54 protein-coding genes and 1 pseudogene (2 of these 55 running past the window's edge) are annotated in these 56,343 nt (G+C 66.6%); 30 read left to right on the top strand and 25 right to left on the bottom strand.

Annotation, left to right across the window (positions count from 1 at the left end):
- The 3 genes from ABIA30_RS02215 to ABIA30_RS02225 all read left to right on the top strand — a co-directional run.
- Nucleotides 1–290, top strand: the 3' portion of a protein-coding gene (locus tag ABIA30_RS02215) for a hypothetical protein (RefSeq protein WP_370061680.1). Its footprint begins 181 nt before the window's first position; only the last 290 of its 471 coding nucleotides appear in the window; the start codon falls outside the window, past its left edge; its stop codon occupies nt 288–290.
- Nucleotides 291–334: 44 nt separating this feature from the next.
- The gene (locus tag ABIA30_RS02220; protein WP_370063230.1) at nt 335–736 is read left to right on the top strand and encodes a flavodoxin family protein; all 402 of its coding nucleotides are present in this window, start codon (nt 335–337) and stop codon (nt 734–736) included.
- A 173-nt stretch (nt 737–909) separates the two neighbouring features.
- Nucleotides 910–1,380, top strand: a complete 471-nt coding sequence (locus tag ABIA30_RS02225; protein WP_370063232.1) for a hypothetical protein — start codon at nt 910–912, stop codon at nt 1,378–1,380.
- Here the strand turns inward: ABIA30_RS02225 and ABIA30_RS02230 are convergent.
- On the bottom strand, nt 1,374–2,291 hold the full coding sequence (locus ABIA30_RS02230; protein ID WP_370063234.1) for a CoA ester lyase: 918 nt from the start codon (nt 2,289–2,291) through the stop codon (nt 1,374–1,376). The two genes, ABIA30_RS02225 and ABIA30_RS02230, sit on opposite strands and share 7 nt — an antisense overlap.
- A gap of 44 nt (nt 2,292–2,335) precedes the next feature.
- A complete protein-coding gene (locus ABIA30_RS02235) occupies nt 2,336–3,076 on the bottom strand; it encodes a dienelactone hydrolase family protein (protein WP_370061682.1) in 741 nt (246 codons plus the stop codon).
- 72 nt (nt 3,077–3,148) lie between these two features.
- Here ABIA30_RS02235 and ABIA30_RS02240 point away from each other — a divergent pair, with 72 nt between their 5' ends.
- On the top strand, nt 3,149–3,949 hold the full coding sequence (locus tag ABIA30_RS02240) for a thymidylate synthase (protein ID WP_370061684.1): 801 nt from the start codon (nt 3,149–3,151) through the stop codon (nt 3,947–3,949).
- 3 nt (nt 3,950–3,952) lie between these two features.
- Complete coding sequence (locus ABIA30_RS02245; protein ID WP_370061686.1) at nt 3,953–4,417, top strand: dihydrofolate reductase; 465 nt, start codon at nt 3,953–3,955, stop codon at nt 4,415–4,417.
- Between the two features lie 9 nt (nt 4,418–4,426).
- Here ABIA30_RS02245 and ABIA30_RS02250 read toward each other — a convergent pair whose 3' ends face one another.
- Entirely contained in the window at nt 4,427–6,559 is a 2,133-nt protein-coding gene (locus ABIA30_RS02250; RefSeq protein ID WP_370061688.1) for a DNA gyrase subunit A, read from the bottom strand.
- Between the two features lie 9 nt (nt 6,560–6,568).
- Nucleotides 6,569–8,602: a toprim domain-containing protein gene (locus ABIA30_RS02255; protein ID WP_370061690.1), complete on the bottom strand. Its 2,034-nt coding sequence runs from the start codon at nt 8,600–8,602 to the stop codon at nt 6,569–6,571.
- A gap of 201 nt (nt 8,603–8,803) precedes the next feature.
- Here ABIA30_RS02255 and ABIA30_RS02260 point away from each other — a divergent pair, with 201 nt between their 5' ends.
- From ABIA30_RS02260 to ABIA30_RS02270, 3 genes are all read left to right on the top strand, one after another.
- Entirely contained in the window at nt 8,804–10,003 is a 1,200-nt protein-coding gene (locus ABIA30_RS02260; RefSeq protein WP_370061692.1) for a winged helix-turn-helix domain-containing protein, read from the top strand.
- 76 nt (nt 10,004–10,079) lie between these two features.
- Nucleotides 10,080–10,982, top strand: a complete 903-nt coding sequence (gene dapA, locus ABIA30_RS02265) for a 4-hydroxy-tetrahydrodipicolinate synthase (protein WP_370061694.1) — start codon at nt 10,080–10,082, stop codon at nt 10,980–10,982.
- 59 nt (nt 10,983–11,041) lie between these two features.
- Nucleotides 11,042–12,658 carry a ribonuclease J gene (locus tag ABIA30_RS02270; protein WP_370063236.1) on the top strand — a complete coding sequence of 539 codons (1,617 nt, stop codon included), beginning with the start codon at nt 11,042–11,044 and terminating at the stop codon, nt 12,656–12,658.
- Here the strand turns inward: ABIA30_RS02270 and ABIA30_RS02275 are convergent.
- Genes ABIA30_RS02275 through ABIA30_RS02285 form a run of 3 tightly spaced genes read right to left on the bottom strand, consistent with a single transcriptional unit; the run spans nt 12,655 to nt 14,689 of the window.
- On the bottom strand, nt 12,655–13,527 hold the full coding sequence (locus ABIA30_RS02275) for an SAM-dependent methyltransferase (RefSeq protein ID WP_370061696.1): 873 nt from the start codon (nt 13,525–13,527) through the stop codon (nt 12,655–12,657). The two genes, ABIA30_RS02270 and ABIA30_RS02275, sit on opposite strands and share 4 nt — an antisense overlap.
- 9 nt (nt 13,528–13,536) lie before the next feature.
- Nucleotides 13,537–14,364: a mycofactocin-coupled SDR family oxidoreductase gene (locus ABIA30_RS02280; RefSeq protein WP_370061698.1), complete on the bottom strand. Its 828-nt coding sequence runs from the start codon at nt 14,362–14,364 to the stop codon at nt 13,537–13,539.
- A 10-nt stretch (nt 14,365–14,374) separates the two neighbouring features.
- Complete coding sequence (locus tag ABIA30_RS02285; protein WP_370061700.1) at nt 14,375–14,689, bottom strand: putative quinol monooxygenase; 315 nt, start codon at nt 14,687–14,689, stop codon at nt 14,375–14,377.
- A 203-nt stretch (nt 14,690–14,892) separates the two neighbouring features.
- On the opposite strand from ABIA30_RS02285, the gene ABIA30_RS02290 reads away from it, so the two are divergent.
- Nucleotides 14,893–17,508: a DNA translocase FtsK 4TM domain-containing protein gene (locus ABIA30_RS02290; protein WP_370061702.1), complete on the top strand. Its 2,616-nt coding sequence runs from the start codon at nt 14,893–14,895 to the stop codon at nt 17,506–17,508.
- A gap of 73 nt (nt 17,509–17,581) precedes the next feature.
- Here the strand turns inward: ABIA30_RS02290 and ABIA30_RS02295 are convergent, their stop codons facing one another.
- Nucleotides 17,582–18,106, bottom strand: a complete 525-nt coding sequence (locus tag ABIA30_RS02295) for an amino-acid N-acetyltransferase (protein WP_370061704.1) — start codon at nt 18,104–18,106, stop codon at nt 17,582–17,584.
- Nucleotides 18,107–18,108: 2 nt separating this feature from the next.
- Between ABIA30_RS02295 and pgsA the strand changes: the two genes are divergently transcribed.
- The 4 genes from pgsA to ABIA30_RS02315 all read left to right on the top strand — a co-directional run bounded on the left by pgsA (nt 18,109) and on the right by ABIA30_RS02315 (nt 20,936).
- On the top strand, nt 18,109–18,738 hold the full coding sequence (pgsA, locus tag ABIA30_RS02300; RefSeq protein ID WP_370061706.1) for a CDP-diacylglycerol--glycerol-3-phosphate 3-phosphatidyltransferase: 630 nt from the start codon (nt 18,109–18,111) through the stop codon (nt 18,736–18,738).
- Nucleotides 18,739–18,837: 99 nt separating this feature from the next.
- Nucleotides 18,838–19,152, top strand: coding sequence for a transcriptional regulator ClgR (clgR, locus tag ABIA30_RS02305; protein WP_370061708.1), 315 nt, complete (start codon nt 18,838–18,840; stop codon nt 19,150–19,152).
- A 135-nt stretch (nt 19,153–19,287) separates the two neighbouring features.
- Nucleotides 19,288–20,106: a phage shock protein PspA gene (pspA, locus tag ABIA30_RS02310; RefSeq protein ID WP_370061710.1), complete on the top strand. Its 819-nt coding sequence runs from the start codon at nt 19,288–19,290 to the stop codon at nt 20,104–20,106.
- Nucleotides 20,107–20,111: 5 nt separating this feature from the next.
- Nucleotides 20,112–20,936, top strand: a complete 825-nt coding sequence (locus tag ABIA30_RS02315) for a hypothetical protein (RefSeq protein ID WP_370061712.1) — start codon at nt 20,112–20,114, stop codon at nt 20,934–20,936.
- Between the two features lie 4 nt (nt 20,937–20,940).
- Here ABIA30_RS02315 and ABIA30_RS02320 read toward each other — a convergent pair whose 3' ends face one another.
- Both ABIA30_RS02320 and ABIA30_RS02325 read right to left on the bottom strand, forming a co-directional pair.
- Nucleotides 20,941–21,384, bottom strand: coding sequence for a DUF5313 domain-containing protein (locus ABIA30_RS02320; protein ID WP_370061714.1), 444 nt, complete (start codon nt 21,382–21,384; stop codon nt 20,941–20,943).
- A 21-nt stretch (nt 21,385–21,405) separates the two neighbouring features.
- Nucleotides 21,406–21,849, bottom strand: a complete 444-nt coding sequence (locus ABIA30_RS02325; RefSeq protein ID WP_370061716.1) for a limonene-1,2-epoxide hydrolase family protein — start codon at nt 21,847–21,849, stop codon at nt 21,406–21,408.
- A 60-nt stretch (nt 21,850–21,909) separates the two neighbouring features.
- Between ABIA30_RS02325 and ABIA30_RS02330 the strand changes: the two genes are divergently transcribed.
- The 4 genes from ABIA30_RS02330 to recX all read left to right on the top strand — a co-directional run bounded on the left by ABIA30_RS02330 (nt 21,910) and on the right by recX (nt 25,029).
- Nucleotides 21,910–23,085, top strand: coding sequence for a glycosyltransferase (locus ABIA30_RS02330; RefSeq protein WP_370063238.1), 1,176 nt, complete (start codon nt 21,910–21,912; stop codon nt 23,083–23,085).
- Between the two features lie 9 nt (nt 23,086–23,094).
- Nucleotides 23,095–23,289, top strand: a complete 195-nt coding sequence (locus ABIA30_RS02335) for a DUF3046 domain-containing protein (RefSeq protein WP_370061718.1) — start codon at nt 23,095–23,097, stop codon at nt 23,287–23,289.
- A 152-nt stretch (nt 23,290–23,441) separates the two neighbouring features.
- Nucleotides 23,442–24,491, top strand: a complete 1,050-nt coding sequence (recA, locus tag ABIA30_RS02340; RefSeq protein WP_370061720.1) for a recombinase RecA — start codon at nt 23,442–23,444, stop codon at nt 24,489–24,491.
- Nucleotides 24,460–25,029, top strand: a complete 570-nt coding sequence (gene recX / locus ABIA30_RS02345; protein WP_370061722.1) for a recombination regulator RecX — start codon at nt 24,460–24,462, stop codon at nt 25,027–25,029. The genes recA and recX overlap by 32 nt, the downstream gene beginning before the upstream one ends.
- 13 nt (nt 25,030–25,042) lie before the next feature.
- Here the strand turns inward: recX and ABIA30_RS02350 are convergent, their stop codons facing one another.
- From ABIA30_RS02350 to ABIA30_RS02385, 8 genes and pseudogenes are all read right to left on the bottom strand, one after another.
- Entirely contained in the window at nt 25,043–26,656 is a 1,614-nt protein-coding gene (locus ABIA30_RS02350; RefSeq protein ID WP_370061724.1) for a PucR family transcriptional regulator, read from the bottom strand.
- Between the two features lie 51 nt (nt 26,657–26,707).
- Entirely contained in the window at nt 26,708–28,090 is a 1,383-nt protein-coding gene (locus ABIA30_RS02355) for an aspartate aminotransferase family protein (protein WP_370061726.1), read from the bottom strand.
- A gap of 96 nt (nt 28,091–28,186) precedes the next feature.
- Entirely contained in the window at nt 28,187–29,680 is a 1,494-nt protein-coding gene (locus tag ABIA30_RS02360) for a CoA-acylating methylmalonate-semialdehyde dehydrogenase (protein ID WP_370061728.1), read from the bottom strand.
- 137 nt (nt 29,681–29,817) lie between these two features.
- The gene (locus ABIA30_RS02365; RefSeq protein WP_370061730.1) at nt 29,818–30,396 is read right to left on the bottom strand and encodes a hypothetical protein; all 579 of its coding nucleotides are present in this window, start codon (nt 30,394–30,396) and stop codon (nt 29,818–29,820) included.
- A gap of 87 nt (nt 30,397–30,483) precedes the next feature.
- Nucleotides 30,484–31,323, bottom strand: coding sequence for an amino acid ABC transporter permease (locus ABIA30_RS02370; protein WP_370063240.1), 840 nt, complete (start codon nt 31,321–31,323; stop codon nt 30,484–30,486).
- A 63-nt stretch (nt 31,324–31,386) separates the two neighbouring features.
- Nucleotides 31,387–32,058 (bottom strand): amino acid ABC transporter permease, encoded by a 672-nt coding sequence (locus ABIA30_RS02375; RefSeq protein ID WP_370063242.1) that lies wholly within the window; start codon nt 32,056–32,058, stop codon nt 31,387–31,389.
- Nucleotides 32,059–32,094: 36 nt separating this feature from the next.
- Nucleotides 32,095–32,898 (bottom strand): annotated as a pseudogene (locus tag ABIA30_RS02380) (glutamate ABC transporter substrate-binding protein); the annotation flags it as partial.
- 23 nt (nt 32,899–32,921) lie between these two features.
- Nucleotides 32,922–33,650: an amino acid ABC transporter ATP-binding protein gene (locus ABIA30_RS02385; protein WP_370063244.1), complete on the bottom strand. Its 729-nt coding sequence runs from the start codon at nt 33,648–33,650 to the stop codon at nt 32,922–32,924.
- 148 nt (nt 33,651–33,798) lie between these two features.
- Here ABIA30_RS02385 and miaB point away from each other — a divergent pair, with 148 nt between their 5' ends.
- Together miaB and ABIA30_RS02395 are read left to right on the top strand one after the other, a co-directional pair.
- Nucleotides 33,799–35,289 carry a tRNA (N6-isopentenyl adenosine(37)-C2)-methylthiotransferase MiaB gene (gene miaB, locus ABIA30_RS02390; protein WP_370063246.1) on the top strand — a complete coding sequence of 497 codons (1,491 nt, stop codon included), beginning with the start codon at nt 33,799–33,801 and terminating at the stop codon, nt 35,287–35,289.
- On the top strand, nt 35,277–35,849 hold the full coding sequence (locus ABIA30_RS02395) for a hypothetical protein (protein ID WP_370061732.1): 573 nt from the start codon (nt 35,277–35,279) through the stop codon (nt 35,847–35,849). Before miaB ends, ABIA30_RS02395 begins: the two co-directional genes overlap by 13 nt.
- A gap of 165 nt (nt 35,850–36,014) precedes the next feature.
- Here ABIA30_RS02395 and ABIA30_RS02400 read toward each other — a convergent pair whose 3' ends face one another.
- The gene (locus ABIA30_RS02400; RefSeq protein ID WP_370061734.1) at nt 36,015–36,926 is read right to left on the bottom strand and encodes a hypothetical protein; all 912 of its coding nucleotides are present in this window, start codon (nt 36,924–36,926) and stop codon (nt 36,015–36,017) included.
- 308 nt (nt 36,927–37,234) lie between these two features.
- Nucleotides 37,235–38,557 carry a DUF349 domain-containing protein gene (locus ABIA30_RS02405; protein ID WP_370061736.1) on the bottom strand — a complete coding sequence of 441 codons (1,323 nt, stop codon included), beginning with the start codon at nt 38,555–38,557 and terminating at the stop codon, nt 37,235–37,237.
- Between the two features lie 194 nt (nt 38,558–38,751).
- Between ABIA30_RS02405 and ABIA30_RS02410 the strand changes: the two genes are divergently transcribed.
- The 7 genes from ABIA30_RS02410 to ABIA30_RS02440 all read left to right on the top strand — a co-directional run bounded on the left by ABIA30_RS02410 (nt 38,752) and on the right by ABIA30_RS02440 (nt 48,041).
- Nucleotides 38,752–39,384 (top strand): hypothetical protein, encoded by a 633-nt coding sequence (locus tag ABIA30_RS02410; RefSeq protein WP_370063248.1) that lies wholly within the window; start codon nt 38,752–38,754, stop codon nt 39,382–39,384.
- Nucleotides 39,381–40,295: a tRNA (adenosine(37)-N6)-dimethylallyltransferase MiaA gene (gene miaA, locus ABIA30_RS02415; protein WP_370061738.1), complete on the top strand. Its 915-nt coding sequence runs from the start codon at nt 39,381–39,383 to the stop codon at nt 40,293–40,295. The genes ABIA30_RS02410 and miaA overlap by 4 nt, the downstream gene beginning before the upstream one ends.
- 4 nt (nt 40,296–40,299) lie before the next feature.
- Entirely contained in the window at nt 40,300–41,175 is an 876-nt protein-coding gene (gene dapF, locus ABIA30_RS02420; RefSeq protein WP_370061740.1) for a diaminopimelate epimerase, read from the top strand.
- Between the two features lie 33 nt (nt 41,176–41,208).
- Nucleotides 41,209–42,624, top strand: coding sequence for a GTPase HflX (hflX, locus tag ABIA30_RS02425; protein WP_370061742.1), 1,416 nt, complete (start codon nt 41,209–41,211; stop codon nt 42,622–42,624).
- Between the two features lie 276 nt (nt 42,625–42,900).
- Complete coding sequence (locus ABIA30_RS02430) at nt 42,901–44,253, top strand: DEAD/DEAH box helicase (protein WP_370063250.1); 1,353 nt, start codon at nt 42,901–42,903, stop codon at nt 44,251–44,253.
- A gap of 85 nt (nt 44,254–44,338) precedes the next feature.
- Complete coding sequence (locus ABIA30_RS02435; protein WP_370061744.1) at nt 44,339–45,496, top strand: acyl-CoA dehydrogenase family protein; 1,158 nt, start codon at nt 44,339–44,341, stop codon at nt 45,494–45,496.
- Nucleotides 45,497–45,647: 151 nt separating this feature from the next.
- Nucleotides 45,648–48,041 carry an LGFP repeat-containing protein gene (locus ABIA30_RS02440; RefSeq protein WP_370061746.1) on the top strand — a complete coding sequence of 798 codons (2,394 nt, stop codon included), beginning with the start codon at nt 45,648–45,650 and terminating at the stop codon, nt 48,039–48,041.
- A 27-nt stretch (nt 48,042–48,068) separates the two neighbouring features.
- Here ABIA30_RS02440 and lexA read toward each other — a convergent pair whose 3' ends face one another.
- The gene (gene lexA / locus ABIA30_RS02445; protein WP_370061748.1) at nt 48,069–48,776 is read right to left on the bottom strand and encodes a transcriptional repressor LexA; all 708 of its coding nucleotides are present in this window, start codon (nt 48,774–48,776) and stop codon (nt 48,069–48,071) included.
- A gap of 203 nt (nt 48,777–48,979) precedes the next feature.
- Between lexA and ABIA30_RS02450 the strand changes: the two genes are divergently transcribed.
- Nucleotides 48,980–49,444 carry a peptigoglycan-binding protein LysM gene (locus tag ABIA30_RS02450; RefSeq protein WP_370061750.1) on the top strand — a complete coding sequence of 155 codons (465 nt, stop codon included), beginning with the start codon at nt 48,980–48,982 and terminating at the stop codon, nt 49,442–49,444.
- 125 nt (nt 49,445–49,569) lie between these two features.
- Nucleotides 49,570–50,034, top strand: coding sequence for a transcriptional regulator NrdR (nrdR, locus tag ABIA30_RS02455; RefSeq protein ID WP_370061752.1), 465 nt, complete (start codon nt 49,570–49,572; stop codon nt 50,032–50,034).
- A 6-nt stretch (nt 50,035–50,040) separates the two neighbouring features.
- Here nrdR and ABIA30_RS02460 read toward each other — a convergent pair whose 3' ends face one another.
- Nucleotides 50,041–51,063 (bottom strand): alpha/beta fold hydrolase, encoded by a 1,023-nt coding sequence (locus ABIA30_RS02460; protein WP_370061754.1) that lies wholly within the window; start codon nt 51,061–51,063, stop codon nt 50,041–50,043.
- A gap of 30 nt (nt 51,064–51,093) precedes the next feature.
- Nucleotides 51,094–52,035 carry a proteasome assembly chaperone family protein gene (locus tag ABIA30_RS02465; RefSeq protein ID WP_370063252.1) on the bottom strand — a complete coding sequence of 314 codons (942 nt, stop codon included), beginning with the start codon at nt 52,033–52,035 and terminating at the stop codon, nt 51,094–51,096.
- A 232-nt stretch (nt 52,036–52,267) separates the two neighbouring features.
- On the opposite strand from ABIA30_RS02465, the gene ABIA30_RS02470 reads away from it, so the two are divergent.
- Complete coding sequence (locus ABIA30_RS02470; RefSeq protein ID WP_370061756.1) at nt 52,268–53,083, top strand: serine protease; 816 nt, start codon at nt 52,268–52,270, stop codon at nt 53,081–53,083.
- Here ABIA30_RS02470 and sthA read toward each other — a convergent pair.
- Entirely contained in the window at nt 53,073–54,488 is a 1,416-nt protein-coding gene (gene sthA, locus ABIA30_RS02475) for a Si-specific NAD(P)(+) transhydrogenase (RefSeq protein WP_370063254.1), read from the bottom strand. The genes ABIA30_RS02470 and sthA overlap by 11 nt on opposite strands.
- Before the next feature lie 171 nt (nt 54,489–54,659).
- On the opposite strand from sthA, the gene ABIA30_RS02480 reads away from it, so the two are divergent.
- Nucleotides 54,660–55,712: a DUF4192 domain-containing protein gene (locus ABIA30_RS02480; RefSeq protein WP_370061758.1), complete on the top strand. Its 1,053-nt coding sequence runs from the start codon at nt 54,660–54,662 to the stop codon at nt 55,710–55,712.
- Nucleotides 55,713–55,747: 35 nt separating this feature from the next.
- On the opposite strand, the gene ABIA30_RS02485 is transcribed toward ABIA30_RS02480, so the two are convergent.
- A protein-coding gene (locus tag ABIA30_RS02485; protein ID WP_370061760.1) for an iron dependent repressor, metal binding and dimerization domain protein crosses the window boundary here: on the bottom strand, nt 55,748–56,343 show its 3' portion. 94 nt of this gene lie beyond the right edge of the window; 596 of the gene's 690 nt are visible here — the last part of the coding sequence; the start codon falls outside the window, past its right edge; its stop codon occupies nt 55,748–55,750.

Raw genomic sequence — 56,343 nt, forward strand, 5'->3', positions numbered from 1 at the left:
CCATGGTCGCCACGCTGCGCGCCGGGTTCGCCCATCAGCGCCTCGCCCGGTTGGCATACCAGGAGGGCGTCGAACTCGACGTAAGCGAGCTGCCCAGGCGCCCATCCGGCCGGATCGAGCGGGACGCCGCCGACGCGTTGTTCGAGTCGGTGCGCGACGAGGTAGAGGCCGCCCCCGACGACTGGCGGGGCTGGTATCGGCTGGCCCGGGCCTACGACTATGCGGGGGACCGGAGCCGAGCCCGCGAGACCATCCGTAAGGCCGTGCAATTGGAGCAGGCGTCACGGTGAAACTGCTTGTCGTGCACCACACTCCGTCGCCGAATTGTCAGGAGATGTTCGAGGCGGTGTTGGCGGGCGCGACCGATCCGGAGATCGAGGGCGTCGAGGTGCTGCGGCGCCCGGCGCTGACGGTGTCGGCCGCAGATGTGCTGGAGGCCGACGGTTATCTGCTGGGTTCGCCGGTGAACCTGGGCTATATGTCCGGCGCGCTCAAGCACGCGTTCGACCAGATCTATTACCCGTGCCTGGATGCGACGCGGGGCCGGCCCTTCGGGTTGTGGCTTCATGGAAACGAGGGCACCGAAGGCGCAGAACGGGCCGTCACCTCCATCACCACCGGATTGGGTTGGGTGAAAGCCGCTGACTACGTTGTGGTTTCGGGCAAGCCGGGCAAAGCCGAGCTTGAGGCGTGCTGGAACCTCGGGGCCACCGTGGCAGCGACCTTGATGGGCTGAGGCCCGAGGCGGGGACTGTCCCTTCGTGTCTCGCGCCGCGGCTTGTCAGCATGTGTTGACATTGTCAGCAATTGTTGAGGGCCTCAGGTCGCAGTGGTGCCGGGAGACTCGGTAGTGCGCGGCAAGGGTGATTGTCGCTTGCGTCGATGAGTAAGGAGCCGACCGTGGGAATCATGGATTTGGCGCTGGGTGCGGCCCCGCTGGCCGGTGGCGCCTTACTCGGCGTCGCGGCCGGCAATCTCAAGCCACCCGATGTGCGAGCCGCGATCAAGGCCGACATGGATCTGCTGGACCGGATTCCGGCTGACCAGGTGGAACGTCGCGCCGAACTGCAGCGGGTGATCGACCTACGGATCGATGAGGTGATCGCAGCCGTCGACCACAGCCGCCAACTCAAGGCAATGGCGGCCGGCTACGCGTTCAACCGCGAGGGCCGGCTGCGGGACGTGCTGGTTTTTGTCATGTCCGTCCTGTTCACCGTCATCTGGTGGCAGATCAAACATTCCCGCCCCGGCTGGATGCCCATGTTCATCGCGCTGCTGGTGCTGGTGGTGCTGTCGGGCTGGTTTGCGATACGTGGCATCGTGCGGGCGTTCACCCCGCCCCGGTGGCGCAAGGATCGCCCCGAGGGTGCGGCTCAGTAGTGGTAGGTGTCCGACGGCGCCGACACGTGATCGGGGTCGTCGCCGAACTCCGAGGCGTGGATGCCGTAGGCCTTGGCCAGATCGAGGATCTTGTTGGCCCGCGCGATGCGCGGCAGATCCGATCCGTTGCGGATCTCGCCGCCGTCCCGCTGGAATTCAGCGAAAAACTCACGTGCCCAAGCAATTTCGTCCTGTGACGGAGACAGACCCTCGTTGACCGTGGAGCACTGGTCCGGGGTCAGGCAGATCTTGCCGGTCATGCCGAACTCGACGGACACCGCGGTGGCCTCACTGAGCTTGCGGGAGCTGGAGCCGATGGTCGGCCCGTCGATGGCGCTCGGGAGGTGCGCGGCCTTGGCCGCGATGGTGAACCGTGACCGCGCGTAGGCCAACGTCGCCGGGTTGTCGCCGAACCCGGTGTCGCGGCGGAAGTCGCCGATACCGAAGGCCAACCGGAAGGTGCCCTTGGCCGAGGCGATCTCGGTGATGCGCTCGAGCCCGCGGGCGGTCTCAACCAGGGCGACGATCGGCACACCAGGCAGCCGCTTGGCGGTCTCGGTGACGTGGTCGACGGACTCGACCATGGCCAGCATGATCCCGCCGACCGAGGTCTTGGACAGCATGTCGAGGTCGTCGGCCCACCACGGGGTGCCGAAGCCGTTGACCCGGACCCAGTCGGTGTTGCCGTCGCCGAGCCAGCGGATCACATTGCCGCGGGCGGCTTCCTTGTCCTTGGGCGCCACGGCGTCCTCGATGTCGAGGATAACCACGTCGGCCCGGGATCGCGTCGCCGGTTCGAAGCGGTCGTACTGACCCCCGTTGACCAGCAGCCAGCTGCGCGCCAGTACCGGATCGAGCCGGGATCCGATGTCGGAGGGATCGGGTTCGAAGGTGCTCGGCTGGTCGTACACGGCATCAATCGTCCCGTACTGCGCGAGGGCGTTGCGCAACGGGGTCAGCGCAGGGCGGCGCCGAACACCTGCTCCATCGCCTTCCAGTGCCGTTGATCGGCGGCCTCGTCGTACGCCCCGGCGTTGTCGATCACCGCGAAACCGTGTGCGGCCGGATAGAACTCCACGGTGTGCTCGACACCCGCGCCGGTCAGGGTCTTGTCCAGGATCTCGCCCTGCTCGGCGGTGAACGATCGGTCGTTCTCGGCGGCACCGACGTAGACCACCGCGGTGATCTGGTCGGCTCTGAGGTGCGGACTGTTCTCGTCGTCGGTGACCAGGCCGCCGCCGTGGAACGACATCGCCGCTGCGATGCGGTCGGGGATCCGGCCGGCGAGAACGAACGAGGTGCGCCCGCCCATGCAGTAGCCGGTGGTGCCGAAGCGCTCACCTTTGACATCCGGGTGTCGGGTCAAGAAGTCGAAGAAGGCGTTGGCATCGGCGACCATTACGTCGGGGGTGACCTTCTGCATCATCCCGAACAGCCGGGTTCGCTCGGTGTCGTCGGTGAAGGCCGTCGCCATGTCGAAGGGCGCCCAGCCGGCATCGCGGTAGTAGATGTCGGGAACCAGCACCAGGTAGCCCAGCTCGGCGAGCCGGCCTGCCATGTCGTCGAAGGCCTGCCGGGGTCCGCCCGCGTCGGGATACATGATGACCGCGGGCCACGGGCCCTGGCCTTCTGGTGTGGCGACGGTGACGGCGCATCGGCCATCGGTAGTGGTGATGGTGTCTTTGGTTATCGGCATGCTGGATTGTTCTCCCGTCGCTTCGCTCGCCTCTTACGTTGTACTCCACCGCCCCACACGTAAGCTGGCAGCGTGGCTGTGCCGACTCCTTATGAAGATCTGCTGCGCCTGGTACTGGAGCGCGGCACGCCCAAATCCGATCGCACGGGCACCGGCACCCGCAGCCTGTTCGGCCATCAGCTGCGTTACGACCTCAATGCCGGCTTTCCGTTGCTGACCACCAAGAAGGTGCACACCAAGTCGGTCATCTACGAACTGCTGTGGTTCCTGCGCGGCGACTCGAACGTGCGCTGGCTACAGGAGCGCGGCGTCACCATTTGGGACGAATGGGCCTCGGAGACAGGTGATCTGGGGCCGGTGTACGGCGTGCAGTGGCGGTCCTGGCCCACCCCGTCGGGCGAACACATCGACCAGATCACTGCCGCCCTGCAGATGCTGCGGACCAACCCGGACTCGCGCCGCAACATCGTCTCGGCGTGGAACGTCGGTGAGATTCCTCAGATGGCGCTGCCCCCGTGCCATGCGCTGTTCCAGTTCTACGTGGCCGACGGCAAGCTGAGCTGCCAGCTCTATCAGCGCAGCGCTGACCTGTTTCTCGGCGTGCCGTTCAACATCGCGTCCTACGCCTTGCTCACCCACATGATGGCCGCCCAGGCCGGGCTGCAGGTGGGGGAGTTCGTGTGGACCGGCGGGGACTGCCACATCTACGACAACCACGTCGAGCAGGTCCAGCTGCAGTTGTCCCGGGAGGCCCGCACGTACCCGGAACTTGTCCTGGCACCGCGGAATTCGCTGTTCGACTACGAGTACGACGACATCGCGATCGTGAACTATGACCCGCATCCGGCGATCAAGGCGCCGGTGGCGGTCTAGAGCGTGAAGCTGATCTGGGCCCAGGCGCGTGTCGGTGTCATCGGCCGGGGCAACGGCATCCCGTGGCAGCTGCCCGAGGACATGGCCCATTTCAAGGAACTGACGCTCGGGCACACCGTGGTGATGGGCCGGCTGACCTGGGAGTCATTGCCGGAGCGGTTCCGCCCGCTGCCGGGACGCCGCAACATCGTGATCAGTCGCGACGCCGGATACGTCGCCGATGGCGCCGAGGTCGTCACCGCCGTGCCCGACGAGGTGGACGGTTGGGTGATCGGCGGAGCGCAGCTGTATGCGTCGGCGCTGCCGCGGGCCTCGGTGTGTGAGGTGACCGAGATCGACCTGGATGTGCCCGACGGCGACGCGTTTGCGCCTGTCCTCGACGACACCTGGATGGGCACGCCAGGTCAGTGGCAGACCAGCAGAACCGGATTGCGGTACCGGTTCTGCAGCTACCGCCGTCAGCAGTAGTAGGCCGGCTCACCCACCGGCGGGCGATACATCCGTACCTGCCCCCTTCACCGAGGCCTTGGTGCGCTTCTCGGCCCGTACCGCCCGCTGGCCCCGTACGAACCCGGTGGGGGAGATCGAGGCCGACAACAGTGCGTCTTCGCCGCCCACGAACGGGTGGAAGCCCACACCGGCGCCACCGCGGCCCTTGACCGGGACGTCGGCGACCTCGGTTACCTTCCAACCCTTTTCGGAGATCGACAGGATGGCCTCACCGTTCTCGCAGGTCACCGGCAACGCGGCGATCACTTCGTCGCCGTCGGCCGCCAGCTTCACCCCGGCCACGCCATTGCCCGCCGCACCTTGCGGGTTCACCGCTGCGGGGTCGATACGCAGAATCTTTCCGCGTCGCGTCACCAGCGCCAGGTGGTAGCCGGGGGTCAACACACCGGAACGCAGGAGCCCGGTGATGTCCGGTGCCACCGGGATGTCGCGCGTCTTGAACGGCAGGCCGTTTCCGGTGGTGAACTTGACCCGCCCGTCGGTCCACACCGCCCACCCCAGACCTGAGGTGAGCAGGTCGCCGTGGCTGTCGGAGAACACGCCTCGGTCATCAAGACGCCAGGAGGCGTTGACCTTTCGTTCGCGGGCGCCGTCCTCGTCGGAGCTCGATGCCGTCGGGGTCGCGTCCAAATCCAGCACCGTCCGACGGTCGAACTCAGGGCCTTTGAAGAGCTTCGCGGTCTCCACCAGTTCCTTGTCGATCACCGCCCGCCGCGCATCGGGATTCGATACCAGCTCGGTCAGTTCGGCGAACTCGGCGTCCAGCTTGTCCGCTTCGGCCTGCAGCTCGATGACGTCGAGCTTGGTCAGCCGCCGAAGCTGCAGTGCCAAAACGTAATTGGCCTGCTCCTCATCGATCTTGAACCGTTCCTGCAAGCCTTGCCGGGCCTCATCGACGGTGTCGGATGCTCGAATGATCGCGACGGCAGTATCAATGTCGAGGTGGATCTTCATCAGGCCCGTCACCAGGTGGCGGCGCGCGGTGACCTTCTCGAGCCGATACTGGCTCCGGTGCAGCACCACGGAATCGCGCAGATGCAGGAACGCGCCGATCAGCTCACGCACCGTCCACCAGCGCGGCACCCGATCCTCGTCGAGTGCGACCAGGCTGGCGGCGAACGTCGACTCCAGCGGGGTCAACGCGAGCAGTTGGTCGCGGATGGTCTCGGCACTGTGCCCGCGTTTGGCGCTGACGACGATTCGCAGCCCGTTACGACGGTCGGTCAGATCGGACATGTCGGCCACGCCGGACAGCTCGCCGGACTCGACCAACGCCCGGATCCGGTCCTGCACAGTGTTACTCGCGACACCCGGCGGCAGTTCGGTGATGACGACGTTCTTTCCGTCGACTGACACGGTGCCGCGCACGGTGAGCGCACCCCTGCCGGTGGTGAGGTACTCGCGCAGTCCGCCTGTGCCCACCACGGTGGCCCCACAGCCCCAGTCGGGTCCTGGGATGAGTTTGGCCAACCTGTCGTCGGTCATGTTCGGCGTTTTCAGCAGCGCCCGGCAGGCGGCCATGACCTCACGCGGATTGTGGGCGGGCACCTTGGTGGCCCAGCCTTCGGCGATGCCGACGGCGCCGTTACAGAGCAGCACCGGCCACTGGGCCGGCAGCATAGTCGGCTCGGTCCACTCGCCGTCGAACGTGGGCACCATCGGTACCGCGTGGTCGTCGAGTTCGGCGGTCAGCGCCGCACCGGGTGCCGACAGCCGCATCTCGGTGTAGCGGTCGGCGGCGGGAATGTCGCCTTGGATACGCGGGAAAGCACCTTGTCCGTCAATGACTTTCACACGCTGGAACTCCGCGGCCATCAGTGCCGCGGCCCCGTACATCGACGCGCCACCATGCGGGTGCAGGTTGCCGGTGACGGCCGAGCAGACCTTGGAGGACTTCTGCGGCTTGTTGCCGGGCAGCAGTTTCGAGTCGTGCATCTGGTAGAGCAGCCGGCGCTGGCCTGGCTTGAGTCCGTCGAACGCCGACGGGATGGCGCGGTCGCTGACGCTGTAGAGCGCGAAGGTGAGCTGGTAGTGGTTCCAGTAGTCGTCGGCGCTCTGGTCGAGAACCAGATCTGGGTTCTGTTCGATGATGGCGGTCACGTCGTGCTCCTAATCGAGATCCAGGGCGGAGGTGTCGACGAGGGCGGCGACATCGGCCATCCACGTGCGCCGGCCCTCGGGTGGCCCGCCGAACAGGGTGTGGTGCAAGTTCTTCTCACCGTCGTCGAGGTGCACCCGAATCACGGTGCGCCGCTGCGGATCCAGCACGGTGTTCCAGAAGTCGTCGGCGTCCATCTCGCCGAGACCCTTGTTGCGCTGCACCTCAACCCTGCGCTTGGAGGTGGCTTTCAACTCGGCGACGGCGGTGTCGCGCTCGGACTCGTCCTGGCAGTAGATGCGCTGCGTGCCGTCTTTGACCACGAACAGTGGTGGCAGCGTCACGTAGACCATGCCGGCCGCGACGAGCGGGCGGTAGAAATCCAGGAACATCGAGATCAGGCTCGAGTTGATGTTGCCACCGTCAGGGTCGGCGTCGGAGGCGAACAGGATCCGGTCGTAGCGGCACTGCTCCGGGTCGCAGTTGTCGCGGATTCCGCAGCCCAGGATGCGTTCGATCGAATCGAATTCGTCTTTGACCCGCGCCTTGCTCACCGTGAACCCGTACACGTTGGGCGGCTTACCTTTCAGCGGGAATGCCGCCTGGAAGGTGGCATCGCGCGCGGCTTTGATTGTCCCCAGCGCCGAATCGCCCTCGCAGAGGAACAGTTCCGCACCCGAGCCGCGGCCGGTCTCCCGGCTGGGCAGCAGCTTCGGTGGCAGCGACAGGTTCGTGCCCAGCCCTTTGGCTTTCGACGCGGCGCGGGATCGCGCCTTGGCGCCCTCCGCGCTGCGTCGCGCCCGGGCGGATTCCAGAGCCAGCTTGGTCCACTGTGAGACGGTGTCGCCGTTGGCGGGGTTGGCCGCCCAGATGGTGACGCTGCGCGCCACATCCGGGGCCATCGCGACGTTCAGAGACCGTGACGACACCGCGGTCTTGGCTTGGGAGTCCCAGCCCACGTCCGGTGCCCGGGTATCGACGGCCAGCGCGGTGACCGCGGCGAAATCCTGCGGTTCGGGTCCTTCTTCCCCCTTGGCCAGGCCCAGGTCGCGGATCCGGGACGCGCGGTCGGCCAGCGCTTCGGACAGCCCCTTCACCGCGGCTGTCAGGTGTGATCCGCCTCCGGGGGTGCGCACGGTGTTGCAGAACGCGGCGACGGTGATCGGTTCGGCCGGTCCGGCTGTCAGCGACCAGCGGAATGGGGTGGGGCCGCGCCCGGTCGTGTATTCACCGGAGCCCTCGACCACCGCGCGTACCGGGGGCAGGGGAGTGCCCGCGGAGGTGCACATGAGGTCCAGCAGCGCGTCGGTGCCCCACGGGCCGTCGAACGGCTGCAACAACGCAGGTGGCACCTCCTCGGCGGGCCAGCCCTCGTCGATCACGGTCAGGTGCACACCCGGGGACATCCGGGCCGCGGCGTGTGCGCGCAGCAGCACTTCGCCGACGTCGACGTTCGAATCCGGTACCACGGCCGGGTCGAACAGGATGCGCACAGTCGTGCCGTGTGCGTCGGGCTTGCGATTGCCCGAGCCACGCAGTTTCAGTGTGTCGGCGCGGGTGAACTCAGCGTTCGGGTCGAAGTCCTTGCCTTCGAAGGTGCCGGGGTAGCCGGCGCCGAAACTCTGCAGGTAGGTCTTCCCGGCCCGGCGCACCGTCACATCGGTGCGCGCGGAGATGAAAACCGCTGCCGCGGCGCCGATTCCGTTCAGGCCGGCGCCGGTGCTGGCAGCGTCGGCGTGCGCGGAGAACTTGCCGCCGGCCCGGGCGGTGCCGAGGGTCTTGACGATGCCGTTCTTCCCGGTGACCGGGTCCGAGTCGACGGGCAGGCCGCGGCCGTCGTCGGCGACGCTCACCGATCCGTCCGCATGCAAGGTGATCGTCACGGTGGACCCGCCGTGGCTGCGGTCGGCGACTTCCTCGACCGCGTTGTCCACGAGCTCGCGCAGTGCGGTGTTGAGCACGTCCAGGCCCAGGTTCACCGCCGGCCGCAGGCGGGTGTGCTGGACATCGTCGAGTTCGGTGATGTCTGCAGCGTTGTAGCTCACTGCTGGTCCTTTCCATCAGGGTCGGGGCAGGAAAGCGCGAACTCTCTTCCCAATGCTCCGCTCGCCCCAGGTCTATTTCCCGTCGCTCCGCTCGCCCCGGATCCCGCTATCAGGGTGTGCCGCAGGAATCGTAGGCGGCTGACCCGACAACTTCGCCGATGCGTGCGCGAGTCTGTCGGTGGTGTGCGCCACGATGTGAGAGTGGCAGCACTCACCACGGCCCAAGCCCGGCGCATCGCCGTCGCCGCCCAAGGCTTTCACGAGCCTAAGTCCTCAGGCCCGGTAAACCGGGCGCATCTGAAACGATTGATGTCCAGAATCCAGGTACTGCAACTGGATTCGGTTTCGGTCTCGGTGCGGGCGCACTACGCGCCGGTATTCAGCCGGCTCGGATCCTACGATCGCGACGTGCTCGATGGTCTGGCGTGGGGGCACAGCGCCCGGTCGCCGCGACAGTTCATCGAATACTGGGCGCACGAGGCCGCGCTGTTGCCGATCGACGACTGGCCACTGCTGCGCTGGCGGATGCGGGAGTACACCCACGGCCGGTGGGGCACCGCCATCGTCAAGCGCAACGGGGAACTGGCCGAGAAGATCGTCGCAGCGGTGGCCGAACTCGGTCCATCGACGGCCGGGAGGATCGAGACCCACCTGGATGCCGAGCCGCGTGGCGCCAAGGGCCCGTGGTGGGGTCGTAGCGACACCAAGTGGGTGGCCGAGGCGCTCTGGTCGTCCGGGGTGCTGGCGACCTCGACCCGTGTCGGGTTCGCCCGGCACTACGACCTGGCGGAGAACGTGTTGCCGGCCGAGGTGCTGGCGCGCGAGGTTTCCGACGACGAGGCGGTACGCGAGTTGGTGCTCAAGGCGGCCGGCGCGCTGGGGGTGGGCACTGAGGCTGACATCAGGGACTACTTCCGGCTCGGCGCGCGGCAGGCCAAGCCCGCGCTGGCCGAGCTGGTGGCGGACGGGCTGCTGGAACCGGTCACGATCGACGGGGTTCCGGCGTATCTGCGGGCCGGACAGAAGGTGTCGCGGATCGATCGTGGGACCGCGTTGCTGTGTCCGTTCGACCCGCTGATCTTCTTCCGTCCGAGGGTCGAGCGGCTATTCAATTTCAGGTACCGCATCGAGATCTACACTCCCGCACCGAAACGACAATTCGGTTACTACGTATGGCCTTTCCTGCTGGACGGGCAGCTGGTGGGCCGCGTGGACCTCAAGCGCACCCCGGACGCGTTGCATGTGGTCGGCGCGTTCGGCGAAGACGACCAGGACCAGGCCCGGGTGGCAGCGGCGCTGGTGCCGGAGTTGCGCTCGATGGCGTCCTGGCTGGGCGTTGGTGAGGTAACGGTCGGCGACCGGGGTGACCTGGTGAACGAGCTGCGGCGCGCAGTCCGGTGATCGGCGGATTCACCGGGTTCGCGCGACACGACCGGCGGTTCAGATCACATAGAACCAGCGGGTAACCTATTCGCCCATGAGCACCAGCGGAATTGACGTCAGCGCACGGATGGGCACCGTGCTGACTGCCATGGTGACGCCGTTCGGCCCGGACGGCTCCGTTGACCTGGCCGCCGCCAAGAAGCTCGCCGCCCATCTGGTCGACGCCGGCTGCGATGGCCTGGTGCTTTCGGGCACCACCGGTGAGTCGCCGACCACCACCGATGACGAGAAGCTCGCCCTGCTGGCCGCGGTCCTGGAGGCGGTGGGAGACCGGGCCCGGATCATCGCCGGCGCCGGCAGCTACGACACTGCGCACAGCGTGCACCTCGCCAAGGCGTGCGCCGACGAGGGCGCCCACGGCCTGCTGGTCGTGACCCCGTACTACTCGAAGCCGCCGCAGGCCGGTCTGATCAGGCACTTCACCGCGGTCGCCGATGCCACCGAATTGCCGGTCATCCTCTACGACATCCCGCCGCGTTCATCGATCCCGATCGAGTGGGACACCATCCGCGCGCTGGCGTCGCATCCGAACATCGTGGCGGTCAAAGACGCCAAGGGCGACCTGCACGGCGGCGCGATGATCATGGCCGAGACCGGCCTGGCCTACTACTCGGGTGATGACGCACTGAACCTGCCGTGGCTGGCGATGGGCGCCGTCGGCTTCATCAGCGTCTGGGGCCACCTGGCCGCCGGTGAGCTGCGAGAGATGCTGTCGGCCTTCAACTCCGGTGACGTCGCGACCGCACGCAAGATCCACTTGGGCATCGGAGTCCTGGCCGAGGCGCAGAACCGTCTCGGTGGCGTCACCTTGAGTAAGGAAGGCCTGCGACTGCAGGGGTTCGAGGTCGGTGATCCGCGCCTACCGCAGGTGCCGGCCACCACTGAGCAGCGGGCCCAGTTGGCCGCCGACCTGCGCGCCGCTTCGGTGCTTGCGTGAGCCATCCCGACTTCGCGCCACCCGGCCCGCTGGAGCCGGGCGGTCTGCGTGTCACCGCCATGGGCGGTATCGGCGAAATCGGCCGCAACATGACCGTTTTCGAACATCTGGGCCGGTTGCTCATCATCGACTGCGGCGTGCTGTTCCCGACTCATGACGAGCCCGCCGTCGACCTGATCCTGCCGGATATCCGGCACGTCGAGGACCGGCTGGCCGATGTTGAGGCGCTGGTCCTGACCCACGCCCATGAGGACCACATCGGCGCCATTCCGTATCTGTTGAAGCTGCGCCCGGACATTCCGGTTGTCGGTTCGCGCTTCACCTTGGCGCTGGTGGCGGCCAAGTGCCGTGAGCACCGGATCAAGCCGGTCATGCAGATCGTCGCCGAGGGTCAGCGCAGCACGCACGGCGTGTTCGAATGCCAGTACTTCGCGGTCAACCACTCGATTCCCGACGCACTGGCCATCGCGGTGCACACCGGCGCGGGCACCGTGTTACACACCGGCGATATCAAGCTCGACCAGCTGCCGCCCGACGGCCGACCCACCGATCTGCCCGGAATGTCCCGCCTGGGAGACGCCGGCGTGGACCTGTTCCTGTGTGACTCAACCAATTCCGAGATTCCCGGCGTGAGCCCCTCGGAGAGTGAGGTCGGACCTACCCTGCACCGGCTGATCCGTGGCGCCGAGGGCCGCGTCATCGTCGCGTGCTTCGCCTCGAACGTCGACCGGGTGCAGCAGATCATCGATGCCGCTGTCGCGTTGGGACGCAAGGTTTCCTTCGTCGGCCGGTCCATGGTGCGCAACATGGCCATCGCCCGCGAACTCGGCTTCCTGAACGTCGAGGACGACGACCTAGTGGACATCGGCGCGGCCGAGCTGCTGCCGTCGGAGCGGATGGTGTTGATCACCACCGGAACTCAGGGCGAGCCGATGGCTGCCCTGAGCCGGATGTCGCGCGGCGAGCACCGCAGCATCACCCTGACTCCCGGTGACCTGGTCATCCTGTCGAGCTCGCTGATCCCCGGCAACGAGGAAGCGGTCTATGGGGTGATCGACGCGCTGGCCAAGATCGGCGCCCGCGTGGTCACCAATGCTCAAGCGCGCGTGCATGTTTCCGGTCACGCCTACGCCGGTGAGCTGCTGTTCCTGTACCGCGGGGTGCGGCCCCGCAACGTGATGCCGGTGCACGGCACCTGGCGGCACCTGCGGGCCAATGCCAAACTGGCGATCCGCAGCGGGGTTCCCGAGGAGAACGTGGTGCTGGCCGAGAACGGGGTCAGTGTCGACCTGGTGGGCGGCCGGGCCCGGATCGCCGGCGCGGTTCCGGTGGGCAAGGTGTTCGTCGACGGCCTGGTGCTCGGAGACGTCGGTGATGCCACTTTGGGCGAGCGGCTCACGCTGACATCGGGTTTCATTGCGATCACCGTCGTGCTGGCCCGAGGGACCGGCAAGCCCGTCGCGCCGGTACACCTGCACGCCCGTGGCTTCTCCGAGGACCCCAAGGCACTCGAACCGGCCGCCGAGAAGGCGCAGGCCGCGTTGGAAACCCTCGTCTCCGAACAGGTCACCGACCCGGCACGCATCGCCCAGGCGGTGCGCCGGGCGGTCGGCAAGTGGGTCGGTGAGACCTACCGTCGTCAGCCGATGATCGTGCCTACGGTGCTTGAGGTTTAGACCTTTTCGGCCAGGGCGGACCATTCCAGATCCGATGTGCCCAGCGCACGACCGGTCGGGCGTACGTAGCGATCGAGCACCTGCTCGGGACCCATCTGGTCGAGCAGGCGCCAGCCGTAGCCCTCGAGGTAGCCCGCGACCTCGTCGGGACCGAAGCCGGACTTCCACACCTGGCTGTTCACCCGGAACATGCGGTACAGCCCCTCTCCGCCGTACATGTTGCGGCCCTCGATGAAATCGCGCTGCACATAGGTGAAGTCGAGACGGCTGCCCGCCGGCGTCGAGCGCAACTGCTCGAAAGTCGCCGAGACCGCCTCGGCGGTCAGGTACTGCGTGACGCCCTCCCAGATGAAGAAGGTTCGTGCATTGCGGTCATATCCCTGAGCGGCCAGCGTCGCCATCAGGTCGTCGTGTTCGAAATCGACTGCCACCAAATGAATCGAGGGTGGGGGAGTGCCGAAAACCCGGTTCAGGACGGCGCGTTTGCGTTCGATGTTGACCGGCTGGTCCACCTCGAACACTGGCAGGGCGCTGCGGCGAGCCAGTCGGGCTCCGCGGGTGTCGAACCCGGCGCCCAGCACCACCACCGCGTCGACATCGCCCAATGCCGCCATCAGGTTGTCGTCGGCATAGCGTTTGCGGCAGGCCATGTTGGCCCACATCCCCGGGGTGTTGTGGTCGGATACGGCGGCCATCACGCGCCGCAACGGTGCCCACCGGGTGGCCGCGACCAGGGCACGCAGGCCGACGGGCAAAAACGAAGCCGCCAGGTCGTCGTCGACTAGACGGCGACCTGGCGGCTCCTGATGTTCGACCGCGGCCAGCACCATCGGTCCAAAAGCCGTCTGTGCCGCAGGGTTCCGAGCCATGTACGTGCGCTACCGCTTGTTCACGTATCCCGCGTCCACCGGCAGCGTCACCCCGGTGATGTAGCGGGCGGCATCGGATACCAGCCACGCCACGGCGTTCGCGATGTCCTCGGGTTCCAGGGTCTGCACCGGAAGCGCGTTGGTCATGTTCGGCGCTGATTTCGCCGCTTCCGGGTTGTTGGTCAACTCGTTCAGCCATTTTCGGGTGAACTCGTTGTCGATCATCGGGGTGTCAACCCCGGCGGGGTGCACCGAGTTGACCCGGATGCTCTGCGCAGCAAGCAGATTCGCGTAGACCCGCATCAGGCCGACCATGCCGTGCTTGGCGGCCGCGTAGCCGAGGGAGCCGGCCATCGGCGAGGCCAGGCCCACCAAGCCGGCCACCGAACTGATCAGCACGATCGACCCGCCGTTGCCCGCCTTGATCATTGGGCGCATGGCGACGTCGATGGTGTGGTGGACGCCCGTCAGGTTCACGTCGATGACGTCTTGCCAGGCGTCTTCACCGGCCATCGGAGCGATGCCGGCATTGGCGATCGTGATGTCCAGCCGGCCGCCGAGCTCCTCGACGCCGGCCGCCAGTGCAGTCTTGAGGGAGTCGCGGTCGCGGACATCGGCCCGGTGCGCGACGATCCGCTGTCCGTTGTCCTCGACCAGCTTGACGGTGGCCGCCAGATCCTCGGCCGTAGCCAGGGGATAAGGCACCGAGGCGATGTCGGCGCACAGATCCACCGCGATGATGTCGGCGCCCATCGATGACAACTTCACCGCGTGGGCGCGGCCCTGACCGCGGGCCGCACCGGTGATGAAGGCAACCTTGCCGCTGAGTTCACCCATTTGTGGTTCCCTAGCCCCGCAGCTGTCCCTTGGCCGGGTCACCGGCGACGATCGGCGCCAGCATCTTGATGTCAGGTGCGCCATCGAGGTGTTCGCCGATAGCGCCGAACAGCTTGCCGATGGCCGGTGCCGTGCTGTGCGTCTTGAGGGCGTCGGCGTCTGCCCACTGCTCGACGAACACGAAGGTGCCGTCGGTCTCGTGCAGTGAGTAGAGCTGGCAACCGGGTTCACCGTGCACTGTCTCGATGGCCTCGGTACAGGCATCGCGGACCAGGTCCACCGACTCGGGCTTGGCCTTCATGGTGGCGACGACAACGACGGGCATGGGACTCCTCGGTGAGTATTCGATGTGATGCAAGCAACAGCATCCCAACCCTAGCGCGCCCTGATCGGTGGCCGCTCGGGCGCAGGATTGGGCCGCTTGGGACGTAACAATTCGGCCACGCGCAACCATATGACCTGGTCAGACGAGTTTGTGGCTGGTGTGGCAGATGGTGCATATGGGTCCAGTGCGACTAGGCTTCAATCATGCCGAGTAAGACCGCAGCCGGGTCACGCACGCGTTCAACCAGCTCAAACACTGGTGCGCGCAGCTCAGGCCGTCCGGCGCGTCCCGCGGCGCCGAAGAGCCCGGCCCGCAAGCCCGCTGCCCGCAAACCGGCGGCGCGTAAGCCCGCACCGGGACCGTCGCCGGTGGCCACCGCCGGAGCAGCGGTTGGCCGGGGTGCGCGAGCCGGTTGGCTGATGCTCGCCAGGGGCGCCGGAAGCACTGCACGTAGCGTCGGCCGCGCGCGTGACCTGGAGCCCGGTCACCGTCGCGACGGTATCGCCCTGGCCCTGCTGGGCTGCGCGGTCCTGATCGCCGCCAGCTCGTGGTTCGAGGCCGCGCGTCCGGTCGGCGCCTGGGTCGACGTCGCGATCCGCACCCTCATCGGCTCTGCCGTCATGCTGCTGCCGGTGCTGCTCACCGCCGCGGCGGTGACGCTGATGCGCACCCAACCCGATCCCGACGCTCGACCACGAATGATCCTGGGCGCGGCCATGATCGTCCTGCCGGTGCTCGGTCTGTGGCACCTGTGGACCGGCGCTCCGGTCGAGCCCGACGCCCGACGGGGCGCGGCCGGCTTCGTCGGCTACACCATCGGCGGCCCGCTGGCTGACGGCGTCACCGTCTGGCTTGCCGCGCCGCTGCTGGTGATGGGCGTGCTGTTCGGTCTTCTGCTGATCACCGGCACCACCATCCGGGAAGTGCCGACCACGCTGCGGCACATCTTCTCTGCGCACCTGCCCGAGTACGACGAGTACGAGGACGACGACGAGTACGGTCAGGCCGAGGCCGGGTACGACGACTTCGGTGATGATTTCTCCGACGGCTACTACGACGACCCGGCACTCGGCGTGTCGGCCGAGGCCTGGCCCGGCTCCGACCAGAAGACCACGGCCATCACCCGGCCGCTTAGCCGCACGCCGATGGACAACTACCCGGTCGAGCCGCCGGCCGATGAGGCACCGACCGCGCCCGAGCCCGCCGTCCGGGCCCCGCGTCGCAAGAAGACCGCCGCCGCCAACGTGGCACCGGCACCGAAAGCCAAGGACACGGCCAAGGACGAAGGCCTGACGCTGGACCGCGTCACCGACGGCGACTACAACCTGCCGCCGCTGGACCTGCTCGCCGAAGGCGACCCACCACAGCGGGTCGGGCGCGACAACGACCGCATCGTGGCGTCCATCACCGAGGTGCTGGAGCAATTCAAGATCGACGCCACCGTCACCGGCTTCCAGCGCGGCCCGACCGTCACCCGCTACGAGATCGAGCTCGGACCGGGTGTGCGCGTCGAACGCTTCACCCAGTTGCAGCGCAACCTGGCCTATGCCGTGGCCAATGAGAACATCCGCCTGCTGGCCCCGATCCCGGGTAAATCCGCGGTCGGCATCGAGGTGCCCAACAGCGATCGCGAGATGGTCCGGCTCAAGGACGTGCTCGGTGCGCCGTCCACCCGCAAGGACCACCACCCGATGGTGTTCGGCATCGGCAAGGACGTCGAAGGCCACTTCGTCAGCTACAACCTGGCCAAGATGCCGCACCTGTTGGTCGCCGGTCAGACCGGCTCGGGTAAGTCGAGCTTCATCAACTCGATGCTGGTGTCGATCCTGCAGCGTGCCACGCCCGATGAGGTCCGGATGATCCTCGTCGACCCGAAGAAGGTGGAATTCCCACCGTACCAAGGGATTCCGCACCTGATCACGCCGGTCATCACCGATGTGAAGAAGGCCGCGGCGGCGCTGGCCTGGCTGGTCGAGGAGATGGACCAGCGCTACCAGGACATGAGCGCCAGCGGCGTGCGCAAGATCGACGACTTCAACTCCAAGGTGCGCTCGGGTGAGATCACCACCCCGCCGGGCAGCGAGCGGGTGTACAAGCCGTATCCGTACATCTTGTGCGTCATCGACGAGCTCGCCGACTTGATGATGACCGCGCCGCGGGACGTTGAGGACGCCATCGTGCGCATCACCCAGCTGGCCCGCGCTGCCGGTATCCACCTGGTGATCGCCACCCAGCAGCCGGTGGTGTCGGTCGTCACCGGTCTGATCAAGGCCAACGTGCCGGCCCGGATGGCGTTCGGTGTGACCAACGCGACCAACTCGCGCGTCATCCTCGACCAGATCGGTGCGGAGAAGCTGACAGGTAAGGGCGACGGGCTGTTCCAGCCGTCGGAGGCACCCAAGCCGATCCGTGTGCAGGGCGCCTTCGTCAGCGATGAAGAAATCCAGGCGATCGTCGCGTTCACCAAGGCGCAGGCCCAGCCCGAGTTCATCGAGGGCGTCACGGTCAAGACCGTGGAGAAGCGCGAGATCGACAGCGACATCGGCGACGACATGGACGTCTTGCTGCAGGCGGTCGAGCTGGTGGTGTCTTCGCAGTTCGGCTCGACCTCGATGCTGCAGCGCAAGCTGCGGGTCGGATTCGCCAAGGCCGGTCGGCTGATGGACCTGATGGAAACCCGCGGCATCGTCGGGCCGTCCGAGGGGTCCAAGGCTCGCGAGGTGTTGGTCAAGCCCGACGAGTTGGCCGGCACGCTGATGCTGATCCAGGGCGGCTCGGACGCGGGCGGTTCGACAGGAGACGACGGTCCCGGGTTCTAGGACCCGCCCTGCCGGGCATGCTCTGGGGAGGGAGCGTGCCCGGTATGGGGTGCATCGCGTAAGTGCTTGAGTCTCAACGCAAAGTGGCCAGCATCCGGGTGTTGCCCAGGGTGTTGGGCTTGACGTAGGACAGGTCCAGGAACTCCGCTACACCGGTGTCGTACGAACGGCACATCTCCTCGTACACGTCGGCGTCCACCGGTGTGCCCTCGATTTCCTCGAATCCGTGGCGGCTGAAGAACTCGATCTCGAAGGTCAACACGAAGACCCGCTGCAACTGCAGTTCGCGGGCGACCTCGAGCAGCCGGGTCACCACCGCGTGTCCGACACCCATGCCGCGCACCTTCGGATGCGCCGCGACCGTGCGGACCTCTCCCAGATCGGCCCACAACACGTGCAGGGCCCCGCAGCCCACGATCTCGTCGTCCAGCTCAGCGATCCAGAACTCCTGCACCGCCTCGTACAGCGTCACGAGGTTCTTCTCCAGCAGGATCTTTCCCGCGTAGATGTCGATCAGTCCCTTGATTGCCGGCACATCGGAGGTGCGGGCGCGGCGAACCACTAGCCCTGCGGTTTCGGGTTTTGGCGTGGCGCTCACAGATGCGAGGGTATCGGCTGCGTATCGCCCAGCCGGTGACCGGATATCCTGATGCGGTGCCCGGCCAGTCAGATACCGACCCGCGCGCCTCGCGTGCCGGGGTGGCGAACGTCGCCAACCTCCTGACAGGCCTGCGAATCGCCTTGGTGCCGGTGTTCCTGGTCGCCTTGTTCGCCGGAGACGGTCACGAAACACGTTGGCGGATCATTGCTTTCGCTGTCTTCGCGACCGCCGTCATCACCGACCGGTTCGACGGTGAGATCGCCCGCAGCTACGACATGGTCACCGAGTTCGGGAAACTCGCCGACCCGATCGCCGACAAGGCGCTGATCGGCGCGGCGTTGATCGGGTTGTCGATACTGCACGATCTGCCGTGGTGGGTCACCGGGCTGGTACTGACCCGCGAGGTGGCGGTGACGTTGTTGCGGTTCGCCGTGATCAAACGCGGCGTCATTCCGGCCAGTCGGGGCGGCAAGCTCAAGACTTTCGTTCAGGCCGTCGCGATCGGCCTGTTCATTCTTCCGTTGTCCGGGCTGTGGCATACCTCTGCGCAAGTGGTGATGGGGGTCGCCGTGGTGCTTACCGTGGCCACCGGCATCGATTACGCGGTCTCGGCCCTGCGCCGCCGCTGACCGCCTCGGAGATTGACCGCGATATCCGGGAACCGCAGGGAACGGCTGTGCGTTGTGCGGGTGAAGCTTGTGCATGCGGACAGTGAAGGGGAGAGCGCCATGGCAACACTGCTGCGCGAAGTCATCGGTGACGTGCTGCGTCGGGCCCGTACCGGACAGGGCCGCACGCTCCGCGAGGTCTCCGATGGTGCCCGGGTGAGCTTGGGCTATCTGTCCGAGGTGGAGCGTGGGCGCAAGGAGCCGTCCAGTGAACTGCTGGGCGCCATCTGCGGTGCGCTGGACATCCCGCTGTCGACCGTCCTGGCCGACGCTGCCGTCGAGCTGCAGCGCGCCGAATTGGCTGCGTCGACGGCGAACATCGACGCCAGCACCAAGGTCGTCATTCCGCAGGTGCTGGCGATGGCCGTGGCCTGAAATCGGCTCTGACCTCTGAAATCTCCCGTGTGCGGTGGCGAGCTGTGTCTTTACCGATAAGTTGGTCGCAGACACACTGACGTCCCTGCTCGGCTTGGGCCGGCATCGATCGACATGAAGGCGGAGAACAAACTCATGGCCAATCCGTTCGTCAAGGCGTGGAAGTACGTCATGGCGCTGTTCAGCTCCAAAGTGGACGAGTACGCCGACCCCAAGGTGCAGATTCAGCAGGCCATCGAAGAGGCGCAGCGTCAGCACCAGGCGCTGACCCAGCAGGCCGCTTCCGTTATCGGCAATCAACGCCAGCTGGAGATGCGGCTGAACCGGCAGCTGGCCGACATCGAGAAGCTGCAGGCCAATGTCCGCCAGGCGCTGACGCTGTCCGACCAGGCCACCGCCGCCGGCGATGCGGCCAAGGCCACCGAATACAACAACGCAGCAGAAGCGTTCGCGGCTCAGCTCGTCACCGCCGAGCAGAGCGTCGAGGACCTCAAGACGCTGCACGACCAGTCGTTGCAGGCTGCCGGCCAGGCCAAGAAAGCGGTCGAGCAGAACTCGATGGTGCTGCAGCAGAAGATCGCCGAACGCACCAAGCTGCTGTCTCAGCTGGAGCAGGCCAAGATGCAGGAACAGGTCAGCAAGTCGCTGCAGTCGATGAGCGAGATCGCCGCGCCCGGCACCACCCCGAGCCTCGACGAGGTCCGCGACAAGATCGAGCGTCGCTACGCCAACGCCATGGGTGCGGCCGAGCTGGCCCAGAACTCCGTGCAGGGCCGCATGATGGAGGTGCAGCAGGCCAGCGTCGAGATGGCCGGGCACTCTCGCCTCGAGCAGATCAGGGCATCCATGCGCGGTGACGCACTGCCCACCGGCGGCGGCGCGGCGACCCCAGCGGTCAACCCGGCCGCACCGGCAGCCAATCCGGCCGCGCCGGAGAACCCGCTGTCGCAGTAGTCACGATGAACACCCCGACGGCTGCCTACCCCCGGAAGGACCGGGGATGGCAGCGCTTGCTGCAGCGCGGCGTCGACACCGCCGCCGAATTGTCCGATGTGCTGGCGCGGAAGCTGGGAGCGGTGTCCGACCCGCGCGCCAAACTGCTGCGCAAGCGGCGGTGGGCGCTGCGGTTCGGATTGCTGTTCGCGGGTGGCACGCTGTTGTGGATCGGGGTGACCGCGCTGCTGGCGGTGTGGAGCACCCCGTGGTGGGCGCTGTTGATCACCGGAATCATCGCCGGCGTGTCGGCATTCCCGGCCACGCTGTTCTTCTTGCGCTACCGCTGGCTGCGCGGTGAGCCGCTACCGCCGGAACGTTCGGTGCGGTGGCTGCCGCCCCGTGGATCGGCGGCGTACGGACCGATGACGACGCTGTCGTCGGCCGAACGTGGATTGTTCGCACTGCTCGGGGTGATCGGGCGCGGGCAGATGCTGCCCGCCGACGAGCTGGCCGAGGTGACCGCCGCGGCCAATCACACCGCCCGCGCATTGGCCGCCACCGCGAACGAAGTGGTGGCGATGGAACGGGCGGCCAGTTCGGCACCGCAGTCGCGGGCTCATCTGACGCCGACCATCGGGGCCTACCGGACCCAACTGGACGTCGGCGTCCGGCAATACAACGACATCGTCACCGCGGCAGCCCAATTGGTGTCGGCGGCAAACAGCGGCTCACTGTCGCAGGCGCCGATGGCCGCCCAGCGTTACCGGCACGAACTGGTTTCGGCCACCGATCGGCTGGCCGGTTGGGCCCAGGCCTTCGACGAGCTGGGCCGGTTGCGCCAGATCTGACCGTTCAGATGGTGGTGGAACTGCCGCTATCGTCCGAATCCCGCCTGCCGAACCGTTCCTCATAGGCCGCATGGATGTGGGCGTTCTTCTGCCGCTCCGCCTCGGTGAGGACTTTCGGGTCGATGCCATGTTTGACCAGCACGTGACGGCGCCAGATCTTGTTCAGCGCGTGGGAGAAGTAGACCACCGGAATCAAGATGGGAACGGTAGCGCTGAGCCGGATGACCAGATCCGAACCGCCGTGGATGTCAAGCAGCTCGGGCAGATACCAGATCGGTATCAAGATCATGAATGCCGGAATGAACATCCGGATGACGACTCGCATCGTCGCGCCCTTGCCGGTGAGATCCTCGGTCACCCAGTCGCGCATGGTGTCGGGTAACCGGCCGCCGTAGCTGTACTTGAGGTACTGCCAGGCGTTGGGCTTCGGGCGGGCGGTGTTGGCCATGGTCGCCGATTTTACTGCTGGTTACATGGTGGGCCGCAGGGTCGGGATGATGACCCCGATCACCCCGCGCGCGGTCGCCTTCAGCATGTCGAACATGTCGAAGTAATCCCGCCACAGGGTGATCCGGCCGTCGTGCACCTCGAACACGCCGCACACCCAGAACTGCAGGCGCAGCTTGCCGATCACGATGGCGTCGGTGCGCTCGGTGAGAACCGCCGAACCATCGGCGGCGATTCGGTGGAACTTCACCTCGAAGCCCCCGCGTCCCTCCATGGATCGGAACAGCTTGATGGCGCGGGTCCGGCCGTGGATGGTCGGAAACCCGACGTTCTGATACACCAGGTTGTCGTCGAGCAGCGAATCAGCGGTGTCCAGGTCAACGGCCTGCAGCGCGTAGAGGAATGATTCGACGATCTCGGCATTGGTCTGCGTCGGCGCGTTCTGCGCGGGTGTGCTCTGCGTCATAGTGCCACCCTAGTGCGGCTGCCCGACGGCCGCGCCGCGGCGGTGTGGCAGGGTGGCCCGATGCGCGTCGCAGTGGTAGCCGGTCCTGATCCCGGCCACGCCTTCCCGGCGATTGCACTGTGCCTCAAGTTTTCCGCCGCCGGTGACGAGCCGGTGCTGCTGACCGGACGGCAGTGGCTGGATACCGCGCGGGCGGCCGGTGTCGACGCGCGAGAGCTACTCGGCCTGGATCCCGAAGCCGGGGACGACGACAGCGACTCGGGCGCCAAGATCCATCGACGCGCCGCGCGTATGGCGGTGCTGAACGTGCCGGTGCTGCGCGACCTCGCCCCGGATCTGGTGGTTTCGGACGTCATCACGGTGTGCGGCGGAATGGCCGCCGAACTGCTGGGCCTGCCGTGGGTCGAGTTGGTGCCGCATCCGCTGTATCTGCCGTCCAAGGGACTGCCGCCACTGGGCAGTGGCCTGGCCCCGGGCGTTGGATTGCGGGGCCGGTTGCGTGACTCGCTGATGCGGTCTCTGACCGCGCGTTCGGTACGTCAGGGTGATCGGCAGCGGTCGACGGCGCGCAGCGAAATCGGTCTTCGGCCAACCGATCCCGGTCCGTTGCGGCGGCTGATCGCCACGTTGCCGGCGCTGGAGGTGCCACGTCCGGACTGGCCCGCCGAAGCCGTGGTGGTCGGCCCGTTGCATTTCGAGCCGACCGCGGCGGTGCTGGACGTCCCGCCCGGCTCCGGCCCGCTGGTGGTGGTGGCGCCGTCGACTGCGACGACCGGCATGCAGGGACTCGACGATCTGGCGCTGCAGGCGTTGACCCCGGGGCGGACGCTGCCCGAGGGGGCCCGGGTGGTGGTGTCGCGGCTGCGGGGCGCGGATGGCGAGGTGCCGGCGTGGGCCGCGGTGGGGCTCGGCCGACAGGACGAACTGCTGCGGCGGGCCGATCTGATGATCTGTGGCAGCGGGCACGGCATCGTGTCCAAGACGCTGCTCGCCGGGGTGCCGATGGTGTTGGTGCCCGGCGGGGGCGATCAGTGGGAGATCGCCAATCGTGTTGTGCGGCAAGGCAGTGCCGAATTGGTTCGGCCGCTGACGCCGGAGTCGCTGGCTGCGACTGTGGACCGGGTACTGGGTGCAGCGGGGTACCGCGAGGCTGCCGGGCGGGCGGGTTCGAGCGTGGCCGACGTGGCTGATCCGGTACGGGTGTGCCATTCGGCACTGGCCGCCCGGGGCGGGTAGGTTGGCGCCGTGCGATTGACCGAATTCTCGCTGCTGGTCGAGGGCCAGTTCGGTGCGGCGCGAGGTGCCTCGCTGGTGGTCGACCACGTATTGGCTGCTCTGGGTGGGCGGACCCCGGCCCAGGCCATCGAGGCCGGTGTCGAACCCCGTGACGTATGGCGGGCGTTGTGCGCGGACTTCGATGTCCCGCGCGATCGGTGGTGACACGCAGACCGGCGTGTCTGCTTGCACTCGAACACACGTTCGTTAGTCTGATCCTCAGTTCAACCGCCGAACTTGTCGGTGGCCTCATCTAGCGTCACGGCCAACCGATCGGAAACCCGGTCAACGAACACCCACGAGGACGGAGATCACCCATGGCACCACAGGCCCCGGATCGCGAGAAGGCGCTCGAGCTGGCCCTCGCGCAGATTGACAAGAATTTCGGTAAGGGCTCGGTCATGCGGCTCGGAGAAGAGACCCGCCAACCGATTTCGGTCATCCCTACCGGTTCCATCGCGCTCGACGTGGCGCTCGGCATCGGCGGTTTGCCTCGTGGCCGGGTCGTCGAGATCTACGGCCCGGAATCCTCGGGTAAGACCACCGTGGCCCTGCACGCGGTGGCCAACGCCCAAGCCGCCGGTGGCATCGCGGCGTTCATCGACGCCGAGCACGCGTTGGATCCCGAGTACGCCAAGAAGCTCGGTGTCGATACCGACGCCCTGCTGGTGTCTCAGCCCGACACCGGTGAGCAGGCGCTGGAGATCGCCGACATGCTGGTGCGTTCCGGTGCCATCGACATCCTGGTCATCGACTCGGTGGCCGCGCTGGTACCCCGCGCCGAGATCGAGGGCGAGATGGGTGACAGTCACGTCGGTCTGCAGGCCCGCCTGATGAGCCAGGCGCTGCGCAAGATGACCGGTGCGCTGAACAACTCCGGCACCACCGCTATCTTCATCAACCAGCTCCGCGAGAAGATCGGCGTGATGTTCGGCTCGCCCGAAACCACCACCGGCGGAAAGGCGTTGAAGTTCTACGCGTCCATCCGCCTGGACGTTCGGCGCATCGAGACGCTCAAGGACGGCACCGACGCGGTCGGTAACCGTACCCGCTGCAAAGTCGTCAAGAATAAGATGGCGCCGCCGTTCAAGCAGGCCGAGTTCGACATTCTGTACGGCAAGGGCATCTCCAAGGAGGGCTCCCTCATCGACATGGGTGTCGAGCATGGCTTCATCCGCAAGTCCGGGTCGTGGTTCACCTACGAGGGTGAGCAACTGGGCCAGGGCAAGGAGAACGCCCGTAACTACCTGCTGCAGAACATGGACGTCGCCAACGAGATCGAGAAGAAGATCAAGGAGAAGCTCGGGATCGGCGCCGTAGTCACTGACCAGAGCGATGACGTCCTCCCCGCGCCCGTCGACTTCTGAGGCTGGGCCGGCCCTAGGGCCGGCAACTGGGTCTGACTCAGAGGGTCGGCAACGGGATGAGCAGGCGAAGGCCGTGTGCCTTCGCCTGCTCACCTCGCGGGCGCGCAGCCGGGCCGAGTTGGCGGCGGCGCTGGACAAGCGCGGCTATCCCGAGGATGTTGCCGGCCGGGTACTTGACCGGCTGGCAGAGGTCGGGTTGATCGACGATGAGGATTTCGCCGAACAGTGGATCCGATCTCGACACGTCAACGCAGGTAAGGGAAAACGGGCGCTGGCGGCCGAGTTGCGACGCAAGGGCGTTGACAACGAGGTCATCAACCAAGCGCTGGCCGACATCGACTCAGGGGCCGAACGGCAGCGGGCCGAGCAGTTGGTCCGGGACAAGCTGCGTCGTGAGCGGCTCGACGACGACGCCGATGACACCAAGGTGACCCGCCGATTGGTCGGCATGCTGGCTCGTCGCGGCTACAACTCGTCGATGGCATTCGACGTGGTGAGTGTTGAGCTGGCCAACGAGAAGCAGCGCCGGAAGGTATAGACACTGGCGGCGCTCAGGACCGCGGCGACTCCAGAATCAGTATGGCGGTGTGCAATGACGTGCGGGACTCTGCATCGTCCAGATCGACATCGAGAATGCGTTGCAGCGTAGCCAGTTTCGCGTAAATCGCGGGTCGGGACAGGTGGAGCCGTTTGGCCAGTTCGGATTTGTTTCCGCCTGTGTCCAGGAAGGTCCGCAGGAAATCGAACATGTCGTCCTTGTGGCGGGCTCGATGCGCGAGTAGTGCTCGCAGCTCGGTTTCGGCGAAGGCCTGTACCCGCGGGTCGGATCGGATCAGCGCGAGCAGCCCCCGCAGCCGTACATCGGTGGCCCGGTAGAACGGCTTGTCGGCAGCGGGCAATGCCGCAGCGACGTCCGCGATGTGCGAGGAATCCTGCAATCCGATTGCCGCGTCGATCAATTGGCGTTCCGGTGAACCGGCTCCGACGACGCAGCGGCCGGAGCCGTCGGTGCGGGCCAGGGCCGCCCTGATGGACGAACACAGCTCGCGCAACGCGCGTTCGGGGTCGGTGCCGGAGGGTTCGGACAGCAGGATGTCAATGCGACCCGATTGCCGGTTGGCGGTCAGGGCGGCCTGACCGGCCGCGCGGATGGTGTGGCGGACCGCGTCCAGCCGCCGCCACTGGCGACGCTGCGCGGATACGTCGTCGGCCAAGGTGGGTGCGTCCACCGATCTGATGGTCAGCGGCAGGTAGTGCCGCGCCGGTCGCAGACCGAGCGCGAATGCGCGGGCTGTCGCCACTGACTCGTCGGAAATCCGTTCCTGGACAAGCTCATCGACAAGCCCGCTCTGTGCCTGCTGTTCTAAGTTGGTGCCCTCGACATCGATCATTCGGCGCAGTGCCAGCGCCTGGGCCGCGCGTTCGGCGACCAGCTGGGCCTGGCTGACCGACTGTGGCGCCACCGGCATCACCAGTCGGCCCCAGTCGCGCCGGTGCGGGCCCACTTGGGCGGTGATCCAGGACTCGGGGCCGTGGATGCCGGTCGCGGTCGAGATCGGCGTCAGGCGTGACCGGCGTTCCCAGTCGTGCAGCAGCCGAGCGGTGGGAATCCCGCGCGCCGCGAACGCCAGGACCTGCCGGTTGAGATCCTCCAAAACCACTGGCGCATCGATGATCTGGGCGGCGGCATCGACGATCTCGGTCAAGGGGGCGCGGCGCATGCTGAGGTCGGTGAAGACCTCGTGAACGTGGTGCGCGAACGTCAGCTCGTCGTAGTGCTCGGCGACGATGATCCGGTGGACCGACTCGGTGACCTCCACGAACTTGATCTCGCGGTGAAAGGCGATCAGGCACAGCCCGAGTTCTTCGGCCAGTTGGGCCGCGTCATCGGGGACCGCGGCCAGCTGGGCGCCGAGTTCGACGGCGACCCCGACCACTCCGGCTTCGTTCAAGTCGCGTAGGTACTGCGCGCGGCGGGCACGGTCGGCCAGCGGGCCGCCGGTGGTCAGGATCAGCTCGCCGCCGAGCAGCAGGTGCGAGATCTCGCTGACGTCGGAGACGTGGACCCACCGCACCTGGTGGTCCAGCACGGCAGCGCCGAGGACTTCGGGTTGTGCGGCCTGCACGACGGGTAGATCAAGGACGTCGCGGATGGTCGGCGGCATTTACACAATGTAAATCCGATGCCGCATGGCAGCTACGGAATGCTGGATTCGTCAGCTGGCATACGAGTCGGCCACATCGAGCGCACCGTCCAGGATCGCCAGGCCTTCCCGTGCCTCGTCGGCGCTGACATTGCACGGCGGCACCACGTGAATCCGGTTGAAGTTGGCGAACGGCAGCAGGCCCTGCTGCTTGCACTGGGCGATCATGGTGTTCATCGCATCGCTGGAACCGCCGTAGGGCGCCAACGGTTCCCGGGTGGCTTGGTCGGCGACCAGTTCGATGGCCCAGAACACTCCGGTGCCGCGGACCTCGCCGACGCTGCGGTGCCGGGTGGCGAATTCGCGCAACGTCGGGCCGATGATGTCGGCGCCGGTCCGGGCCGCGTTGTCGACCATGGTCTCGTCGCGCATCGCCTCAATGGTCGCCACGGCGGCTGCGCAGGCCAGCGGATGTCCGGAGTAGGTCAGTCCACCGGGGTAGGGGCGGTCGGCAAACGTCTGATAGATCTGCGGGCTGATCGCCACCCCGCCGAGCGGCACATAGCCGGAGTTCACCCCTTTGGCGAAGGTCAGTAGGTCCGGAACCACGTCAAAGTGGTTGATGGCGAACCACTTTCCGGTGCGGCCGAACCCTGCCATCACCTCGTCGGCGATCATCACGATGCCGTACCGGTCGCACAGTTCGCGGACCCCGGCCAGGTAGCCGGGCGGTGGCACCATGATGCCGGCGGTGCCCGGAATCGACTCCAGAATGATCGCGGCGATGGTCGACGCGCCTTCCAGCTCGATCACTCGCTGCAGCTCTTCCAGTGCCCGTGCACATTCCTGTTGTTCGGTCTGCGAATGGAACACCGAGCGGTACAGGAACGGCCCATTGAAGTGCACGACGCCGGCGGCGCCGCGATCGTTGGCGAAGCGCCGTGGGTCGCCGGTCAGGTTGATCGCCAGATCGGTGCCGCCGTGGTAAGCGCGGTAGCGGGCGAGCACCTTGTGCCTGCCGGTGTGCAGGCGGGCCATCCGCACCGCGTGCTCGACGGCATCGGCGCCGCCGTTGGTGAAGAAGATCTTGTTCAACTCGCCGGGAGTCAGCTCGGCGATGAGCCGGGCCGCCTCACTGCGCGCGGCATTGGCGTGCTGCGGTGCGATGGTGCACAGCTTGGCGGCCTGATCCTGGATCGCCGCAACGACTTTCGGGTGCTGATGGCCGATGTTGGTGTTGACCAGCTGGGAGGAGAAGTCCAGCAGCCGGTTGCCGTCACCGTCCCAGACGTAGCTGCCCCGCGCGGCGGTGACAGTCATGGGGTTGAGCGCCGCCTGGGCCGACCATGAGTGGAAGACGTGAGCGCGGTCGAGGCGGTGTGCGCGCTCGGCCTCGGCGCGCATCGAATCGATGGAGTGACCGGCGGGCAGGGTGTGGTCGGTGGTCAGGGTCATCTCGAGCTCCTGCTGGTTAGGGCGTGACGTGGGCGTGCACGAGGTCCAGTCAGGGCAGGCCGGACCCCGCGCACGGGTCTGAGGTGTGTCGAAGGGTCAGTTGTTTTCGGGGAAGCCCAGATTCAGGCCGCCGTGGCTGGGGTCGGCCCAGCGCTGGGTGACGGCCTTGGCGCGGGTGAAGAACTGCACGCCCTCGGGCCCGTAGGCGTGGCTGTCGCCGAACAGCGAGGCCTTCCAGCCGCCAAAACTGTAGAACGCCATAGGCACCGGGATCGGCACGTTGATCCCGACCATCCCGACCTCGACCTCGTTCTGGAACCGGCGCGCCGCACCACCGTCGTTGGTGAAGATCGCGGTGCCGTTGCCGTAGGGGTTGTTGGCGATCAGTTCCATTGCCTCGTCATAGGTCTCGACCCGGATGACCGAGAGCACCGGGCCGAAGATCTCGTCGGTGTAGACGCTCATCTCGGGCGTGACGTTGTCCAGCAGAGTCGGGCCCAGCCAGAACCCGTGCGCTGCGCCATCGACGGTGATGTTGCGGCCATCGAGTACGACTTTGGCGCCCGCGGACTCGCCGGCGTCGATGTACGAGGCCACCTTGTCGCGGTGTACCTGGGTGATCAGCGGTCCCATGTCGGAGCCCTTGGCGCCGTCGCCGGTCTTGATGCAGGCGGCACGTTCGGCGATCTTGGCAACCAACTCGTCGGCGATCGGTCCGACGGCCACGCAGGCCGAGATGGCCATGCAGCGCTCGCCGGCCGAACCGAAGCCGGCGTTGACCATGCTGTCGGCCGCCAGGTCCAGGTCGGCGTCGGGCAGGATGACTGCGTGGTTCTTGGCGCCGCCGAGGGCCTGCACGCGTTTACCGGACGCAGTGGCGGTCTGGTACACGTACTGCGCGATCGGGGTGGAACCGACGAACGAGACGGCCTTGATCTTCGGGTTGGTCAGCAGCTCGTCGACCGCGGTCTTGTCGCCCTGCAGCACGTTGAACACACCGTCGGGCAGGCCGGCCTGCTGCCACAGCCGGGCCATCCACAGCGACGAGGACGGATCCCTCTCGGACGGCTTGAGCACCACCGTGTTGCCGGCGGCGATGGCGATGGGGAAGAACCACAACGGGACCATGGCCGGGAAGTTGAACGGTGCGATGATGGCGACCGGTCCCAGTGCCTGGCGGATGTTGTAGACGTCGACATTGGTCGAGGCGTTCTCGGAGTAACCGCCCTTGAGAAGATGCGGTATGCCGCAGGCGAATTCGACGACCTCCAGGCCGCGGGCGACCTCGCCCGCGGCGTCGGAGAGCACCTTGCCGTGCTCGGCGGTGATGATGGCGGCGAGCTCTTCCTTGCGGGCATTGAGCAGCTCGCGGAAGGTGAACATGGTCTGGACTCGCTTGGTGATCGAGGTGTCCCGCCACGATGGGAAGGCAGCGGCGGCCGCGTTGATGACCGCTTGCGCATCCTCGACACTGGCCAGTGCGACGTGACCGGTGACCTCACCGGTAGCGGGGTTGGTGACCCGGGCGCTCTGGCCCGAGGTGCCTGCGAAGATGTCGTTGTTGGCCCAGTGCTGGATCGTGTTCGTCACGGTCGCCTTCCGTTGTTGAGCGGACAGATCCGTCCGCTGACTCTGGAAGAAAATTCTGGGCCCGAACACGCCCCGCCGGACCCTTCACTGTGTATGGCTAAGGTCGGTGATTGTTACACAGTGTCAACCGAGCGTGGTCAGCGGTGAGCCGGCCGATGCGAAAAGCTTGCCCCCGGTCCCTGCTTGTGCAGGCCAATGTGGTGCCGGCTGCCCGCTGCCTGGTGTACCGACGGCACCGTCGTAATTGGGTTGGTGTGCAGCTGATGGTGCGTCGATAGCGCCGCGGCTGTTCTGACACCGGGTTTGGGCGTGGGTGCCGCGGAGAACAGCGTCGACACCAATCTGATCTGGAAGTTGACATAGCCGGACCCGAACGCGACAAGGTCCCGGCCGGCGACGAGTTCTGTGCCGATGAGGTCCTGTAGGGCCCGGCCGACGGCGGTCAGCACAGGTATTCCGTTGCGGATGTTGGTCAGCAGGGTGATCGGGATGGGAAGTTCGCGTGCGAACAGCTGCGCGCCCGTGGTGACGAAATCCTCGACGAACTGGACGTTGAAGGTCAGTTCCTGGTTGATGAAGCTGGGTAGGGAGACCGTCGTCAGGACCACCGGCGGCGCCTGCGGGGGCGGCGCCGCCGGTGATGTCAGGGGTGTGAGGGCGAATGCGATGCCGACCACCAAGCTGGGAACCAGAGCGGGACGAATGGACGCTTCCATGACAACTCCCCGGTGTGCTCGGCGGCGGGCCGGGTGCACGGCACCGTCAGACCTACACTCCAGACACGAGGACGGGCGCGATCGAGTTCAATCGGCGTCGACGGCCAACGGCTCGGGTGCCCGGCGGGATCGCCGCAGCCGCCCTTCCAGCCGGGTGGCCAGGGCCGACAGCGTGGCGTTCACGCTGATCATCAGGATGGCGATGACGATCAGCGCCGGGATGTAGTTGCCGTAGGTGGAGCCGATGTTCGTGCCCTGGCGAACCATTTCGACGAAGGTGATCTGGTAGCCGATTGCGGTGTCTTTGAGCACCACGACCATCTGGGACACCAATACCGGAAGCATCGAGGTGACGGCCTGGGGCAGCAGGATCGAGCGCATGGTCTGCCCCCACCGCAACCCCAGGGCAGATGCGGCTTCGCGCTGGCCGTGGGGCAGGGCGTACACACCGGAGCGCACGATCTCGGCGATCACCGCGCCGTTGTACAACGCCAACCCGGTGATCACACCCGCCAGCGCCAACTGCCGGGAGGGCAGGACGTCGTACAACGCGTAGAGGAAGTATGCGAACAACATCATGATCAGCACCGGCACCGCGCGGAAGAACTCCACCACCACCGAACAGGTCCAGCGCACGGCGCGGTGTTCAGACAGCCGGCCCGTACCCAATGCCAGGCCGAGCGCCAGCGCCAGCACGATCGACACCGCGGCCGCCGTCAGGGTGCCGATCGCACCGGGCAGGACGTAGGTGGTCCACAGATCCGCGGTCAGGAACGGCTGCCATTTGGCTTCGGTCAGTTGGCCTTTCGAAGCGAACTGCCACACCACCCAACCGCCCATCGCGACGATCGCCGCGACGATGACGACCGCGAACAACCGATTGCGCCGCTGCGCGCGGGGCCCGGGGGAGTCGTAGAGGACAGTCATCGGTGCCTTCTGTTCTTCGCGCAAGCGCTCATCGGTACTGTCTGTTCTTCGCGCGAGCGCTCATCACCGCACCACCGCGTATCGCCGACCCAACCAACCGAACAACAACCCCAGTGGCAAGGTCAGCGCCACGAATCCGGCGGCGAAGATCGAGCCCACCGCGAGCAGGGCCGCCGTGTTCTCGATCATCTCCTTCATCAACAGTGCTGCCTCGGCCACCCCGATGGCCGACGCGATCGTGGTGTTCTTCACCAAGGCGATCAGCACTGACCCCATGGGATTGATCACCGCGCGAAAAGCCTGCGGCAGCAAGATGATCCGCAGGTTCTGCCCGAACGTCAGGCCCAGCGAGCGGGCCGCTTCGGCCTGGCCCACCGGCACGGTGTTGATCCCTGAGCGCAGCGTCTCGCACACGAACGACGCGGTGTACACCGTCAATCCCAGTGCCGCGAGCCGAAAGTTACTGTCCACCACGGCCGTTGGGGAACCGGAATCCACCAGGGTGATGCGCAGCGTATTGCCGATACCGAACGAGCAGAACAGGATGATCAACGTCAATGGGGTGTTGCGCACCACGTTGACGTAGGCCGCGCCCAGCCAGGTCAGTATCGGCACCGGCGACAACCGCATGGCCGCCAGCACGGTGCCCAGCGCCAGCGCGCCTGCGGCCGCCAGCACCGTGAGCTCGATGGTGGTCCAGAACGCCGCGAGGATCTTGCCGCCGTAGGTCCCCATCAAATCGACCCGCTTGGTGACGCCCGGGCCCGCAGTGGTGTCTAGCAGTGGAGGTGGTGGAGCGTGCAGGCCGGCGGGGCCGAGATTGCGATCGAATGCGGCCTTCCAGTCGCCGGACTGCTGCATCTTCGCGATGGCGGCATTGACCTGTTTGCGAAGTTCGCTGTTGCGCTTGGTCAGGCCGATGCCGTAGCGCTCCACCGAGAACGGCTTGCCCACCAACTTGAAGGCCCCCGGCGTCTGGGCGGCGTAGCCCGCCAGGATCACCTCGTCGGTGGAGAGGGCGTCGATAGCTCCGGTCTTCACTGCCTCCAGGCATGCCGAGTAGGTGTCGTACTGCTGCAACTGCACGCCAGGGTATTTGTCCTTGATCCGTTGCGCGGGCGTGGATCCGGACACCGAGCACAACTTCTTGTGGTTCTGCAGCGATTCCACGCCGGTGATCTCGGTGTTGTCGGCCCGCACCAACAGGCTCTGACCCGTCACCAGATACGGGCCGCCGAAAGACACCTTCTGCTTGCGGGCGTCGGTGATCGAGTAGGTCGCCACGATGTAGTCGACCTGACCGTTCTGGATGAGGTTCTCGCGCTGGCCCGATGGCGCCTCTTTCCATTCGATGTCGCTCGGTGAGTAACCGAGTTGTCCTGCAACGTAAGTGGCGACGTCGATGTCGAACCCGGCCAGCGTCCCGTCCGGCTTCTTCATGGCCAGTCCCGGCTGGTCGAATTTGGTGCCGATGGTGATCTTCTTGCCGCTGCTACCGCATGCCGACAGCGAGGCCAGTGCCACGATGAGCACCGCGACGGCGGCCACTCGCCGCCAAAGCGCCGACCCGGTCAGAGTCTCACTGGACCGTTCCACGGTCAGCGGTCCAGGATCTTGCCCAGGAAATCCCGGGCCCTGCTCGACGTCGGGTTGGCGAAGAACTCGTCGGGCGCGGCGTCCTCCACGATCGTCCCGTCGGCCATGAACACCACCCGGTCCGACGCCCGGCGGGCAAAGCCCATCTCGTGCGTCACCACCATCATCGTCATGCCACCTTCTGCCAGTGAGGTCATCACCGTCAGCACCTCGTTGACCATCTCCGGGTCCAGCGCGCTGGTCGGCTCGTCGAACAGCATCACCTTGGGGTCCATCGCCAGGGACCGCGCGATCGCCACCCGCTGCTGCTGACCGCCGGACAACTGCGCCGGGTACTTGTCGGCCTGTGTCGCCACGCCGACCCGCTCCAGCAGCTCCATGGCCCGGGTCTGGGCCTGGTCCTTGTCCTTCTTGCGGACCTTCATCGGCGCCAGCGTGACGTTCTCCAGGATCGTCTTGTGCGCGAAGAGGTTGAATGACTGGAACACCATGCCCACCTCGGACCGCAGCTCGGCAAGCTTGCGGCCTTCGGCCGGTAGCGGCACACCGTCGATCGCGATCGTCCCCGAATCGGTGGCTTCCAGCCGGTTGATGGTGCGGCACAACGTCGATTTGCCGGATCCGGACGGCCCGAGCAGCACCACGACCTGACCTCGGGGAATCTCCAGGTCGATGTCCCGCAGGACGTGCAACGCACCGAAGTGTTTGTTGACCCCCTTGATCGAGATCATCGGTGTGGCAGGTGACGGCTCGCCGGTGACCATGCCCACAGACACTACCCAGCGAATCACCAGTTCGCGGCCGTTGGCGAGTTCGGTGAAATTGGGTGTCATCCACCCGCGCCCGTAACATTGGGCCGTGACTCCAACGGCGACGCAGATGGTGGAGGCCGCCGCACGCACCTACCAGGTCCGCACCTACGGCTGCCAGATGAACGTGCACGACTCCGAACGGCTGTCCGGCCTACTGGACGCCGCCGGTTACCGGCGGGCCGCCGATGGCGAGGACGCGGATGTCGTGGTGTTCAACACCTGTGCGGTTCGGGAGAACGCCGACAACAAGTTGTACGGCAACATCAGCCACCTCGTGCCGCGCAAACAATCCAACCCCGACATGCAGATCGCAGTGGGCGGGTGTCTGGCGCAGAAGGACCGTGCCACCGTGCTGCAGAAGGCGCCGTGGGTCGACGTGGTGTTCGGTACTCACAACATCGGCTCGTTGCCGACGCTGCTGGAACGTGCCCGGCACAATCGCGAGGCCCAGGTCGAGATCGTCGAAGCGCTCGAGCAGTTCCCGTCGGCGTTGCCGGCGACCCGTGAATCTGCTTATGCCGCTTGGGTTTCCATCTCCGTGGGCTGCAACAACACCTGCACGTTCTGCATCGTGCCGTCACTGCGCGGCAAAGAGGTGGACCGCCGGCCGGGTGACATCCTGGCCGAGATTCAGACCCTGGTGGACCAGGGGGTCCTGGAGATCACCCTGCTGGGCCAGAACGTGAACGCCTACGGGGTGTCGTTCATCGACCCCGAGACGCCGCGCGATCGCGGTGCCTTCGCCAAGCTGCTGCGCGCCTGTGGCGACATCGAAGGTCTGGAGCGGGTCCGATTCACCTCGCCACACCCTGCCGAGTTCACCGACGACGTCATCGAGGCGATGGCGGCCACCCCGAACATCTGCCCGACGCTGCACATGCCGCTGCAGTCCGGGTCCGATCGCATCCTCAAGGCGATGCGCCGGTCCTACCGGGCCGAGAAATATCTGGGCATCATCGACCGCGTCCGGGCGGCCATCCCGCACGCGGCGATCACCACTGACATCATCGTGGGTTTTCCGGGGGAGACCGAAGAGGATTTCCGGGCCACGCTCGATGTGGTGGAGCGTGCCCGCTTCTCCAGCGCCTTCACGTTCCAGTACTCCAAACGACCCGGTACCCCGGCCGCCGAACTCCCGGATCAGTTGCCCAAAGAGGTTGTGTCCGAGCGCTATATGCGTCTGATCGAATTGCAGGAGCGGATCTCCTGGGAGGAGAACCTCGCGCAGGTCGGCCGTGAGGTCGAGCTGTTGGTGGCCACCGGCGAAGGCCGCAAAGATACCGCCACCGAGAGAATGTCCGGCCGGGCGCGGGACGGCCGATTGGTGCACTTCGCCCCGGGTGCACTGGACATCCGCCCGGGCGACGTCGTCACCACGACGGTGACCGGGGCCGCCCCCCACCACCTGATCGCCGACGCGCCGATCGCCGAGCATCGCCGGACCCGGGCCGGCGACGCGCACGCCGAAGGCCGCAAACCCACCACCGGAGTCGGGCTGGGCCTACCGGGAATCGGTGCGCCCCCCGTCACACCTGTAGAGCAGGGATGTTCACGATGAACGAGTCCAAGTCCAACGACGCCGATTTCGATCAGTTCAAAGGTGATATCGACGCCGCCGAACGACGGATCGCCCGCGAGATCGATCCCGGAGCCCGGGCGATGGTGGTCGCGGTCTGTGTGTTCGTGATTTTGTTGTCCTTCGTGTTGCCACACACCGGCAATGTCCGGGGCTTCGACGTGCTGCTCGGCGATCACGTGGCCGTCGCGGCCAAGGTGCTGATCCCGTCGAAGGTGTTTGTCTGGCTGATCCTGGTGTTCAGCGTCGGCTTTTCCATCCTGGCGCTGACCACCCGGCGCTGGGGGCTGGCCTGGATCGCGCTGGCAGGTTCGGCCGTCTCGTGTTTCATCGGCATGCTGGCCATCTGGTCGCGCAACACCGTCGTCCATCCGTATCCCGGTCCGGCTTTCGGGCTGTATCTCGCGTGGATCGCGGTACTGGTGCTGACATTTCACTGGGCGCGTGTGGTGTGGAGTCGCACCGCGGTGCAGCTGGCCGCCGAGGAGCAGCGCCGACAGGCGGCCACCGAGCAGCAAAAGCGTGGCTTGCTGGACGAGTGAGGCAGCAGCGCCCGCCGATCCCTGGCCGATACTGGGCTTGCACTGGCTGTCGTCGGTGCGATTGCGGTGGCGCCGATTACCGCACCGAGCGCGGGCGAACGGGCTCGCATCACCGTTAGACCGGACGGATCGCCTACGGCCATCCTCGTGGACGACGGACGTTGATCAGGCCTTGCCGGCCAACGCCAGTCGTTGGCGCGGGGTCAGACTCGGCATCAACGAGCGGAGCGCAAGCCGCGTCGGCATGAACCTGCTGAGGGCGTGCCGTGGCCGATTGCTGGTGTAGACGTAGGTGACCGAGTACCGCGCGTGCGCGTGGGGTTCGCGGATCCGATGGAGCAGCCGGCTGGTATCGACGTATATCGCGGTGGCCGCCGGCCCGATCACGCTCTTCCAATTCGACCGGGGCACGATCTCGGCGAATTCCCGATCACGTAGGAAAGTGAATCCGGGCCGCCAGTGAATTCTCGTCTGGGCGGTATCGCCGACCGTGGCAGGAATATATTCGAACGGACCGACGTGTTCGTCGACATCGTTCAGGTAGACGATGACCTTGAGCATGCGGCGATCTTCGATGTCGATATGCCAATTGCGCGCCGAATGGAACTCCGAAACCGGCCTGGCGTGTTCGACCTTGGCTTCCATTCCCAGGTACCGCACGGGCAGTCCGATATAGCTTTCCGCAATGTCCAGATTCTGTTCGGACAAGCCCCAGGTGAACAAGGCCGGGTCGTCTGACACGGCCTTCGGCGGAAGGTAGGTGACGGGCTGCGACGTGCTGTTGTCCCGAAGCCAATTGACTGCTTGACGTGCGGCGTTGTCGGCAGGCTCGGCCAGCCGAATCTGCCGGGTGGCGACGAACGTCGCCGCCAGGCTCTCGACCACGGCTTCGTCTTCGGCGCTCAGGATCGGCAGCTTCGTGCTGTGGTCGGCCAACCGCGCCCGATATTTGCGCTCTCGTGTGGCCTCGAATATCGGCAGATCCGACACGCGCCGACCAATATTTACCGCACGCATTCGGGTCCCGCCGATGAATTCGTGGCCCGGATAATCGACACGGAATGGCGACTGAGTCAACGGCGGTCCTTCAAAATCGATATCGCTCACAACAACTCCGCCGGCGCCAGCCGTTACAAGCGGCAATTTGAGATAGACGGCCATCCTATGGCCACCGGATTAGAAACCTCGTCCGCTAGCCGAGGCGGGCTAAGTAATTGATGCGCAGCGACGATTCTGGCAAATGGCGCTCGACCGTCGGCCGTCCGTCTTGAGCCGTCGTGATCTGCGACGGCGTGACCGTTTGGCCCCATGTCGCGCCTGACCGCGCAACAAAATTATGGGAATGGTGTGAGTTTGATTCGGCGTCGCGTTGAGCTCCGCCGGCTCTACGACTTCTTGTGCAGCGCCTCGGCGGCGGTGTCGGCCCATTCGCGCCACTGCGCCGCGCTGGCCCGAGCCTTCTCGGCATCCTTGGTCTTGCCGGCCGCCTCGGCCTTGGCGGCCTGCTTCTCGAACTGCTCGGCACGTTCGCGGAACTGCGCGGCGCGGGCCACTGCCTCGGCATCCACCTGACCGGCGCTGGCCGCATCGCGGATCTTCTTCTCCACCGCCCGCAGCCGGCGCTCCAGCTCGACGCTGCGATCCCGCGAGGCCTTGCCGATGGCATCCCACTTGTCGCCGATCGCGCGGAACGCCGCCCGCGCCGCATCGACGTCGGTGACCTCGATTTTCTCGGCCTCGAGCAGCAGCTGCTCCTTGGCATCGGAGTTGGCGTTGAACTCGGCGTCCTTCTCGGCGTTGACCGTATTGCGGGCGAGGAAGAAGGTGTCCTGCGCCGCTTTGAACCGCTTCCACAATGCGTCGTCGACATCCTTGGCGGCGCGCCCGGCGGACTTCCACTGCGCCAGCAGATCCCGGAAGGTGGCCGCGGTGGCGCTCCAGTCGGTCGACCCGGTCAGCGCCTCGGCCTTTTCACACAGGGTTTCCTTGGCCTGCTTGACGCCGACCCGGTCCCGGTCGAGCTCGGCGAAATGCGAGCCGCGACGCCGGTTGAACGCCTCACGGGCGGCCGAATAGCGCTTCCACAGTGCGTCGTCCACCTTGCGGTCCAGGCCGCTGATGGTGCGCCACTCGTCCAAGATCGCGCGCAGCCGGTCGCCGCTGGACTTCCACTGCGTCGAATTGGCGCCGATCTCCTCGGCCTCGGCGGCCAGCGCCTCCTTGCGGGCGGTCTGGGCGGCACGGTGTTCATCGCGCTTGGCGCGTTCTTCCTGGGCAGCTGCCCCGGCATGTTCGATGATGGCGTTCAGGCGGGCGGTCAGGGCGTCGACGTCGCCGAGGACCGCGGCCGTGGGCAGCGATTCGAGCAGCGTTGCGGCCGCCGACTTGATCTTGCGGGCATCACCGCTGCCCGAGCTCAGCCGGTGCTCAAGCAGCACGACTTCGGTGTTCAGGTCGTCATAGCGGCGACCGAAGTGCACGTAGGCGGACTCGGTGTCACCGGCCTGCCACGAGCCGATGTTGCGTTCGCCGGCGGCCGTGATGAGCCAAACCGTGCCGTCATCGTCGACACGACCGAACCGGTGCGGGTCGACCGACGGCGGCGCGGCGACCGCGGCGGCAGGTGGATGCGTTGGATGCGGGACCGGGCGGGATGGCCCGGGCCGAGGAGTAGGTTTGGGTGCTCCGCCGGATTCGGTGGTTGTCATATGTGTGTACTCCTCGTGCCTGCGCGGATGATCCACGCTCCTGCCGCGCGACGCGGCGCCGGTTTCTTCTAGCTCGCACGCTATTGAAGCAGGTCGGTGTGCTGCATGCGCACGGCTTGGCACGACTCGTTTAGCGTGAACGGGTGCTCGACGCCGGACCGATTCATGTCGCCATCGTCCCGTCGACGCCCGTCATGGTGCCTGAACTGGGCCGCGGCACCGTGGCCGAGCTGTCCGAGCTGTCCGCCGCGGTGCGTACCGCGGTCGCCACATTGCCGCCGAACTGGCTCGCGATCGGGGTCGGCGCACAGGCCGGCCGGGTAGCCGCCGATGCGGTCGGCACGTTCGCCGGCTACGGCACCGACTTATCGGTCACCCTGCGGCCGGACGCCACTGGGCCGGTCCGGGACCTGCCGCTGTGCGCGTTGATCGCCGGTTGGCTGCGAGGACAGGCAAACCCGGACGCCACCGCCGAGGTGCGGGTGTTCGCCGACGATCTGCCGCCCGACGCGGCCCTGGCCCACGGACGAGATCTCCGCGGCGAGCTGGACGGCGCCGGGGTGCTCGTGGTCGCCGACGGCGCACCCACCCTCACCCCGGCCGCCCCGGGCGGATTCGACCCGGATTCAATTGCCCTGCAACAGCATTGGGACGACGCGCTGGCTGCCGGCGACGTCGCGGCGCTCGGGGGCCTGACCGGTGTGCTGGGACGGGTGGCCTACCAGGTGCTGGCCGGGCTGGCCGGCCCGGACCCGCAGGCCACCCAGTTGTACCGCGGCGCGCCGTACGGCGTCGGGTACTTCGTCGGCACCTGGACCGTCACATGAGGCCGATAGCCGTCGTCGGGCCCACCGGCACCGGCAAGTCAGCGTTGGCGCTGGACCTGGCCGAACAACTCGGCGGCGAGATCGTCAATGCCGACGCCATGCAGCTCTACCGCGGTATGGACATCGGCACCGCCAAACTCACCGTTGCCGAACGCCGCGGCATCCCACACCATCAGCTCGACGTGCTGGAGGTTGCCGAGACCGCGACGGTGGCCAACTATCAGCAGGCCGCCGCGGCCGACGTCGAGGCCATCGCGGCGCGCGACGTGGTGCCGGTGATCGTGGGCGGTTCGATGCTGTACATCCAATCGCTACTGGACGAATGGTCCTTTCCGGCGACCGATCCGGCGGTTCGCGCTCGCTGGGAGGACCGGTTGGCGCAGGTCGGCGTCACCGTCCTGCACGGCGAGCTGGCTCGCGTCGACCCCGACGCCGCGGCGTCGATCCTGAACACCGACGGCCGCCGGATCGTGCGTGCGCTGGAGGTCGTCGAGCTCACCGGCCGGCCGTTCGCCGCTTCGGCGCCACGGATAGGTGCGCCGCGCTGGGACACCCTGATCGTCGGATTGGATTGGGACACACCGATTCTCGACGACCGGTTGCAGCGGCGCACCGAGGTGATGTTCACCTCGGGTCTGGTGGACGAAGTGATCGCGCTGCAGGCCAAGGGGCTTTCGGACGGGGTGACGGCCGCCCGCGCACTGGGATACGCCCAGGTGCTCGAAGCCCTCGACGCCGGCGGGGACGAGGCGGCCATCGCCGAGGCCGCCGAGCGCACCTTCGTCGGCACCCGGCGCTATGTGCGTCGGCAACGCTCCTGGTTCCGGCGCGATCACCGGATCACCTGGCTGGCCGGCGATGCCGACGAGAATGCGGCCGACGTGGCCCGACGGTGGCGGCACGTATCCTGACTGCGTGCGATTTAGCAAGGGACATGGCACCCAGAACGACTTCGTGGTGTTGCCTGACGTCGATGCCGAATTGGCGCTGACCCCGTCGATCATCGCGGCGTTGTGCGACCGCCGGCGCGGATTGGGCGCCGATGGCCTGCTGCGGGTCACCACCGCGGGAGCAGCGAGGCGGGCCGGTGTCTTCGAGCAGTTGCCCGACGGGGTGGCCGCCGACGACTGGTACATGGACTACCGCAACGCCGACGGTTCCGTCGCCCAGATGTGCGGCAACGGCGTCCGGGTGTTCGCGCACTACCTGCGCGCCTCGGGGCTGGAGAGTCGTTCGGAATTCGTGGTCGGTTCGCTGGCCGGACCGAGGCCGGTGGTGCTGCATTCCGTCGACGCGGTCAATGCCGAGGTCACCGTGGAGATGGGCAAGGTCCAGGCCTACGGCACCGGCACGGCTGTGGTGGCGGGCCGGACCTTCGAGGGGCTGGCTGTCGACGTCGGCAACCCGCACCTGGCCTGTGTCGACGAGGCGCTGAACATGACCGGGCTGGAAGCCCTCGATGTCGGGGCGCCGGTGCAGTTCGATGCTCAGCAGTTTCCCGAAGGGGTCAATGTCGAGGTGCTGACCGCGCCGCTGCACGGGGCCGTCGCCATGCGAGTGCACGAACGCGGCGTCGGCGAAACCCGTTCTTGTGGAACGGGAACCGTCGCGGCCACCCTGGCTGCACTGCGGCACACCGGTGCCGATACCGGCAGCATGCGGGTGGTCATCCCGGGCGGCGAGGTCAGCGTGACCATCACCGAGTCGACCAGTTTTCTGCGTGGCCCGTCGGTGCTGTTGGCCGAGGGGGAATTGGCAGAACAATGGTGGAGGGATAATTCAGGTGCGTAGTCCGGCGAAACCGGGCACCATCGATAACTACTCATGACGTATCCCGAGACACCATTGCACGCCACGCCCAGTACCGGTGAACTGGCGCTCGAAGATCGCGCGGCGCTGCGCCGAGTCGTCGGTCTGTCGACCGAACTGGAAGACATCACCGAAGTCGAATACCGCCAGCTACGGCTGGAACGTGTGGTCCTGGTCGGCGTCTGGACCGACGGCACCGCGGCCGACGCCGACAACAGCCTGGCCGAGTTGGCGGCACTGGCCGAGACCGCGGGCTCCGAAGTGCTCGAAGGCCTGATCCAGCGCCGCGACAAGCCCGATGCGTCGACCTACATCGGGTCGGGCAAGGCTCAGGAGCTGCGCGAAATCGTCCTCGCCACCGGCGCCGACACCGTCATCTGCGACGGCGAGCTGAGCCCGGCGCAGCTGAACTCGCTGGAAAAAGTGGTGAAGGTCAAGGTGATCGACCGCACCGCGCTGATCCTCGACATCTTCGCCCAACACGCCACCAGCCGCGAGGGCAAGGCGCAGGTATCGCTGGCCCAGATGGAATACATGCTCCCGCGGCTGCGCGGCTGGGGTGAATCGATGTCCCGGCAGGCCGGTGGCCGGGCCGGCGGCGCGGGCGGCGGCGTCGGCACCCGCGGTCCCGGCGAGACCAAGATCGAGACCGACCGGCGGCGCATTCGCGAGCGGATGGCCAAGCTGCGTCGCGAGATCAAGGACATGAAGAAGATCCGCGACACCCAGCGACACAGTCGCCGGACCAGCGACACCCCGTCGGTCGCGATCGTCGGCTACACCAACGCCGGCAAGTCCAGCCTGCTCAACGCGCTCACCGGGGCCGGTGTGCTGGTGCAGGACGCGCTGTTCGCCACCCTGGAGCCCACCACCCGCCGCGGGCAATTGGACGACGGTCGCCCCTTCACCCTGACCGACACCGTCGGCTTCGTCCGGCACCTGCCCACCCAGCTGGTCGAGGCGTTCCGGTCCACACTGGAAGAGGTGGTCGACGCCGACCTGCTGGTGCACGTGGTCGACGGATCCGATGCCGACCCGCTGGCCCAGATCAACGCCGTGCGCAAGGTGGTCGGCGAGGTGGTCGCCGAGTACGACGTCGCCGCACCGCGAGAATTGTTGGTGGTCAACAAGATTGACATCGCCGAGGGGTTGGCGCTGGCTCGGTTGCGCCGGGCACTGCCTGACGCGGTGTTCGTCTCCGCGCACACCGGCGACGGACTGGCCCAGCTGCGGGCCGCCCTGTGCGAGCTGGTGGAACCGACCGATGCCGCGGTCGATGTGACCATTCCCTACCACCGCGGCGATCTGGTGGCCCGGGTGCATGCAGAGGGCCGGATCGAGGCCACCGAACACACTGATGACGGGACCCGGATCACCGGCTGGGTGCCCAAAGCGTTGGCTGCCGGCCTGGGGGACTTCGCGAACGGCTGATTCGGCCGTCGTGCGCAGTGTCACAATTGCCGGGAACTGATTGTGGCGCAGTGGGTTTGGACCGGTCTGTGTCGGCTGCGAAGACGGTCGACTTAGGTTGTCGGCCCGCTTGGCAGTAGTGTGTCAACAGATTCGGCGTCGTCCCGTCATGAGACCGGGGCCGAGTACGTCGTGGAACGGCTGTGGTCCGTCAGTTCTCCTGAACCAGCACTTCTCGCGGCGACCGATGCTGCCCGCCTGGGCGGTATCGACACCCCCCGAAAGGCTGAACTGTTCATGAGCTCCGACGTGTCCTTTGGCGACCTTGGTGTCGCCCCACCCCTGGTAACGGCCCTGGCCGCTCGCGGCATCGCCGCACCCTTCCCGATCCAGACCAGCACCCTGCCCGACACCCTGGCCGGTCGTGACGTCCTGGGCCGTGGCCGCACCGGCAGCGGTAAGACGCTCGCCTTCGCCATCCCGCTGGTTTCGCGGCTGATGGATGCGTCGCGTCGGCCGTCGCGGCCCACCGGCCTGGTGTTGGCGCCGACTCGCGAGTTGGCCACCCAGATCGCTGCGACGGTCGAGCCGCTGGCCCACGCCGCGGGGCTGAACGTGACCACCATCTTCGGCGGCGTCTCGCAGAATCGGCAGGTCGACGCGTTGCGGGCGGGTGTGGACATCGTCATCGCGTGCCCGGGACGTCTCGAAGACCTGATGAAGCAGAAGCTGGTCAACCTGGACGCGGTCCAGGTGACCGTGCTCGATGAGGCCGATCACATGGCCGACCTGGGCTTCCTGCCCGGCGTCACCCGCATCCTGGCGGCCACCCCGGCCGGTGGGCAGCGCATGCTGTTCTCCGCGACGCTGGACAACGGCGTCGACAAGCTGGTTCGCCGCTTCCTTTCCGATCCGGTCACCCACTCGGTCGACGAGATCGACGCACCGCCGCCGGCGATGACCCACCACGTGTTCCATGTCTCCGGCGCTGCCGAGAAGAGCAAGTTGGTACACCGACTGGCATCGGGCAGTGGCCGGCGAATCCTGTTCATGCGTACCAAGCACCAGGCCCGCAAGCTGGCCCGTCAGCTCACCGAGGCCGGGGTGCCGTCGGTGGACCTGCACGGAAACCTGTCCCAGCCGGCGCGTGACCGCAACCTTGCTGCGTTCAGCGCGGGGGAGGCGCGGGTTCTGGTGGCTACCGACATCGCTGCGCGCGGCGTTCACGTCGACGAGGTCGAGCTGGTGGTGCATGTCGATCCGCCGGCCGAGCACAAGGCGTACCTGCACCGTTCGGGGCGTACCGCCCGGGCCGGCAGTGCCGGAGATGTCGTCACCGTCGTACTGCCCGAGCAGCGCAAGGACGCCCAGCAGCTCCTCCGTAAGGCCGGCATCACCGTACGCCCGCAAGAGGTCGGCGCTGACTCGGCGCCTGTTCACGCACTGGTCGGTGAGGTCGCGCCGTACCAGGCACCTGCGCCCAAGGCTGCCCCGGCGCCCACGTCCAAGGCCACCCAGGCACCGCGCCGGGGCAACCGGCCGGCGAAGGGCGGGCAGGGGTCCAACGGATCTCAGCCGGCCAGGACCGGTACCGGCGGAGCGCAGCAGCGTCGGCGCCGTCGCCCGCAGCAGTCGTCCGCGCGTCCCTGACCTACATACCCGCGGGGCCACTGTTCCACCAACCATCCGGTTGGTATACGTTGTCGCAAACGTATCCAGTACCGGAGGTATCGCCATGGGCGTCATCAAGTACGACCGCACCCTGTTCGAGGCGGAGCACGACATGTTCCGCGACTCGTTCCGCACGTTCCTGGCCCGGCACGCCGAGCCCTACCGGGAGGAATGGGAGGACGCCAAGATCGTCGACCGTGAGGTCTGGCGTGAGGCCGGCAAGCAGGGCTTCCTGGGCATGGCGGTGCCCGAAGAGTACGGCGGTGGTGGCAACCCGGACTTCCGGTACAACGTGGTCGTCACTGAAGAGACCGCGGCGGGCCGGCACAGCGGTCTGGGTTTCGCCCTGCAGAACGACGTCATCGCTCCCTACCTGTTGGAGCTGGCCAACGAGGAGCAGAAGCAGCGCTGGCTGCCCGGATTCTGCAGTGGCGAGATCATCGCAGCCATCGCCATGACCGAGCCGGGCACCGGCAGCGACCTGCAGGGCATCAAGACCAAGGCGCTCAAAGAGGGCGATCACTACATCCTCAACGGCTCAAAGACGTTCATCACCAACGGTATTCACGCCGACTTGGTGATCGTCGTCGCTCAGACCGACCCCGACAAGGGGGCGCAGGGATTCAGCCTGCTGGTCGTCGAGCGCGGCATGGAAGGGTTTGAGCGCGGCCGCCACCTCGACAAGATCGGTCTGGACGCGCAGGACACCGCCGAGCTGTCGTTCACCGACGTCAAGGTCCCCGCCGAGAACCTCCTCGGCCAAGAGGGCATGGGCTTCATCTACCTCATGCAGAATCTGCCCCAGGAACGGATCTCCATCGCGGTGATGGCCGCCGCCGCCATGGAGGCGGTACTGGAATCCACGCTGCAGTACACCAAGGAACGCAAAGCCTTCGGCAAGCCCATCGGCAGCTTCCAGAACAGCCGCTTCGTGCTGGCCGAGCTGGCGACAGAGGCGACGGCCGTTCGCATCATGGTCGATGAGTTCATTCGGCTGCACCTTGATCGAAAACTGACCGTGGACCAGGCGGCGATGGCCAAGTGGTACTGCACCGAGGCTCAGGTTCGGCTCGTCGACCGCTGCCTGCAGCTACACGGCGGCTACGGCTACATGCGCGAATATCCCGTGGCCCGGGCGTTCCTGGATTCCCGGATTCAGACCATCTACGGCGGTACCACCGAGATCATGAAGGAGATCATCGGACGCGGATTGGGCGTCTAGCGCGCGGGAAATGCCTGCGCCGTCGACGTTTGACCCTGCGACACACGGCCGATATCCCGCAAGATGGACGTTAGCTCAAGCAAAGTTGACGGTGAAGCATGCGTCACGGGAAGTTGTAGTGCGCGATTTTGCCGACTGCGGGAGGAATTCGATGACCGGGCTGCGAACCCGTGCTGTCAGGACGATCGGGCGCAGCAGCGCCGGTCTGCTGGCAGTGACGGTTGCACTGCTCATGGCGCCGGCGGTCGGTGCGACTCCGGACAGCGACGCCGCCGACGCGGCGATCACTGCCGCCTGGACTGCCGACGGGGGAGCCGGCGGTGCGCTCGGCGACAAGGACGGCGACGTTTATCAGGTTGGCGACGGGTACGGACAGAACTTCGCGAACGGCAAGGTCTACTACACCCAGCGCACCGGCGCGCACTATGTGCAGGGCGCGTTGCTGGACAAGTACCAGTCGCTCGGCGGACCTGCGGACAGTGACCTGGGCTTCCCGACCGCCGATGAAGGCGCGGGCAAGGCCGACGGCAGTCGCGACAGTACGTTCAGCGCCGCGGACGATCCGGTCATCTTCTGGACCCCGGACAACGGGGCGTGGGTTGTTCGCGGCGCCATCAACGCGGCCTGGGACAAGCTCGGCGGATCAGCCGGAGTGCTCGGGGTGCCGACCGCAGACGAGACCTGGAAGGGCAGTGTCGTCTCGCAGCCGTTCACCGGCGGTGAGATCAGCTGGGACGCCAAGTCCAAGACCTTCACCACCACACCCGCCGAACTGGCGGGTCAGCTCACCGGTGTCAACGTCCCGGGCGATGCGTCGACGGCGATTGCGGCAGCCCGACGGGCCGCCGGTGGACCGTTGGGTCCGCTGGGGGTCGAGGAGGGTGCCCAGTACAAAGTCGGTGACAAGGGCCTCGGACAGAACTACGCCGGCGGAACGATCTTCTACTCGCCCGACACCGGTGCCGGCGCGGTGACCGGGCAGGTGCTGGACAAGTACCGCGGCGCAGGGGGACCGCAGGGCGATCTGGGTTTCCCCACCGGTAGCGAAGCCGACGGCGGCCTGGCGCCGGAGAGCCGGATCGTCACGTTCGCGGCGGCCGATCAGCCGGTCATCTTCTGGACGCCCGATCATGGCGCGTTCATCGTGCGGGGCGCGATGAACGCGGCGTGGGCCAAACTCGGCGGAGCCAGCGGCAAGCTGGGGGCGCCGACCGGTGATCAGACCGTGAACGGCGACGTGGTGTCGCAGAAGTTCACCGGTGGTTCCATCTCATGGAACGACTCCAGTCACGCATTCACCGTCGATCCGTCCGATTTGACCGGCCAGCTCGCGGGCTTGCAGGTCCCGGGACAGGATCTGGCCAAGAACGCCGCGGGTGCCTCGGACCACCACCAGTGGTACCAGTTCCACTGGTGGTGGTTGCTGGCGATCATCCCGTTGGTGCTGGCAGTTGGCGCCATCGTGATCGCCGCGGCACTGCGGCGTCGGCGGCATGTCGAGCGGGCCCGCGAACAGGAAGATTTCGGTCCGCACGACGATTTCGCCGACCACGATTTCGCCGACCACGATGACCATCATGAGTACGCGGACGGTTACGGCGACGAGCACTACGGCGACGAGCACTACGGTGACCATGGCGGCGACTTCGGCGACGAGCACGACCCGGAAGGGCACTACGACGGCGGCCCGGACCATTTCCAGGAGGATCCCGACGCTGTCGACACCGCGCCGAACGAGGTCGCGAAGTTCGATGACGATCACGATCACGGCACCGGTCCGGAGCCCGAGGCGCAGCACGGCACCGGATGGGCCGGGCTCGGCCTCGGTGCTGCGGGCGGCGGCGCGGCGCGATCTGGCCTGTTCGGCCGGCGCGCGCCGGCCGAGGAGTCCGACGAGGCTGTCGATGACGGCGAATTCGACCAGGTCGCTGATCAGGACGATGCCGACGGCGCCCCGGAGGCCGAGCACGGCAACGCCGAGCACGACAGTGAGAGCCACGAACCCGAAGCCGCGGTGACGACCCAGCTGCAGGCTCAGTCACCGGCTCCGGATCACGGTGCGGTACCGGGCGTCGTCGTCGGCGGAGCTGCCGTCGGTCTTGGTGCTGCAGGCGTCGCCGCTGCGCGTGCGGGTCTGTTCGGTCATCTCACCGGTGGCCATGCCGCCGAGCCTGTCGACGCAGAGCCGCATGAGGAGCAGGCAGCCGCCGATGCGGTGCCGTCGGCTGAGTCGATGCAGGCCGATGTGTCGACTGCGGAGGCCGGCCCCGACGAGGCGGAATCATCGCCTGAAGCCGAGCCGGCGGCCGGGCCGCCCAGTGGTCGGCACCACGCGGTCCAGGACGATGAGCCGGTGACCGCGCAGATGTCCTTCCGGGTGGCGGTCGGTGACGGCACCTTCGCTCCGGCGGGCTACACCATCAAGGCCGACACGAAGTCAGGGCAATACTGGATTCCCGGCACGCCCGGCTACGACTCGGCGCCGGTTGAAATCTGGTTCGCCAGTGAGGATTTCGCGGTCACCAACGGGTTCGTCAGGGGCTGACGAACCGCCGATTCCGGCGCGGGTCGATCAGATCTTGCGAATGACGGTGACGACCTTGCCGAGTACGGCAGCGTCATTGCCGGGAATCGGGTCGAACGCCGGATTGTGCGGCATCAACCAGACCTGACCGCGCGTCCGCTTGAAGGTCTTCACGGTCGCCTCGCCGTCGATCATCGCCGCGACGATGTCACCGTTGTCCGCCACATTCTGCTGGCGTACCACGACCCAGTCGCCATCGCAGATGGCTGCGTCGACCATCGATTCGCCGACGACCTTGAGCAGGAACAGTGAGCCCTCACCGACCAGCTCGCGCGGTAGCGGAAAGACATCCTCCACGGCCTGCTCGGCCAGGATGGGGCCGCCGGCGGCGATCCGTCCCAGTACCGGCACGAACGTGGGCTCGGGCAGGGCGTCGGAGCCGGCCACGTCGGTGGTGACCTGGGGCGCCGCATGGTCTTCGGAGCCACGGACATCCACCGCGCGTGGCCGATTCGGATCGCGGCGCAGATAGCCCTTCTTCTCCAGTGTGCGCAGCTGATGGGCGACCGACGAAGTCGACGTGAGGCCGACAGCGTCACCGATCTCCCGAATGCTCGGCGGGTACCCGCGGGTGGTCACCGAGGAGCGGATGACGTCGAGGATGGTGCGTTGGCGTTCGGTGAGCCCCGATCCCGCGCTCTGCCGGTTGCCGGGCGTGCGATCGAGGCCGTCTGGGGTGTCGGTGCTGTCGCTCATGGCCATGAATGTAGTCGCCGTCCAACAAATGATCAAACATGTGTTCGAGGCGTGTTGGGCTCGGTTGTTCGAAACTGTGTGCCAATTTTTTGTCGGTGGGTCCCAGTATCGTTCGCAACAGTTCGATCACATGTTCTATCAATCGAACAAATGGGCGATAGTATCGAACATAAGAGCGAATCAATCGATCGAAAGGACGCATCATGGCGATCATCACCCGCGAGTACCCGACCGACCTCGTGGTCCGCACCGTCCGGCCGCGGCCCGCGGTCCGGCGTCCCCATCAGACACGTCAGCGACCGTTGGCCGGCCGGCCGGCCGGTGCCGCTTTTCCGCACCGTGGTTCCGGAGTGTTGATGTCGCGTGCGTCGCACCGGCGCCGGCCGTTAACGCCCTACACGACCGTGGTGTTGGCGCTGATCGCGGCGGGCATCACGGTGTGGCTGGGAGTTGTCGCTCAACTCGGTACCTCGATCGAGCCGCCCTCGCAGGTGCCGGGCCAGCTTGCCGTGGTTCGGGTCATGTCGGGGGAGTCCATCCAGCAGGTGGCGCATCGGGTGGCGCCGGATGCCCCGGTGGGTGCTGTCGTCGACCGCATCCGTGAGCTGAACAAGCTACCGTCGGTGGCCCTCGATGCGGGCCAGACGCTGATCGCCCCCGTCGGCTAGGCGCGGCATCCGTGATTGCTCGACAGCACGCGACGATCGGCACGGCACCGAGCCGTGCTGGGGCAGCGCGGGTACGCTCGATGCCGTTCGAGGTGTTCGACTGTCGGTGCGGCGAAGGAGCGGTGATGCACTGTCCGTTCTGCCGCCACCCGAACTCGCGCGTGGTTGATTCCCGCGAGACAGACGAGGGGCAGTCGATCCGTCGGCGACGTTCGTGCCCCGAATGCGGACGACGCTTCACCACTGTGGAGTCGGCCGTGCTGGCCGTGGTCAAACGCAGTGGTGTTACTGAGCCGTTCAGCCGGGACAAGGTCATCAAGGGCGTGCGGCGGGCCTGTCAGGGCCGGCAAGTCGATGACGACGCGCTGAATCTGCTGGCGCAGCAAGTCGAAGACGCGGTGCGTGCCACCGGCTCTCCCGAGGTGCCCAGCAATGAGGTCGGCCTGGCAATTCTGGGCCCGCTGCGTGATTTGGACGAAGTCGCGTACCTGAGGTTTGCTTCGGTGTATCGGTCGTTTTCGTCCGCTGACGACTTCGAACGCGAAATCGAGGCACTGCGCGCCCATCGCCAGGTTTCTGCACCGGGCTGATAGGGATTAGGTGGCGCTACGCTCGTCGGCGTCCATCGCGTCGAGTACGGCAGTCCTGGTGTCGACCGTTCCGGTGATGGTGCTTTGGTTGATCCCGTTGCGTAGCAATTCTCGCAATACGTCGCGATCGTAGACAGCGGGCTCTGTCGAGTCGATGAATTTCTCGACCACCTCGACGAACCGCTCGGGGTCGTCATGGAACGGGAAATGGCCGGAGCTATCAAATATTTCGAGCTGCGATCCGGGCATTGCGGACTGCGCCAAGTGGGCATGAGTGACCGGGATGACGGAATCCTTTGAGCCCCAGACTAATTGAACGGGAATGGACTCGGTCAAATAACATCGGTCCAGCATGGTCACCACCTGACCGCGCCAATCCACCACGGCGCGCAGCGTCCGGGCGAAAGCTGAGGACGCCGTGGGTTCGGGTAGATCGGTCAGGATGCGCAACATATCGGGCAGATCCCGGCCCATGCCGGTCGATCCGAAGATGGTGCCGCCGATTCGGCCTACTGTCTGTAACGCGGGCAGTACCAATGGGATTCGTAGTAGTGCCAAGGCCTCGGTGCCCAGTGGCAGTGAAGCGATACGCAGCGCGATGTTGACGTCCTTGGTAACTCCGCCGGCGCCCACCAGGATCAGCCGCTCGACCAATTGCGGGAATTGGTAAGCGAATTGCATGGCCACCCCGCCGCCGAGCGAGTGACCGACGACCGTCACGCGCTCCACGTCGAGCACGCTGAGCAGGTCACGAATGCCGTTGGCGTAGGCCGCCACCGAATAGTCGGCGCGCGGCTTGTCAGACTTACCGTGGCCCAACAGATCCGGCGCGATCACCGTGAACCGTTGCGCCAGCTTGGTCTGCACGGTGCTCCACGTCGTGGAGTTGTCGCCGATCCCGTGGATCAACAGAACGGCCGGTCCAGACCCGGCGACCCGGAAAGCACGCCGGTAGCCGTGGATGGTGCGGTACTCGAGCGTCGGCGTCACTTCACGCACGGTTCGCAGGTGGGGCTTGTGTTCGGTCATGGTGCCAGCTCCTCACCGCTACGGGGTCAGCTAGAACGGTGGATTGCCGCTCTCGCCGTTGTCGTTGCCGGGCAGGTCATCGCCGGTCTGTTGAGCGAGGAACTTCTCGAATTGGGCGCCGAGTTCGTCGCCGCTGGGCAGTTCCTCGTCACGTGCCAGCAATGATCTGTTCTCCTGAGCAGCGACGAACGCATCGTACTGTCGCTCCAAGGCACTCACCACTTGAGCGACTTCGGCGCTGGATTCGACCTGCTCGCTGATCTTCGTATAGACCTCGGCGCCGGCCGTATCCAGTGCCTGCAGCGGGATGTCCAGGGACGCGACCCGACCCAGTTCGGCCAGTAGTGCTTCGGCCGCCTGCGGGTACGCCGTCTGGGCGAGGTAATGCGGCACGTGCACGGTGAATCCGAGCGCCTCGTGTCCGTGCTGGCTCATCCGATACTCGAGCAGATTGGACACGCTGGCGGGCACCTGAACCTCGCCGACCCACGGCTGGTGGTCGGCGATCAGCTCGGTGTTGGTGGCGTGCGCGGTCATGGTGATGGGCCGGGTGTGCGGGACGGCCATCGGGATGCTGCCCAAGCCGATGACCTGACGCACGTCGAGTCGTTCGGCCAGCAGCCGCACAGCGGTGATGAACCGTTCCCACCGCAGATCGGGCTCCAGCCCGGCGAGCAGCAGAAACGGTGTGCCGACGTTGTCGTGCAACGCGTAGAGGTTCAGCTCGGGGTCGTCGTACTTGGTGAAGTGGTCGGTGTTGAACGTCATCAGCGGACGGCGTGAGCGGTAGTCCAACAAGTCATCGATCGCAAACGATGCCACCAGTTCGGTGTCCAGTGTGTTCTTGAGGTGTTCGGCGGCCAACCGGATTGCATGGCCGGCGTCGGAGAAGCCTTCCAGGGCGTGCACCATGACCGGACCCCGGCCGTCGGCAGCCGACAGCTGGGGCGCCGGGAACTCCAGCTCGTACATACCGGTCTGTTCGGGCCGGTATTGCTGCTCTCGACTTTCGCCGCTGTCGCTCACGTCACCTCCATGCCTTGGCCCGGCCCGCACAGGCGGGCGGCCCGTTAGTGACAAGTGTCGCGCACCACGGTCCCGTCGCTGGTATCGGCCCTGGGAATGATCCCGAACTGCAACGGCGGACGGACTCGCCGGTCCGCCGAGTGCGCCGGATTCACCGCGATCGGGCAAGATCTGACAGATGGTTGGCACTCGGTTGGTCGTGATCGCGGCGGTTGCATCGCTGCTCACGTCATGTGGGATGCCGGCCCTCAAGGCGCAGCCGCGGGCCACAGTGACGCCGGCCGTGGTGACATCCGGACCACTGGTGGCCAAACCGGTCAAGACCGATCCGCGCATCGGTGCCGTCTTTCTCGGCGGCAACACGGTGCACTCGTGCACCGGCGCGGTGCTCGACTCACTCGCCGGCAATCTGATCATCACCGCGGCACACTGCATGGATTCGTCGGCCGAGTTGCTATTCGTGCCCGGCTTCGCCGGCAGCTCCGGGCCGGCGGACTTCTGGCGCGTCGACGCGGTATACCTGGATCCGCGGTGGGTCCGGCGGCAGGATCCGGCGGTCGACATCGCGATCGCCCGGGTAAGCCACCTCGATCCGACCAGCGACGGCACCCTGGAACAACGCGCCGGGGGAGGCTTCGTGCTGGGCTCGGCGCCCGGTCCCGATGTGGATGTCACGGTGACCGGCTACCCGACGGGCGACGGGGGAGTACCCATCGGATGCAGCGGGACGACGGTTCATCCCGATCGCGGCTTCCCTGCCCTGCTGTGCCGTGGTCTGGTCGACGGAACCAGCGGTGCGCCTTGGGTTTCCGGCGCCACGGTGCGCGGCGTCATCGGTGGACTGCAGGGCGGTGGGTGTGACTACAGCGACGTCTCGTATTCATCGCCGTTCGATCTGCAGACGCGGCTGCTGTACCAGCGCGCGCAGGAAGGCGGCCCCGGGGACCGCGCCAACGGCGCACCGGATGACGGCTGCTCCGCTGCTAACCCCTGAACTGGTTGAGCGCCCGTAATTTGTTCATCACGTCCAGCGCGGCAACCTTGTACGCCTCGGAGAACGTCGGGTAGTTGAACACCGCGTCCACCAGATACTCGACGGTGCCGCCGCAGCCCATCACCGCCTGGCCGATGTGGACCATCTCGGTGGCATTGGTGCCGAAGATGTGGACGCCCAGCAGCTTGAGGTCCTCTGTGGACACCAGCAGTTTGAGCATGCCGTACGAGTCGCCGGCGATCTGGCCGCGGGCGAGCTCGCGGTAGCGGGACACCCCGACCTCATACGGCACCGAGTTCTTGGTCAGTTCGACCTCGGTCACGCCGACATACGACACCTCGGGGATGGAGTAGATGCCGATCGGCTGCAGCTCGGGCATGCCCTGGCACGGCTCACCGAAGGCGTGATACGCCGCGAGCCTGCCCTGATCCATCGAAGTGGCGGCCAGAGCCGGGAAACCGATGACGTCGCCGACCGCGTAGATGTGGTCGACCTTGGTCTGGTAGTTATCGTCGACGAAGATCCGCCCGCGGTTGTCGGCTTCCAACCCGGCCGACTCCAGATCGAGTTTGTCGGTTTGTCCTTGGCGCCCAGCGGAATACATCACTGTCTGGGCCGGGATCTGCTTGCCGCTGGCCAAGGTGGTCACGGTGCCCGACGGTCCCACCTCGACAGCGGTCACCTCCTCGCCGAACCGGAAGGTGACGGCCAGGTCGCGCAGATGGAAGCGCAACGCTTCGATGATTTCCGGGTCGCAGAACTCCAGCATCGACTCACGTTTCTCGACCACCGTGACCTTGGTGCCCAGCGCGGCGAACATGGACGCGTACTCGATTCCGATCACCCCGGCACCAACCACCACCATCGAGCTCGGGATGGACTTGAGGTCCAGGATGCCGTCGGAATCCAGCACCCGGTCCTCGTCGAACATCACCCCTGCCGGTCGCGCCGGCACGGTGCCGGTGGCGATCACGATGTTGTGGCCCGAGACGGTGACCCGCTCGGCCCGGTTGGGATCTTCGACCAGCACGGTGTGTGGATCGAGGAAACGCGCGTGCCCGACGAACAGGTCGACCTGGTTGCGCAACAACTGTGAGCGCACCACTTCGATTTCCTTGCCGATCACGTGCTGGGTGCGGGCGAGCAGATCGGCCGGGGTGATCTTGTCCTTGACCCGGTAACTGGCGCCGTACAGCTCACGCTGGCTCATCCCGGTCAGGTAGACGACCGCCTCGCGCAGGGTCTTCGACGGAATGGTGCCGGTGTTGACGCAGACGCCGCCGAGCATCCGGCCGCGTTCGACGACCGCGACGGTCTTGCCGAGTTTGGCCGCGCCGATGGCCGCCTTCTGGCCACCGGGCCCCGAGCCGATGACGACAAGGTCGTATTCCTGCGTGGAAACCATGTCTGTCAGGTTGGCACGGCGCGGTAGATCGTGCATGTCGATCACCGGCGAACTTTGTACGAACATCGTGAATGTCGTGGGTTATCCACAGTTGCCAGTTGATTCACAGCGCCGACCGGCACGGTTCCCGGCGCCGGATTCTCGACGGACCCCACTGCCAGGTTCTATGTCATGACGAAATCCGAAGCATTTGACTTCCACCTCGACCGTCCCGGCGCGTTGATTGCTGCGATCCCTGCGGTGCTGGGCTTCGTGCCAGAGGACTCGCTGGTGTTGATCACGCTGGCCGCCGGTGAAATGGGCGCGGTCATCCGCGCCGATCTTGCCGATGAGGTGCGCGCCGGTCTCGCGCAGCTGGCGGAGGTGGCGGCGTCCGGCGATGCAGACGCTGCCGTCGCGGTCATCGTCGACGCAGACGGCCTGGACTGCCGGTTGTGTTCCGATGATCACCGGGCCCGCGCCGCTGCCTTGGAAAAGATCTTGCAGGACAGCGGAATTGAATTGCTGGCCGTGCATGTGGTCGACCGGGTCGAAGCCGGTGGCCGCTGGCAATGTGTCGACGGGTGTGGCAACAGCGGACTCGTCGATGATCCGTCGGCGTCTCCCTTGGCGATGGCCGCGGTGCTCGATGGCCGACGGCTCTATGCCAAGCGTGGCGACTTGCTCGAGCTGATCGCCAACGTCGATGGGCCGCGGACGGAGGTGATCCGCCGGGAGATCGGAAAGCTCTGTGCGACAACGGATCATCGACCGCGTAGCGATGCCGAGGTGCGCGCCGATGTGGAACGGGTGATGGCTGCGACGGGGCGGGCGAGTGCAGGCGCGGCGGCGCCCGACGCGGAACTGGCGGCACTGGCGCGAGCCGTCGTCGATCCGCGGGTCCGCGACACCCTCTATGCCCTCGCCGTCGGTGTCCGGGCCGCCGACGCCGAGGAGTTGTGGGCAGCGCTGGCGCGCACCCTGCCGGCACCGTGGCGCATCGAGGCGTTGGTGTTGTTGGCATTCAGCGCCTATGCGCGCGGCGACGGTCCGCTGGCCGGGGTCGCACTGGATGAAGCCCTGGCAATCGACGACACCCACCGAATGGCCGGCATGCTGGACACGGCCCTGCGATCGGGTCTACGGCCCGACCGTATTCGTGAGCTCGCGCTCACCGGTTATCGGCTGGCCGAGCGTATGGGCGTGCAACTGCCGCCACGGCAACTCTTCGGTCGGTCAGCCTGACCGAAGCCGACGCGGGGTGTGAAAGGTTAAGGGCGCTAGACCTTTTCGACCTTGACGGCGTGGGCCATGTGGTGTGGCAACTCAACCTGCTCGTGGCCGGGGATCACGATCATCACGCTGCCGTGCTCGGTCACCTGGACGGTGACCCGGGCATTGGGCACCACGCCGGCATCCTTGAACCGGGCGATGAGTTCGATGTCACCCTGCACGTGCTCAGTGAGCTGACGGACCCGGACCGCGACCGGGAATCCCGACGGCAGCTCGGTCAGGCGGATAAGGCTGACGTCATCGTTGCCCGACGGCACGATGCCCAGTTCGGACAGACCCGGGATGGGGTTGCCGAAGGGGGACGTGGTGGGGTTGTCGAGCACCTGAACCAGTCGGCGCTCGACGTCCTCGCTCATCACGTGCTCCCAGCGGCAGGCTTCTGCGTGCACTTCCTCCCACGGCAGGCCGATGACATCGACAAGCAGTCGCTCGGCCAGTCGGTGCTTGCGCATCACAGACACCGCCAGCGAACGGCCCTTCTCGGTCAATTCCAAGTGGCGGTCACCGGCCACATGCAGCAGGCCGTCGCGTTCCATCCGCGACACGGTCTGACTCACCGTCGGTCCGCTCTGCTCGAGCCGTT

The organism is Mycobacterium sp. MAA66 (genome assembly GCF_041261665.1).
GTDB lineage: Bacteria > Actinomycetota > Actinomycetes > Mycobacteriales > Mycobacteriaceae > Mycobacterium.

Bases quoted from the DNA above. Each gene is read 5' to 3' on its own strand.
- ABIA30_RS02220 (WP_370063230.1), top strand. From the start codon at position 335: ATGTTCGAGGCGGTGTTGGCGGGCGCGACCGATCCGGAGATCGAGGGC.
- ABIA30_RS02225 (WP_370063232.1), top strand. From the start codon at position 910: ATGGATTTGGCGCTGGGTGCGGCCCCGCTGGCCGGTGGCGCCTTACTC.
- ABIA30_RS02235 (WP_370061682.1), bottom strand. From the start codon at position 3,076: ATGCCGATAACCAAAGACACCATCACCACTACCGATGGCCGATGCGCC.
- dapA (WP_370061694.1), top strand. From the start codon at position 10,080: ATGAGCACCAGCGGAATTGACGTCAGCGCACGGATGGGCACCGTGCTG.
- ABIA30_RS02270 (WP_370063236.1), top strand. From the start codon at position 11,042: ATGGGCGGTATCGGCGAAATCGGCCGCAACATGACCGTTTTCGAACAT.
- ABIA30_RS02275 (WP_370061696.1), bottom strand. From the start codon at position 13,527: ATGGCTCGGAACCCTGCGGCACAGACGGCTTTTGGACCGATGGTGCTG.
- ABIA30_RS02280 (WP_370061698.1), bottom strand. From the start codon at position 14,364: ATGGGTGAACTCAGCGGCAAGGTTGCCTTCATCACCGGTGCGGCCCGC.
- ABIA30_RS02285 (WP_370061700.1), bottom strand. From the start codon at position 14,689: ATGCCCGTCGTTGTCGTCGCCACCATGAAGGCCAAGCCCGAGTCGGTG.
- ABIA30_RS02290 (WP_370061702.1), top strand. From the start codon at position 14,893: ATGCCGAGTAAGACCGCAGCCGGGTCACGCACGCGTTCAACCAGCTCA.
- pgsA (WP_370061706.1), top strand. From the start codon at position 18,109: ATGCGAGGGTATCGGCTGCGTATCGCCCAGCCGGTGACCGGATATCCT.
- clgR (WP_370061708.1), top strand. From the start codon at position 18,838: ATGGCAACACTGCTGCGCGAAGTCATCGGTGACGTGCTGCGTCGGGCC.
- pspA (WP_370061710.1), top strand. From the start codon at position 19,288: ATGGCCAATCCGTTCGTCAAGGCGTGGAAGTACGTCATGGCGCTGTTC.
- ABIA30_RS02315 (WP_370061712.1), top strand. From the start codon at position 20,112: ATGAACACCCCGACGGCTGCCTACCCCCGGAAGGACCGGGGATGGCAG.
- ABIA30_RS02320 (WP_370061714.1), bottom strand. From the start codon at position 21,384: ATGGCCAACACCGCCCGCCCGAAGCCCAACGCCTGGCAGTACCTCAAG.
- ABIA30_RS02325 (WP_370061716.1), bottom strand. From the start codon at position 21,849: ATGACGCAGAGCACACCCGCGCAGAACGCGCCGACGCAGACCAATGCC.
- ABIA30_RS02330 (WP_370063238.1), top strand. From the start codon at position 21,910: ATGCGCGTCGCAGTGGTAGCCGGTCCTGATCCCGGCCACGCCTTCCCG.
- recA (WP_370061720.1), top strand. From the start codon at position 23,442: ATGGCACCACAGGCCCCGGATCGCGAGAAGGCGCTCGAGCTGGCCCTC.
- recX (WP_370061722.1), top strand. From the start codon at position 24,460: ATGACGTCCTCCCCGCGCCCGTCGACTTCTGAGGCTGGGCCGGCCCTA.
- ABIA30_RS02350 (WP_370061724.1), bottom strand. From the start codon at position 26,656: ATGCCGCCGACCATCCGCGACGTCCTTGATCTACCCGTCGTGCAGGCC.
- ABIA30_RS02355 (WP_370061726.1), bottom strand. From the start codon at position 28,090: ATGACCCTGACCACCGACCACACCCTGCCCGCCGGTCACTCCATCGAT.
- ABIA30_RS02365 (WP_370061730.1), bottom strand. From the start codon at position 30,396: ATGGAAGCGTCCATTCGTCCCGCTCTGGTTCCCAGCTTGGTGGTCGGC.
- ABIA30_RS02370 (WP_370063240.1), bottom strand. From the start codon at position 31,323: ATGACTGTCCTCTACGACTCCCCCGGGCCCCGCGCGCAGCGGCGCAAT.
- ABIA30_RS02375 (WP_370063242.1), bottom strand. From the start codon at position 32,058: ATGGGGACCTACGGCGGCAAGATCCTCGCGGCGTTCTGGACCACCATC.
- ABIA30_RS02385 (WP_370063244.1), bottom strand. From the start codon at position 33,650: ATGATCTCGATCAAGGGGGTCAACAAACACTTCGGTGCGTTGCACGTC.
- miaB (WP_370063246.1), top strand. From the start codon at position 33,799: ATGGTGGAGGCCGCCGCACGCACCTACCAGGTCCGCACCTACGGCTGC.
- ABIA30_RS02395 (WP_370061732.1), top strand. From the start codon at position 35,277: ATGTTCACGATGAACGAGTCCAAGTCCAACGACGCCGATTTCGATCAG.
- ABIA30_RS02405 (WP_370061736.1), bottom strand. From the start codon at position 38,557: ATGACAACCACCGAATCCGGCGGAGCACCCAAACCTACTCCTCGGCCC.
- ABIA30_RS02410 (WP_370063248.1), top strand. From the start codon at position 38,752: ATGGTGCCTGAACTGGGCCGCGGCACCGTGGCCGAGCTGTCCGAGCTG.
- miaA (WP_370061738.1), top strand. From the start codon at position 39,381: ATGAGGCCGATAGCCGTCGTCGGGCCCACCGGCACCGGCAAGTCAGCG.
- hflX (WP_370061742.1), top strand. From the start codon at position 41,209: ATGACGTATCCCGAGACACCATTGCACGCCACGCCCAGTACCGGTGAA.
- ABIA30_RS02430 (WP_370063250.1), top strand. From the start codon at position 42,901: ATGAGCTCCGACGTGTCCTTTGGCGACCTTGGTGTCGCCCCACCCCTG.
- ABIA30_RS02435 (WP_370061744.1), top strand. From the start codon at position 44,339: ATGGGCGTCATCAAGTACGACCGCACCCTGTTCGAGGCGGAGCACGAC.
- ABIA30_RS02440 (WP_370061746.1), top strand. From the start codon at position 45,648: ATGACCGGGCTGCGAACCCGTGCTGTCAGGACGATCGGGCGCAGCAGC.
- lexA (WP_370061748.1), bottom strand. From the start codon at position 48,776: ATGAGCGACAGCACCGACACCCCAGACGGCCTCGATCGCACGCCCGGC.
- ABIA30_RS02450 (WP_370061750.1), top strand. From the start codon at position 48,980: ATGGCGATCATCACCCGCGAGTACCCGACCGACCTCGTGGTCCGCACC.
- nrdR (WP_370061752.1), top strand. From the start codon at position 49,570: ATGCACTGTCCGTTCTGCCGCCACCCGAACTCGCGCGTGGTTGATTCC.
- ABIA30_RS02460 (WP_370061754.1), bottom strand. From the start codon at position 51,063: ATGACCGAACACAAGCCCCACCTGCGAACCGTGCGTGAAGTGACGCCG.
- ABIA30_RS02465 (WP_370063252.1), bottom strand. From the start codon at position 52,035: ATGTACGAGCTGGAGTTCCCGGCGCCCCAGCTGTCGGCTGCCGACGGC.
- ABIA30_RS02470 (WP_370061756.1), top strand. From the start codon at position 52,268: ATGGTTGGCACTCGGTTGGTCGTGATCGCGGCGGTTGCATCGCTGCTC.
- sthA (WP_370063254.1), bottom strand. From the start codon at position 54,488: ATGGTTTCCACGCAGGAATACGACCTTGTCGTCATCGGCTCGGGGCCC.
- ABIA30_RS02480 (WP_370061758.1), top strand. From the start codon at position 54,660: ATGACGAAATCCGAAGCATTTGACTTCCACCTCGACCGTCCCGGCGCG.